Raw genomic sequence first — 56982 nt, forward strand, 5'->3', positions numbered from 1 at the left:
CGCGACGGTGCATGGCGGCGCGGACATCGGTCCCTATGCCCGGCTGCGACCGGGCGCGGACATTGGTGAGGGCGCGAAGGTCGGCAATTTCGTAGAGATCAAGAAGTCCACACTGGCCAAAGGTGCGAAGGCCAATCACCTCAGTTACATTGGCGACGCGCAAGTGGGCGAGGGCGCCAATATCGGCGCGGGAACGATCACCTGCAACTATGATGGCTTCGGCAAATATAAAACGGTGATTGGTGCAGGGGCGTTCATCGGCTCCAACAGTGCGCTGGTCGCGCCGGTCAGCATTGGCGCGGGCGCAATAGTTGGCGCGGGCAGCACGTTGACAGCGGACGTTTCCCCCGATTCTCTGGTGCTGGTACGCCCGGCTCAGGTGGAGAAGGCGGGCTGGGCCACGCGGTTCCGGGACAGGATGCGGGCGCTCAAGGGGGCATAGCGTCGGTCCACGTGGCTCGGTACCTGTCAGCCTGTGTCGGGGCATCGAAAACAGCGACCGTTCACGTCCTTCCATTCTCCTTGTAACGCCCATTGCGGTAGTGTGCTCTCCCGGTACAACAGATGGCAAAGGGAGAAGGGAGCTATAGTGCCGCAATCGATAGAGCCTGTGCGCGTCAACCATATCAACATGGTGCTGGCGGATTTCGATGCCAGCATTGCGCATTTTCGCGACCTTTATGACGCCGATTTTCTGGCGGACTATCCGCAGAAAGAATGGCATGCAGGGCTGTTCGAAATGGGCGGTGTGATCTTCGAACCCTTCGTACCGCCAGCCTGGTTACTCAATGCGCGCCATGGCCCCTACTATCTGGGTATTGAATATCAGGCGGATATGGAGGCAGTGCGTGCCGCCATCGCCGACCATGGCATCCGCATCGTGCGGGACATCTGCTTGGCGGTCCATACCCATCCAACGGACACGCTGGGCGTCGCTTTTGAATTTTATGACGGCTCCTTCCATGACCGGACGTGGGACATGCTCGGCGGTACCATGAAACCAGCCAGTTATTGGCGCGATGAGCATGGACTGGGGCTGACTGGGCTGAAGGTCGTCACTATCGTTGTCGAAGATATGGAGGTGGCCAGCGGTTTTCTGACCAGTTTCCTGTCGGCTCGACTGCTCTATGATGAGGTGCGTTTGGCGGCCGGGGCGCAGGCGCGCGGTTTCCAGGTTGCAGATTCGGTCGTTGAACTGTTGGTGCCAACGGGAGCGGGACCGATCCGCTGGCATCTGGACCGTCATGGGCCGGGGATACGCTCGACCGTGCTGAGCGTGCGGGACATCGATCAGGCGCGCCGCTATTTCGCCGCACGGGGCATGGACCTGGTGCCCGGTGATCGGCCGGATTCTGTGGCTGTCCCGGCGGAGGCAAACATGGGCGTGATGATGGAGTTTGCCGCATGATGCCGCTCAGCCAGATTGCACCGGAACTGCGTGCCGCGACGCGTCGTATGTCGATCCCTCTGCCGTTCGGTAGTCGGTGGGGGCGCGCATAGCTGCGCAAGCTATTCGCGCTGGTGCCGCAGATCCGACAGAAGGATGTGCGGATCGATACGCCGTCGGGAACGCCGGTACCGCTGCGCATCTATGAGCCATGGGAGGCTCAGGCGGACCCGCAGGCCGGGCTGGGCGGCGCGCTCTTGTGGATTCATGGCGGTGGGTATGTGATCAGCGGCCCGGCGCAGGACGATGCGTTTTGTATCGCAGTGGCGCGCGAACAGGGTCTTGTCGTTGTCAGCGTCGATTACCGGCTGGCGCCTGAGCACCCCTTTCCTGCTCCTCTGGTCGATTGCCATTCGGCCTGGACATGGATGCAAGCGCAGGCCGTCGCGCTGGGTATCGATCCGGCACGCATCGCTATCGGCGGACAAAGTGCGGGTGGCGGGTTGGCGGCGGCTCTGGTGCAACAGGTGCATGACGAGGGTGGCCCGCAGCCGGTGGCGCAATGGTTGTTCTGCCCGATGATCGACGACCGTACGGCAGCGCGCATCGATCTGGACCAGATCGGCCATCGCTTGTGGAGCAATCGGAACAACCGGACTGGATGGGAGGCCTATCTGGGACGTGAGCCGGGCGCTGTCGATCCGCCTCCTTATGCTGCGGCTGCGCGGCGCACCGATCTGGCGGGCTTGCCCCCGGCGTGGATCGGGGTGGGGACCGTCGACCTCTTTTGTGAGGAGGATCGCGTCTTTGCCGACCGGCTGCGTGAGGCGGATGTCGATGTGACGTTTCGGCTCGTGGACGGCGCTCCCCATGGGTTTGAGTCATGGGCATCGGGCACTGATATCGCGCAAGCCTATCTGGTCGAGGCGCGTGCCTGGCTTTACGAGCGGCTAGTGGTGCAGTCTCCAGCGACAGCTGGGGTTGATGAACAGTTGCAGTCGAGGCTGGCCATTCATCTTTTGCAAAGCAACAGAGGTGCATTGCTCTGCGTAGCGCCGCCTCCTACAGGGGGCTACAGCCAGCATTTCAGGGGGTAAGCCGAGCCATGTGTGGAATCATCGGAATCGTGGGGCGCGAGGATGTGGCGGACCGGTTGCTCGACGGGCTGAAGCGGCTCGAATATCGTGGTTATGATTCGGCTGGCATTGCTACGCTGCATAGCGGCATAATTGACCGGCGCCGAGCTGAGGGCAAGCTGGTCAATCTGGGTAAGGAACTGAGCAGCGATCCCCTGCCCGGCAGCATCGGCATTGCGCATACCCGCTGGGCGACGCATGGCGCGCCTACGACCAGCAATGCCCATCCCCATGCCACGGACGAGGTGGCACTGGTCCACAATGGTATCATCGAGAATTTCAAGCCGCTGCGCGAAGAGTTGCAGGGGCGTGGCCGTGTCTTCACCAGCGAGACTGACACAGAGGTCGTCGCCCATCTGGTGAGCGAGGCGATCGAGGCGGGCGTGTTACCGGAGGAAGCGGTGAAGGCTGTGTTGCCTCGCCTGCACGGTGCTTTCGCACTCGCAATCCTGTTCCGCCAGCATCCTGACTTGCTTATCGGCGCGCGGCTTGGTTCCCCTCTGGTGCTTGGCTATGGCGATGATGGCGAGACTTATCTGGGATCGGACGCTCTGGCGCTGGCGCCGCTGACGCAGAAGATCGCCTATCTGGAGGAGGGCGATTGGGTCGTCATCACCCGCGAAGGCGCGAAAATCTTTGATAAGGATAATGTGCCCGTCGAGCGGCCTGTCACCCTGTCTGGCGTGTCCGGTGCGATGATCGACAAAGGCAATCATCGCCACTTCATGCTCAAGGAAATCTATGAGCAGCCGGTGGTGGTTGCGCAGACACTGAAAAGCTATCTCCAGCGCATGGAAGAGCGCGTGACGCTGCCGATCCCCGATTTCGATCTGGGTAGCATCCGCCGTGTCACCATCGTCGCTTGTGGCACCAGCTTCTATGCGGGCATGGTCGCCAAATATTGGTTCGAGCAGTTTGCGCGTGTCGCCGTCGACCTCGATGTCGCGTCGGAGTTCCGTTACCGCACTCCGGTGATGGAGGAGGGCGGCCTTGCCTTGTTCATCAGTCAGTCAGGCGAGACGGCGGATACGCTGGCCGCGCTGCGCCATGCCAAGAATGAAGGACAGAAGATCGCTGTTGTCGTCAATGTGCCGACCAGCACCATGGCGCGGGAAGCGGATCTTCTTCTCCCCACCCATGCAGGGCCAGAAATCGGCGTGGCATCGACAAAGGCCTTTACCTGCCAGCTTGCTGTGCTGGCGGCTCTCGCCGCGAATCTGGCCCGTGCCAAGGGTCGCCTGAGTGCGGCAGAGGAAAAGGACATCGTTCGTCACCTCGCCGAAGCGCCCGCCGCACTCAACGCCGCGCTGGCCTATGACGAGATGATCGAAGGCATGGCCCATCATGTCGCAGCGGCGCGGGACGTGCTTTATCTGGGACGCGGCACCGACTATCCGCTGGCGCTGGAAGGTGCGCTGAAACTCAAGGAAATCAGCTATATTCATGCCGAGGGCTATGCTGCGGGCGAGATGAAACATGGTCCCATCGCGTTGATCGACGATGCCGTCCCGGTGATTGTGATTGCGCCGTCCGGCCCCCTGTTCGACAAGACGGTCAGCAACATGCAGGAAGTGCAGGCGCGCGGCGGCAAGGTTGTGCTGATCTCCGACTATGACGGGGTACAGGCGGCTGGCGACGGTTGCCTTGCGACCATTACCATGCCCAAGGTGCATCCGCTGATCGCGCCACTGGTCTATGCGGTGCCGGTGCAATTGCTGGCCTATCATGTGGCGGTGGCGAAGGGCACCGATGTCGATCAGCCGCGTAATCTGGCGAAGAGCGTGACGGTGGAGTGAACTGGCGCTTTTCGGCGTGAAATCGCTCTGGCGCAATTTTCCAAAACCATTAGGCTGGCAGGAAACGAAGCAGGAGAGAGCATCATGTTCGTGAAGTTCGTCAGCGCCGACAGAGTCCCCGTGGCGGTCAATGCGGCACAGATTTCCTTCATTTCCTGCATGTCGGATGGCACCCGTATCCGCTTTGGCGAAGGGCGTAGTGTTACCGTCGTCGAGCCGATTGATGAGGTGATCGATCGGTTGAACCGGACGCAACAGTTACCTGAAGGATAGTGGGGATCGATACGAGCGCGTAGCTGACGGACTTCCTCGTAGTGGATCGGAAGCGGTTAGTGTAACGGCACGAACAGATTTTTCCTGGATTCCACCAACAGTTGGGATCTGTTGCCGTTACGCTGAAGGCTCGACATTGCTGCAATAGATCTCCGATCAGATTCGGGATGTGGGGTAGTAATGGGTGTGCGTCACTCCCCCTTTCCCTTTCTCCCTGAACGGTAACAACGCCTCATAGGCTTCCAGCCCCGGCTTGCCTGGGACGGTGACGCCATGACGCAGAAGATGTGCATGGCCCACGATTTCCGCCTGCTGTTCGATTCCATAGCGGTCGAATGGCTGACCCGGTTCGATAACATAGTCGTAGCGGCAGAAGGGATGGCGCATCAGCGGCAGATACCAGCGGCCGCGTGTCTGCGCCTGCCAGACATGGGTCATTTCGTGAAGGAAGAAAGCCTGCATGGGAATCGAGGATTCCCCAAAGCAGGCACACCAGGCCGCGCTGCCGGGGGGAAAGTGTAGATGGCCCATCGGCGCCATGGTGATATGTCGAGGCTGGAATGGCCACCAGCGCCAGCGCCGGATTCGAACTGGATCGGGGGCCAGTGCGGCGCCGAACATGCCCCGGACCAACGCCCGTTCCAGCAGAGTTAGCGGGCGTTCCTCTCTCATGCACAGCAAGATGGATGCAATGCCGTGCAGTAGCTAGAGAAAAGTCGCGAAAATGGGGACGACCAGCATTGCTATGCATAGCAGGATCAACGCAACGATCCAGTTATAGGGCTGCGGGAGTCCCTGCATGCCGCGCCTCATGGCGATTGCGTGGAAAGGCTGACGCCGGACAATGGGACAGCAAGGTGCATTTACATGCTCCGTAGAAGGGACATGAGGTCTTCTAGACGATTTGCATGCTTATGGCCATCGAGCGATGGGCCATGAATAAACCAGGATCAGAAAGCCTTGCTGATCGAACAGGCGGCCGGGCCCAAAATGACGACGAATAGCGTCGGCAAGATGAAGAGAATCAGCGGCACGGTCATGATCGCGGGCAAGCGCGCGGCCTTTTCTTCGGCGCGCATCATGCGTTCATGACGGAACTCGGCGGACAGGACGCGCAGAGCTGAGGCCAGCGGGGTGCCATATTTCTCCGTCTGGATCATGGTTGTGACCACGCCCTTCAGCTGTTCCAGTCGCACGCGCTGCGCCAGATTTTCGAAGGCCAGACGGCGTTCGGGCTGGAAGCTCAGTTCGATGGAGGTGAGGTGGAATTCCTCTCCCAGTTCGGGGTAGGCATTGCCCAATTCGCGCGCGACGCGGGAAAAGGCGGCATCGACTGTCAGGCCCGCTTCTGCGCAGATCACGAGCAGGTCGAGCGCGTCTGGCACGCCCTTGCGGATTTCGGCCGACCGCTTGGACACTTTATTCTCGATATAGATGTCCGGCGCCTTGTATCCGCCTAGCAGCGCACCTGCGAACATGCCGAATTTCGACATGTCACCATAGGTTGGGAACATGTCGAACACATAAATGGCGAGCGCCGCGCCGCCGCCCATCACGACGGGTAAGACCATACGGGCAAAGATGACGGCAACCGCCCAATCCTTCGATCGAATGCCCGCTTGCGCTAGCTTGATCTGTACCTGCTTGAGCTGGTCGTCCTGGAGAACCTTGAGGTTCTTCATCAGGTCGCGCATGCGGTCGGTGGTATCGTTCTGGTGAACGATCTTGGTGCGGCGCTTGCTGGTCGATGCGGCGATGCCCGCCTTGAGCTGTTCGCGGCGCTCGTTCAGCGCCTTGACCCGCTTGGCCATCGGATCGCGCACTGTGCTGGCCGCATAGATGGCAACCAGTACCGCCAGCATCGCCAGCGCGGCCATGATCGTGCCAATGTCGGCGCCGGTCAGGCCGAGGAGCGTTCCGCCGGGAGAAGAGGTGTCAGGCATGCATCAAATCTCGAAATTGATCATCTGGGCCATGATGAAGACGCCGATGCCCATCCAGCACATGCCGCCGATACCGATGAGCTGCATCAGGCCAAGGCCGAACAACCCTGTTGGATCGGGCGTGAAGAAAGGCGTCATATAGGTAAAGTTGATCCAGGAGATCAGCGCGAAGACAAAGAAGGGTAGTGAGCCGATGATATAGGCGGATGCCTTCGATTCCGACGACATTGCGCGGATCTTGAGCTTCATCTGGGCGCGTTGGCGCAGCACACCACCGAGGTTGGCGAGCGTTTCGGCCAAGTTGCCACCCGTCTCGCGTTGGATCGCGATGGTGATGCAGAAGAATTTGAATTCCGGCGTGCCGAGACGCTCCGCCGTTTCCAGCATCGACTGTTCCATCGACTTGCCGATCTTGACCCGTTCGGTGATGAGGCGGAACTCCTCACCGACCGGCCCTGCCAGTTCTCGCGCCACGACGCCCATGGTGTCGCTGACCGGCAGGCCTGACCGCAGCCCGCGCACCAGCAGGTCGAGTGCATCGGGGAAGGTTGCCGTAAACTTGTCCACGCGCTTGTTGATCATGCGGCCGACGATCTTGTGCGGCAGGCCAAAGCCGATCGTGATCGACATGAGCATGGAGGCGAGGAGGGAGAAGCCCCGCAACTGCATCAATATCAATATGACAATGGCCAGCGCGCAGCATGTCGACATATATTGGCTGAGCGTCCATTTCCGGCCGGTCATCTGGATGCGTTTGGCCAGTGTTTCCGGGTTGGGGATCAGCGAGACCAGAAACAGGTTCTTTTCCGTCGGCCGGTTGGAAATGGCACGCCGCATGCGCGCCTCCACCGAGTTGACGGCACCATTGTGCCGACCCTGTATGTCGGTTAGGCGACGGCTGCCGTTGCGCGATGCGCTCGGCCCCATGAAGGCAAGTGCGATCATCCCGATCAGGAGCAGGAGAAGCAGGGCGAGAAGGATGAGCCGAAAGTCCATCGCCTAAATTCCGTCCTCGGAGGATCGCATACCCTGTGCCATGGTCAGTTCTTGTTGTCCGACTTTGCGGCCTTCGGTGCCTTGGTCCGATTGGGCAGCAGTTTCTTGAGGCCGTCGAGCCGTGCCGCGAGGGACAGGCTGGGCTTGGCCGCAGCATCGGAGACAGAAGTTTTGGCGGCCTTGCCCTTGGCGGGCTTGGCGTCTGGTTCGGGCGCACCAATGTCGCCGCTCAGGATCAGCTTGCCGATCTGCACGAGAGATTGACCCAGCTTGGTGGAGCGCGCAGCGTCGCTAACTGCCTTGCCCAGCCGCGCGGCTTGGCTGGACGCCTTGGCGTCATAGGGGATCAGCAGGTCGATCTTGCGCTCGATGGACTGTTCGAAATCCTTGCGCGCGATTTCCTGCACGCCAGCCTGCACCTTGTTGGCGACGACCAGAATACGGGCTTGTGGCGCATTGCTCTTGAACCAAGCGAGCAGTCGAATGGTGTCGCGCGCCGCCGCCAGCGAAAATTCGGTGACGAGGACGATCACACCCGAATCGTGCAACAGATGCGGATGGTGGATCATCACGTTGCGCGGAATGTCGACGACATTACATTCGAACGCGCCGCGCAGTTCTTCCTGCAAATGATGATAGGCCGCGCCGTCGGTCAGGATCGGTTGGTTGACCGGGGCCTCGGCCGACAGGATGGCAAGCATGTCCGACGCGCGGACCATCGCCCGTTCGATGAACAGGCCGTCGATGCGGCCCGGATTCTCGATGGCGTCGGTCAGGCCGCGGCCTGGTTCCAGGTCCAGCGCGAGCGCGCCGGTACCGAAATGCACGTCGAGGTCGAGGAGCGAGGTGAGGCGCTTTTCCCGTTCCGAAAGATACCAGGCAAGCGAGGTCGCCACGGTGCTGGCGCCGACACCGCCGCGCGCTCCAACGACGCTGACCGTGATATGGGGGCGGTCCACGACCGCCTCGACGCGGGGCGCGTGGAACACGGCCTGGGCGGTCGCGATGGTGTCGCGCAGATGATCGGGGTCGAGCGGCTTGAGCAGATAGTCCTGGATTCCGCTGGCGATCAGGTCGCGGTATAGACGCACGTCATTGACCTGCCCGCAACTGATGACGACAGTGCCCGGCTCGCACACTTCGGCGAGGCTGTTGATGTCGTTGAGCGGGTCGCCTGACTCGGACAGGTCGACGAACAGTACATTGGGGCTGGCCGCGATGGACAGCGACTGGACGGCGTTGCGCAGGCCGCCGAGGCAGACCTTTTCGATGGGCCAGCCCATGTCGTTGACGACGGCACGCAGCACTTCGACGCTGTGCGGATCGCTGACATAGGCATGGAACGGGTCGCGCGTGGAGGCGTCGAGCGGTTTCCAGGGGGCGTTCATGGCTGACCCTTCACTTCAGGTTGCTGCCGCCGCCGCCGGATGGCGCGGCGTTGCGGAAGGCGTTGACGGCGCGGCTGGCAGTTGCGCCACGGAATCGCGACTGGTTCTGGCGGCCCTGCACCAGATCCTCCGGATTGGCGATCATACCGGCGAGGTTACCATTGATTGCGCAGCCATATTCAGTGCTGAGGCCACCCTGAAGGTCCGCCTCGAAGCGGTTGCCCCAATTGGGGCAGGTTGGCACGCTGGCTGTGGAGCGGCTGACCACGATACGGACCGCGCCCGACGGGGCATCACCCACCGTGCGCGGGGCTGCGTCTGCCATCAACAGGCCATAGCGGCCGACGAGGTCGGATACAGCGCTGGACAGGCGGGCATTGGTATAGTCGCCGTCGCCCGCAATCGCGACCCGGTCGCCATAGCCAAGTTCGATGGCGTCGAACCAGTCGAGTAACCGTTGGCGTTCGTCACGCGAAAGGCCATTATAGCCGTCCGGGATGGCATCGAACACAAAATCGGTACGATGCACGACCGGTTGGTTGACCGATTCGAGACCGCGATTGACCGGTGCCTTCTTCTTGGCGGCGATAGCGGGCGCAGCGCCTGCCAGCGCGATGGTAATGATAATAGCCGTGGCGCGAAACGCGGGGCGGAGGCGGGAGGCCGGGGCGGCCTTGGTCAAGGTCAGGGACATGTCCATCCTCCGATCAGAAGCTGAAGCCGGGGGCGGCGTTTGCCTTGCCCGGTTTGCGCGGGGTGCCACCGGAAACCGGGGCGGCGGTGGAGTCGGCGGGGACGATCACGGGCGGCGCCAGCGTGGGTACGGGGCGCGGTTCGTTCGACTTGCTGTCATGCTGCATCGTGCCGAGATACCGTTGGGCGTCATTGGCGTTGCGATAGCCATCCGTCGGCAGCTTGATGTCGCGGGCGTTGACCGGCTTCACCAGATAAGGCGTCACAATAATCACCAGTTCCGTCTGACTGCGGCGGAAAGCCGATGACTTGAACAGATTGCCCAGGATCGGGATATCGCCGAGGAAAGGCGCCTTGTTGATGCTGTTGCTGTTTTCGGAGCGTAGCAGGCCGCCGATCATCATGCTCTGGCCCGATCCCATTTCGAGCGTTGTCTCCGCGCGCCGCGTCTTGACGCCGGGGATTGCGGTGCCTGAAATGGTGACGCCTGCGGTATAGTCGAGATCGGACACCTCCGGCCGCACGCGCATGGAGATGCGGCCATCCGCAAGCACCGTCGGCGTGAAGGCAAGGCTGACGCCGTAGGATTTGAACTCGACCGATGTCTGGCCCAACCCCGTGGACAATGGGATGGGCAGTTCGCCACCCGCCAGAAAACTGGCCGTTTCGCCCGAAAGCGCGGTCAGGTTCGGATTGGCGAGGGTGGTAGCAAGACCTTGATCTTCTGCCAGGTCGAGCGCGGCAAGGATGTTGAGGCCGAACAGGCTCGTGTCGGCGGCAATCGTCGTTCCCGACGTTTTCGATGGAATGCCGGTAAGGCCTTCTGAGCCGACCAGATTGGTGCCGGCAGCCAGAGAGCCGCCCGGATACCATTTTGGATTGTACATGGTGCGGCCACCGGAACCGAGGCCGAACTTGAAGCCGCTTGTATAATCCGCTGTCGCCAAATTCATGCCGATCGTCTTGCTGATCGTCTTGCTGACTTCCGCGATGCGCACCTGCAAATTGACGGCCAGTGGGGTCGCGGTCTTGAGGCGACTGATGACGGTCGTCTTGTCGCCAACGAACGCTGTGACAAGGCGCTCCGCCTCTGCGCTGTCCTCTGGTGTCGCGATGATGCCGGTCAGCAAGACCGTGTTGTTCAGCGTGCTGACCTGAATATCTGCATCCGGCATGGCGAGTCGGAGCATTTGGTCGATGCTGGTCAGATTATTGCCCACCCGCACGACGGCGCGATAGATGGGTTTGCCCGCTGTGTTGGTGACGGTCAGGTCGGTCTGGCCCGGTCCCTTGGGGATCAGATAGAGTTGCCGCGAGGAGCGGACATGGACGTCGACCACATCCGGGTTGGCGATGATGACATCGGACATGGGCGTGGCGAGGTTGATGACCTTGCTCTGGCCGAGGGACAGGAGTTGCACGCCATCGTCGCGCACCGCAGGCGCAGCGGGAGCGGTGGGCGCACGGCCGGCCGCGAGAGAGGGCAGGGGCGCTGCGGTCAGGATCAGCGCGGCACTGGCGGCCAGGCTGTTGCGGCCCAAGGACCGCAGTCCCATCGTCCGCAGAGTGGTCGATGTCATCTTACTTGCTCCCCACAGGAACCGGCGTCACGCTGGTTCCGCGTGCGACACGCACAACTTCGCCCTTTGCCGCACTCGCGGCCATGGCGGCGGCCGGATCGGCCGGTTTTGCGGGCACGGTGCGCCGCTGGAATTTCGAGACGTCGCCGCCGGTCGAGAAGGTGCGGCCCCGATCCATCGGGCGGTTGGCCAGCGATGCCAGCATTTCCTTCTCCGCCGTGGGATCATTGCCCTTAGGCGCCTGCACCTCGCCGGATGCCAGTGCGGCCTCCAGGTCGGATGTGCTGTCGGCCAGCGAACGCAGCGACAGCGAGATCGCGCCGAGCGTCTGGGCGACGGTGATCTTTTCCGCCATGCGCGGAGTCACTTCGATGGTGACGTTGGAGTAGCCCGCGACTACGGGGCGGCCATCCTCGCCCAGCGGATTGGTGCGCTGGTCGGTGGCGAGAACGCGCAGGTTGCGCAGTACCGTCTCCGAAACCTTGAGCGGTGGGCCGTCGCCACCACCGGCCACGGTCTGGGTCAGCATCATGTCGACTCGGTCGCCGGGAAAGATGAAGCCAGCTACGCTGGCCTGCATCTGCACGGGCAGGGTCACGGCGCGCATGCCGGGGGCCAGAGCGGCCGCCAGGAAGCCACGGTCGCCCGGCTGGATCAGCGCGCCCTGCGTCACAGGCTGGCCTGCCGAGATAGCGGTGCGGACGACGGAACCGACCAGCTTGCTCTGGTCGGCCTTGCCCTCGATGAAATAGGCGTTTTCGATCAGCTCTTCAGGCCAGGGCTGATAGCGGAATTCCTCCGGGCCGATGATGGTGCCGACCGGCAGTTGCTTGGTGGCGACAAGCACCTTCTGAAGCTGTTGCTGGGGCATGGCCGCAGCATCGGCCTGTGGCGCGGGTGCGCCCAGAAACATCGAGCGCGCCAGAAACGCGGCTGCGATGGCGATCACCAGAGCGCCTACCAGCAGAGCGATCTTCTTCGGTTCCATGACGACTTCAGCCTTCCCGACCAGCGGACGCAACCAGCGCCCGTTTCTCAATTCTTACGTAAATGCGTTAAAATAGGGTTCACCAATGACCCACAAGCCAGCTAGGCTAATGGCGACCCCATAAGGAACCTCCACCGCGCCGATCCGCCGGGTCGTCCGATGATGGACCACCGTGATGATGGTGATGACTCCGCCGAACAGCGCCATGAGCACCAGAAGCGACATCAGCGCCCCCGCAGGCAGCCAGAGTGCGATGGCGGCGAGCATTTTCACGTCGCCGCCGCCCATCGCCCCCATGGCGAACAGTGTCGCGAAAACAGCGAAGACGGCAACGCACAGCCCTAGTTGCAGTGCCATGTCGGGCCAATGCGACAGGCCCATACTCCACCAATAGACCGGGGCGAGCAGGGCGATCGCGGCGTTCAACCGATTGGAGATGATGCGTGCGCGCAGGTCCGTCACGGCTGCCCAGATGAGCAGGCCGGCAAGCGTGGCGAGAAGCAGCGAGGGCAGAAAATTCGGATACATCACATATCAGCTCTAGACCCTATGCCTTTCGAAATCGTAACCAGCCGTCGATGATGGGCATGAACGATTTCCTCAGAACTAGCAGCAGCCATGGGTGCGTCCGCCGATCGGGTGGATTCGTGTGAAGGAAGGCTGCGATATTTTGATCGTCGGCGGCGGCATGGCGGGCATGAGCATCGGAGCGCTGCTCGCCAATGAGGCCCGCGTCGTTGTGCTGGAGGCGGAAGAAGCGCCGGGCTATCATGCGACGGGGCGATCCGTGGCGTTCTGGACGGAAAGCTATGGTGGGCCTGCGGTACAGCCGCTGACGACGGCATCAGGAAGGATGCTTGTGCGGCCCGATTCCGATTTCAGCGAGACGAGTTTTCTGACCCCGCGTGGTGCCCTCCACATCGGCCCGGATAGTGCGATGGGGGAAGCGGATGCATTCGTGGACCTGTATGGTGGACAGGGCGTGGCGGTGGAGCGGGTGGGCCGCAGGACGCTGGCGCAGGCTGTGCCGGGTCTCTTGCCGGAGTGGACGGTGGGCGTGGCTGAGCCGAGCTGTGCGGACATTGATGCGTCGGCGTTGCTGGCCGCTTATCGCCGCCGACTGATGCAGCGAGGCGGAGTTCTGCGTTGTGGTGAGGCGTTCCGGTCCGCGCATCATGATGGACGCAACTGGACCGTGGAGACGTCCGGGGGCAGTCTGTCCTGCACAGTGCTGATCAATGCGGCGGGCGCCTGGGCCGATGATGTCGCGCGTCGGTCGGGCGTCACGACGCTGGGCATCCTGCCGTTGCGGCGGACGGTGGTGCAGGTGCGGACCGATCCGCCCGCGCCCGTCGATCTGCCACTGGTCATCGACCTGGCGGCGCGTTTCTACTTCAAGAGCGTGGGCGGTGGACGGCTGTGGCTGACCCCGCATGATGAGGTGCCGCAACTGCCCGGCGATGCCGCACCGGATGATCTGGCAGTCGCGACCGCTATCGACCGATTGCAACAGGTGGTGGAGTGGCGGGTGGCTGCGGTGGAGCGCAAATGGGCGGGGCTGCGCAGTTTCGCGCCGGACCGTGCGCCGGTCTATGGTTTCGACGCTCATGTCCCAAGTTTTTTCTGGTTCGCGGGGCAGGGAGGATTCGGCATTCAGACAGCGCCTGCCGCGGCGTTACTCGGCGCGGCCTTGGTGATGGCAACGGAGCCGGATACGGCGGTCGGGCATATTGACGTGGCGCCCTATGCCCCCGGTCGCTTTTCTTCACCGCTGGGTTGAGAAGGGCGTGACGGATTAAGATGTTGAGGCGTTAGCCCCGCATGGCGTCTGCGGCATCGCTGGCGAGACGGTCGGCGCGGTCGTTCTCCGGGTGGCCGCTATGGCCCTTGACCCACTTCCATTCGACCTGATGCGGTGAGGCGGCCTCCACCAGCGCCTGCCACAGTTCGACATTCTTGACCGGCTTGTTGTCGGCAGTGCGCCAGTTCTTGCGCTTCCAGCCATGGACCCATTTGGTGATGCCATCCATGACATATTTGCTATCGGTCGAGAGGATGACCGTGCAGGGCCGGGTGAGGGCGTTGAGGCCCTCGATCGCGGCCATCAGTTCCATGCGATTATTAGTGGTCAGCTTTTCGCCACCGGACAGTTCCTTCTCATGCTCGCCGAAGCGGATGAGCGTGCCCCAGCCACCGGGGCCGGGATTACCTTTACACGCGCCGTCAGTGAACAGGTGGACGGTGTCGCTCATGGGCGCGCCTCCACCGACGCGCCGAGCAGGCTGTCGGCGCTGGCGGCGGCGTAGAAGTCGAGGCGGCGCAGATAGGCGAGCGGATCCTTGCGCGTCACCATCGCGTCGGCGGGCGTGTTGATCCAGTCATAGGCGCGCGTCAGGAGGAAGCGGATCGCAGCGCCCCGGCAGAGGGTGGAGAAGGCCGCGCGTTCCTCGGCCGAGAGCGGTAGCAGCGACTGATAACCCGCGACCAGAGCCTCGCCCCGGTCCGCGTGATAGGTTGCGCCATCGCCGTCGAAGCACCAGGCCCCATGTATGACGGCGAGGTCATAGGCGCGGATGTCCGTGCAGCTGAAATAGAAGTCGATCAGGCCCGTCACCCGTTCACCCAGCATCAGCACATTGTCGGGGAACAGGTCGGCGTGGATGACCGAGCGGGCGAGCCGGTCGGGCCATGCGGCGGTCAGATGGGCGAGTTCGTCCGTGACCCGTGCTTCCAGCCCCGGCGCGATGCTGTCGAGGTCGCCGTCGCAGGAGGCGGCCAGCGGCTGCCAGCCGTCGATGCCGAGATCATTGTGGCGGGCACCCACGAAATCCGCCGCCGCGCGGTGTAGTTCCGCCATGGCGCGACCCGCCGCAAAAGCCTGCCCCGCCGTGGGTTCGGTCACGGAAACGCCGGTCAGAAATTCGATCAGGCAGGCGGGCCGACCGCACAGGGTCTTTACATGATGACCAACCGAATCGGGTATGAAACGGGGGACCGGGAGGCCCTTCGCGCCGAGGTGGTCGAGGAGGTCGATGAAGAAGGGCAGATCCTCCGGGTCGGTGCGATGTTCGTAGAGGGTCAGGATGTAGCGATGGCCAAGGCCATCCGAACCCGTTGTTTCCACAAGGAAATTGCTGTTGGAAACACCCTCCGCTATCCCCTTGGCGGAGATGAGCGTGCCGCAGTCATAATCGGCGAGGAAGTCGGCGAGCGCCTCTGCGGGCACGGCGGTATAGACGGCCATAATCTGTTCCTTCAGGCCGCTTCGAGGCCGCGTGGCAGCTTGAAAGCGACGGTTTCCTCCGCCGTTTTGACCTGTTCCTCGCGCACGTCGAAATGCTGGGCGAGGGCGTTCACCACTTCCCGCACCAGCACTTCGGGCGCGCTGGCCCCGGCGGTGAGGCCGAGCGTGTCGATCCCGTCCAGCCAGTCGATGGGGATTTCCGCCGCGCGCTGGATCAGCATGGCGCGCGCGCCGCCGCGTTCCGCGACCTCCACCAGACGCAGCGAGTTGCTGCTGTTGGGCGCGCCGATCACCAGCACGGCCTGCGCCCGCTCCGCAATCGCCTTGACCGCCGCCTGCCGGTTGGAGGTGGCGTAGCAGATGTCCTCCCCCTTGGGCGCGACAATGTCCGGGAAGCGGCGCTGGAGCACGGCCATGATCTGCGCCGTGTCGTCCACGGACAGGGTGGTCTGGGTCAGGAAGGCGAGGCCATTGGCATCGGCGGGCGGCACGAACGCCTCCGCATCCTCCACCGTCTCGATCAGGGTCATGGTGCCGTCGGGCACCTGCCCGAAAGTGCCGATCACCTCCGGATGCCCCTTGTGCCCGATGAAGGCGATATGGCGGCCGGCATCCATCTGCCGCTCCGCCTGCCGGTGCACCTTGGACACCAGCGGACAGGTGGCGTCGAGAAAGTCGAGGCCGCGCGACTCGGCATTCTGGGGCACGACTTTGGGCACGCCATGGGCGGAGAAGACGACGGGGCGGTCGTCGGGCACTTCGTCCAGTTCCTCGACGAAGATGGCGCCCTGTTCGCGCAGGCCGTCCACCACGAACTTGTTATGCACGATCTCGTGCCGGACATAGACGGGCGCGCCATATTTGGCGATGGCCCGCTCCACAATGGTGATGGCCCGGTCCACCCCCGCGCAAAAGCCGCGCGGCGCGGCGATGAGGAGGGTGAGGGGGCGGCGTCCCGAAGGGCCTGTTTGCGTGTCAGTCACCATGCGGCCCGCAATAGGGATTTGCGGCCTGCAAGGAAAGGCGGCTTGGCGCGAAAAGCGTCGGGTCGCATCGTCGTGCGAATCGCGGGGGGCTGCCAGCGCGACGACCGGGGCGGGGAGAGGGCGGTTCGGGGCGCGTTCTTATGCGCTTCTCCGCAGTGATCGGCCTGTCCCATCGTCGGGCGCAGCATCAGGGTTCGGGGCGTCGGCGTGTGGTGTGGGGGCCGGACAGAGCCGCACAGGCCCGCGGCATGTCCTCTTTCCCCCATGCGCGATCCTCTCTAGGGTGGAGGCATGAAGCCTGTCATATTCGGCCTTTCCGGTGAAACCCTGACGCCCGACGAGCGCGCCCTGTTCCGTGAGGCGGAACCGGCGGGCTATATTATGTTCAAGCGCAACATTCGGGACCGGGCGCAACTGCGCGCGCTGACCGACGATCTGCGGGCGCTGGCGGGGCGGGACGACCTGCTCATCATGATCGACCAGGAGGGCGGGCGCGTCGCGCGGATGCAGCCGCCGGTGTGGCCGAAATTCCCCTCCGCCGAGCCGTTCGACCGCCTCTATGCCACCGCGCCGTCGAGCGCGATTGCGGCCACCCGCGCCAATGCGCGCGCCATTGCCGCGACGCTGGCCGAGGTGGGGATCACCGTCGATGCGCTGCCGCTGCTCGACCTGCGGATCGAGGGGCAGAGCGAGATCATCGGGGACCGCTCGCTGGGCGGCGACCCGATGCAGGTTGCGGCGCTGGGCCGGGCGGTGATCGAGGGGCTGCGCGCGGGCGGGGTCGTGGGCATCGTCAAGCATATGCCGGGCCATGGCCGGGCGCTGGTGGACAGCCATCTGCACCTGCCCACCGTGACGGCGAGCGCGGAGGAACTGGAGGCGGATATTGCGCCGTTCCGCACGCTGGCCCATGCGCCGATGGGGATGACGGCGCATATCATCTACACCGCCTGGGATGCGGAGCGCCCCGCCAGCCTGTCGCCCGTCGTCATCGGGGATGTGATTCGGGGGCGGATCGGCTTCGACGGGCTGCTGATGTCGGACGATCTCGATATGAAGGCGCTGTCTGGCAATATGGGCACTCTGGCCGCCGCGACGGTGGCGGCGGGATGCGATCTGGCGCTCAACTGCTGGGGCGTGATGGACGACATGATCGCCATCACGGAGGCTCTGCCGGAGATCAGCGACGAGAGCCGGGCGCGGCTGGACCGGGCGATGGCGACGGTGGCGGGCGGCGCGGACGATGCGGATATGGACGCGGTGGTGGCCACGCGCGACGCGCTGCTGGCGCTGGCATGAGCGACGGGGCCGAGCTGCTGGCCCCGGTGGAGGCGGGGGATGGTGCGCCCGCCGGGCAGGAGGAGACGCTCACCCTGTCCTTCGAAAGCTGGGAGGGGCCGCTCGACCTGCTGCTGACGCTGGCGCGCGGGCAGAAGGTGGACCTTCGCGAGATTTCGATCCTGGCGCTGGTCGAGCAATATCTGGCCTTCATCGACAATGCGCGCGCGCTGAAGCTGGAGGTCGCGGCGGACTATCTGGTGATGGCGGCGTGGCTGGCCTACCTCAAATCCGCCCTGCTGTTGCCGAAGGTGGAGCAGCCCGACCCGTCGCCGGAGGAACTGGCGTTGCGCCTGCAATTGCGGCTCCAGCGGCTGGACGCGATGCGGGAGGCCGGGGCGCGGCTGATGGCGCGCGACCTGATGGGGCGGGACGTGTTCGCGCGCGGCGACCCGGAAGGACTGGACCGGCCCCGCTCGTCGGTGTGGACGGCGAGCCTGTATGACCTGCTGGCCGCCTATGGCCGGGTGAAGGCGCGCAATAGGCCGGTGGTGCACATCGTCGCGACCCGCAATGTGATGACGCTGGAGACGGCGATCGGGCGGGTGGCGAAGCTGGTCGGCAGCGCGATCGACTGGACCGTGCTGGAGGATTTCCTGCCCCGGACGGTCGACCCGGACATGCAGCGGTCAGCGCGGGCGAGCAGCTTTGTCGCGGCGCTGGAACTGGCGAAGCAGCGGCGGCTGGACATACGGCAGGCGGGGGCGTTCGCGCCGCTGTACCTGCGCGCGGTGCCGGGCGGCGGCGGGGCGGCGGGGCGGTGATGCAGGACGACAAGCTGCGCCTGATCGAGGCGGTGCTGTTCGCGGCGGAGGAGCCGCTGACCGCGGCGGAGGTGCAGCGCCACGCCGGGCTGGCGGAGAGCGTTCTGCCGCACCTGACCGTGCTGGCGGATCAGTATGCGGGGCGCGGCATCGAGCTGGTCGCGCGCGGTGGCCGCTGGCATTTCCAGACGGCGGCGGACCTCGCCCATATCCTGCGGCGGGAGCGGGAGGTGGCGCGCAAGCTGTCGCGCGCGGCGGTCGAGACGCTGGCGATCATCGCCTATCATGAGCCGGTCAGCCGGGCGGAGATAGAGGCGATCCGGGGCAGCCAGGTGGCCAGGGGCACGATCGACGTGCTGATGGAGGCGGGATGGGTGCGCCCGGCGGGACGGCGCGAGACGCCGGGGCGACCGCTGACCTATGCCACCACGGCGGATTTCCTGACGCACTTCGGGCTGGAGACGCGGCGCGACCTGCCCGGCGTGGACGATCTGCGCGCGGCGGGCCTGCTGGAGCCGGTGGATATGGCGCTGGAGGCGGCGCTGCTCTCGCCCGATGAGGCCGGGGAGGAGGCCTGCGAGGGAGCGGAGGATGGCGCAGGAGAGGATGCGGAAAGCGCCGATTGAGGCCCTGTGCCGCAGCCCTGTGCCGGAAAAATATCCCTCCTGTCATGATTCCGACCCTTTTCCCCGCGCAAAGGGTTCCCACTTTGATCCGATAGGTCTAATTAGCGGCCATTCAGGAGGTTTGTGTCATGGGTTTCGGTTCGCCGCTGCACTGGATTGTGCTCGTCCTCGTCGTCGTTCTGCTCTTCGGTGGCGGTCGTATCTCCGGCCTGATGGGCGATGTCGCCAAGGGCATCAAAAGCTTCAAGAAGGGCATGGCCGACGATGACGACGATGTGACGCCGCAGCGCCAGGCGCAGCCCGTCCAGCAGATCGAGGCCAAGGCGGAGCAGGCCCCGCAGCCCACCGCCGCGCCCGTTTCCAGCGAGCAGAAGCAGGGTTGATCCGACACCGCCGGGGTTGGGCCGGGGTTGGGCCGGGGTTGGGCCGGGGTTGGGCCGGGGTCGCGGCCGGGATCGTGGCCAACCTGGACCGCCGCGCCGCCGCCCCTTATCGGCTGGATAGACACTGGCCCAGTTGAACCGGCCCGGTAGAATCGGCCCAGTAGAATCAGGCCCAATAGAATCGGATTGTCACGGGCGTCATGTTGGACATTGGCTCATCGGAACTGCTGCTCATCATCATCGTGGCCGTCGTCGTGATCGGCCCGAAGGATCTGCCGCGCGTGCTCTACAAGCTGGGCCAGATCATCGGCAAGGGACGGGCGATGACCCGCCATTTCCGCTCTGGCATCGACGAGATGATCCGGCAGGCGGAGATGGAGGAGATGGAGAAGAAATGGGCCGCCGACAATGCGCGGATCATGGCGCAGACGCCGGCTTCGACCGAGGCGAACCCCTATTCCGATCCCAATGGCTATGATGTGGTGGCCGATGCCGAACAGGCCGCGCTGCCCGCGTCCGATGCCGTAGTGGCCGATACCATAGTGGATGGTGCGCCGTCGGGGACAGGGGAGAAGGTGCCAGATCAGGCGTCAGGTCAGGCGACAGGACAGGCGGAGGAGGAGGGCTTCAAGCCGTTCGTCGCCGCGCCCACGCCGGACAGTGAAAAGGGCAGGAACGAAGCGGGTCCGGCGGCATGAAGGATCTGGACGAAAGCACCGCTCCGCTGCTGGAGCATCTGGTCGAACTGCGGTCCCGGCTGCTGCGTTGCGTCTATGCGCTCGTGCTGTCGGGCATCGTCTGCTATTATTTCTCGGACAAGATTTTCGCCTTTCTGGCCCAGCCGCTCCGCGATGCTTATGGCCCGCATGGCGGCAAGCTGGTGTATACCAAGCTGTATGAGGCGTTCTTCGTCCAGTTGAAGGTGGCGATCTTCGGCGCGTTCTTCGTGTCTTTCCCGGTCATCGCCAACCAGCTCTGGGCCTTTGTCGCGCCGGGGCTGTACGCCAAGGAAAAGCGGGCGCTGCTGCCCTTCCTGCTGGCGACGCCGATCCTGTTCGTCAGCGGCGCGGCGCTGGCCTATTATGTGGTGATGCCCACCGCCTTCCACTTCTTCCTGGGGTTTCAGGGCAATGCGGGCGGCGTCGAGGTGGAGGCGCTGCCCAGCACCGAATCCTATCTGGCGCTGGTGATGCAGTTCACGCTGGCGTTCGGGATCAGCTTCCTGATGCCGGTGCTGCTGATGCTGCTGAATCAGGCGGGGATCGTGTCGCGGGCGCAGCTTATCTCCGTCCGGCGCTATATGATCGTGGCGGCGGTGGCCGTGGCGGCGGTGCTGACGCCGCCCGACGTGGTGTCGCAGTTGATGCTGGCGGTGCCGCTGATCCTGCTGTTCGAACTCAGCCTGATCGCGATGTGGTTCACCGACCGCAAGCGGTCGGCAGAGGCGGCCGACGAGGAACGGGCGGTGGTCGAGACGGGCGGCGGCGAGCAATAGAGCCGGTTGGCATGGCTGGGGTGGCTGGACCGCCTCCGTCGTTGCGATCTTACCCTGTTCGCCAGCATCCTCTTCGCATCGTGACGGGATGCCGCCTGGCCAAGATAGGTCAGGTTGGGGCGTGATGGCTGTTCCTTCGATCGTCACTGCGCGCGCAATGACGACGTGGGGCATCTGATGCGATCCCATTCTAAGGCCCACTCTAGTGGGCCTTGGCGGCGTTGCGTCGCGATGGGCGGGAGGGACCGGATAGGCTCTTCGTCTCGACCGCTTGCCCGATCTGAAAAGGCTGACGAGGCAGGGTAGCCTGTTGCCATGGCGTCGGCCTGTGGTGGGCGCTGTGTTGGGGCAGGATCGGCTATTCGGCAAGCGATGAGCCGTGGTTTGCCCGTAAAAAGGATCAGGCCGGGGACGACCCGGCCTGATGATACGGACCGTAGACCGGGCCGCGAAACTCTTCTTAAAGCGCGCTTATTTGGTGTCGCGCGCGGCACCCGCCACGGCGTCGCCTGCGCTGGACACGTCGCGGCCAGCGCCCTCCACCGTGTTGCAGGCGGAAAGCAGGACCAGTGCCGAAAGCAGGGCTGCGGTAAGGGCTGGGGTCTTTTTCATGGCATGTTCCTGCTGCTGCTTGGCCGGTTTCGGCGTTGTGGGTTGGTGTCCTATCGTCCCAACCAAACACGGAGGACGACGCCCGGTTCCGCGCCGGTGCGGGGTGGCTGCAACTTTTCCTGTGCCGGGCTGCCGTGCGCCGGGCAGAAAAAAGGCGGCTGGGCCAGATGGCCCGCCGCCGGTTATTGCTGATGGGAGAAAAGGATGGCCCGGAACGCTGGTCGGGTGGGGGATGGCGTTCCGGGCCGTGTATTTGGACAGCAAGAGCGGGGGGGCAATGTTTTGCTGTCCGAACCAAAAAACAGGCGGCCCCTGTAAAGGTTCCGCCTGCCGATGATTTTTTCCAATTTTTTTTTGGGAGCCGTCGATGGCGTCCGCATTTACCGCAGGGCGCGGCCCGAATTGCGATATTCCGGGCGGATGGTGGATTGTGGCAGGCCGGGTGAGCCGGGGTCGCGCCCATGGGCGGACGGGGCGGGAGCGGGGAGGGCCGGCATGGCGGTCGCCAGCGACGGGACGGCGGCGGGCTGGGGCAGCAGCAGGGGGGAGGCCGTGGCGGTGGCGGCCGTCGGGACGGATGCCGTGGGCGCGCTCCATCCCGCCATCAGGTCCGGTCCGGGTGGCGCGAGCGGGGGCAGCGTGCGCGACGGCGGCGTAAAGGCATAGGGACCGGGCTGGGCCGTTTCTCGCCCCGAATAGCGCATGCGATAGGTAGCGGGCATCCCCGCCTCGCCAGGCAGGCGGTAGAAGATATGCGCGCCGATCACCGCGACCGGGCGCACCCGCCCCGCCCATGGTGGATGCACGGCCAGCGTATGGTAGAAGGTGGCGAGGCCCGCGGGCGCGAAAATCTCTCCCGACAGGCTGCGGGCGGCGATACGGCGCGCGCGCGCCCAAGTGGATGCCGCAGGCGCACGCGCCATGGACCCGTCGCAACTGAAGGTGAACTGGCAGCGCAGGTCGGACCGTTCCGTCCCCTGATAGATGACGCCGCACACACTGGCGGGCCAGCGCCCGGAGGCGAGTCTGTTGAGGATGACCTGCGCGACGGCGCGCTGGCCCTCTTCCGGCTCGTTGCCCGCCTCATAATAGATGGCGTTGGTCATGCACTGGAGTGCGCGGGCCTGATCCAGGAAGGTCAGGCCGCGCATCGGCATGGAGAGGGCGGCGGGGCCATGGTCGATCTGGAGCACATGCGGGCTGCGCTGTTCCGGGGCGAGTGTGGTGACGGCGGGGTCGCCGGGCCGGACCGGGGCCGCATCGACCGGGGCAAAGGCGTCCTGCGCGAGGAAGTAGGCGGAACCGGGGAAAGTGTCGCCCGGCCCCTGCGGCGGCAGGGCCTGCACGGGGGTGAGCGGCTGCGCGGTTTCCAGCGCATTATGGTCGAGGGCGAGCAGCGCCTGCTCCGGGATTAGGCGCAGCAGGAGCGCCAGTAGCAGGGCGATGGCGGCCCCTGTCCAGCCGCGCCTCCAGCGTCCGTTCCGCCGGGCGCGCCGCGCGGTCCATGCCGGTGCATTGGACCTGCCGGTGGGCGAGGGTCGGCCGGGGGAGGGGGCGTCGGGGCGCGGCGGGATGGGGACGGAGGCCATTGCAGCCGCTCATGCCATAGAAATCTTTATGAAATGGGATGCGTGCTCCGGTCGCGGGCGGATGGGGGTGGCGGCCTGTCCGGGAAAGCTGGGAGGCGTTGGCCGCTTGTTCGGGGCGGACGATGGGATGGAGCGGGGGCGATACGGGCGGGGAAAATGGCGTCGGGTCGACGGCGGAAGCCACGGGATTTCCCGCTGTGCGGGCGGAGAGACGGAGCGCGGGAGGGGGGGAGAGAAAGGAAAGTCGGCTTTTCCGATGGAGAAAGCCATTTTTGCAGCCGCCTGCACTTTCCCTTGCTTGCGGTGGAGGGGGGTGAGGCGCTACATCGCCTGCCATGACCCAAAGCATCGTGCCGTCCGCCCCCCCCTCGTCCGGCGACACCCTCGCCCTCATCGGCAATACGCCGCTCGTCCGGCTGGCCGGGCCGTCGGCGGAGACCGGGTGCGACATCTATGGCAAGTGTGAGTTCGCCAACCCCGGCGCATCGGTGAAGGATCGCGCCGCCCTGTTCATTGTGCAGGATGCGGAGGAGAAGGGGCAACTCCAGCCCGGCGGCACCATCGTGGAGGGCACGGCAGGCAACACCGGCATCGGCCTGGCGCTGGTCGCCAATGCCAAGGGGTACAAGACGATCATCGTGATGCCGGAGACGCAGAGCCGGGAGAAGATGGACACGTTGCGCGCGCTGGGTGCGACGCTGGTGACGGTGCCCGCTGCCGCCTACAGCAATCCCGGCCATTTCGTGCACACATCCCGCCGCATCGCGGAGGAGACGGAGGGCGCGATCTGGGCCAACCAGTTCGACAATATCGCCAATCGCCGCGCGCATGTGGTGGGCACGGCGGAGGAAATCTGGACGCAGATGGACGGGCGCATCGACGGCTTTACCTGCGCGGCGGGGACCGGCGGCACGATCGCGGGCGTGGGGCTGGGCCTGAAGCAGCATGACGAGGCGATCACCATCGCGCTGACCGATCCGCATGGCGCGGCGCTGTATGACTATTATGCCCATGGCGAGCTGAAGGCCGAAGGGTCGTCTGTCGCGGAGGGCATCGGGCAGGGGCGCATCACCGCCAATCTGGAGGGTGCGCCGATCGACACGCAGTTCCGCATTTCCGACGAGGAAGGGCTGTATTGGGTGCGGCGCCTGCTGAGCGAGGAGGGGCTGTGCCTGGGCCTGTCGTCCGGCATCAATGTCGCGGGCGCGGTGGCACTGGCGAAGCAGTTGGGGCCGGGCAAACGGATCGCGACGATCCTGTGCGACACGGGCTTTCGCTACCTCTCCACCCTGTATAATCGCGACTGGCTGACGGCCAAGGGGTTGACGGTGTTCCCCTGGCTGGAGCAGGCTCAGGGCGAGTGAAGCGTGGCAGGATCGCTGCCCGCGCCAGCCGAGGCCTGACCCCATGATGGTGCCCCCGTCGCGTGAAGAAAGCCGCCGTGAGAGCATCCGTCGCATCCAGATCGGTGCGGCGGGGCTGGGCGGCGTGCTGATGCTGGTCGGGCTGACCAATGTGCTGGTCGACAATATCCGCAAGGATGGCGGGCTGTCCGGCGGGACGGACGTGATGGGCGGGCTGGTCGCGACCAACAGCGCCGAGGCGGTGGCCAAGCCGCCGACCGAGCCGCTCGCGGATCTGGGCGTGACGCCGACGGCGGACGCGGGCACGCAGCAGGCGGCCCCGGCGGTGCCCGACCTGGAACCCGACCCGCAATTGCAGAAGCCCATGGATCGCGACCCCCGGCAGGCGCAATAGGATCGGCGCGATCGACGGGTTCAGGAGAATCGATGGCCCTGACGGGATCGGCCCGGCAGCGCGGTGGATCGCGGGCGGGGTGACTGCGCTGGTGGGTGCCGCAACCCTGCTGGCGGGACTGATGCCGCCGCACGTGATTGAGACGGGGCAGCTCGATCCCGGAGCATGGCTGTGGCCGGCTTTGGGTGGAGCGGTCGTGCTGGTGGCCGTGCTGCGTTGGGTGCTGGGGCGGTGGCGGGTGGCGGCGCTGGTCCCGGCCATGCTGGCGCTGGTGATGCCGCCGTTGATCCTCTCTATCGTCGGGTCTGCGGGGCAGGCGGAGCGGCTGGCGATCTGGGCGGATCGGGTGACGGAGGTGCCGGAGCAGGGTGGTTCAGGGCACGGTGGTCCTGAGCCGGTGGCGGGGGAGCGGGGTGCGCGGCGGCCTGTGGTTGCGATCCTGTCCGGGCCGGTGCTGCATGGACCCGCACAGGGCGGGATGCTGGCGGGATTTTCCACCGCGCCGCTGTGGAAAATATTGGGGCGGCGTTTTGCAACATTACCAACCGAAACGCTGGATCGCGCCCTGTTGGATCGGGTCGCGGCGTTGCTGCTGGTCCAGCCGCGGGCGCTGACGCCGCAGGAGCTGGTGGCGCTGGACGCGTGGGCGCGGCGCGGCGGACGAGCGGTGATGCTGGTCGATCCCGATCTGCGCTGGGCGGACGCGCGGCCGCTGGGCCATCCGCAACGCCCGCCGCCGACCAGCCTGCTGGACCCGCTGCTGACGCATTGGGGGCTGGCGCTGGCCGCCGCGCCGCCGCGTGTGGCGGGGAGCGATCCGGTGGAGCGGCGCTTTCTGGACGATGGCCGGATGATCCAGACCGTGGGGGCGTCGCATTTCCGCCTGTCCCATCCTGTCCCAGCCGCCGCCCCGGTCCCGCCCTCCCATTCTTTCCCATCCGCGCCTCCTGTCCCGGTCGCCCCTCCTGTCCTGACGGCCCCTCCTGTCCTGACGGATAGCGCGTCCTGCGCCCTGTCGTCGGGCGGGCTGGTGGCGCGTTGCCGGGTGGGGAGGGGGACCGCGATCCTGATCGCCGACGCCGATTTCGCGAACGACGCGCTGTGGACCGCAACGCCACAGAAGCCCGCGGAGACCGGCGGCTGGACGAGCGACGCCGTGCCGGTGCTGGCCGAGGCGCTGGTCCCCGGCGCGGGCGTGGCGATGGGGCGGCGGGTCTGGCTGACGCGGGCGGATGGCCTGTCGGGGGCGGTGCGGCCCGCGCTGGGGGCCATCCTGTTGCTGGCGCTGCTGACCGCGCTCGCCGCAAAGTCGAGGGGAACAAAGGGGGAATTATAGACCTTCGTCCCACCTCTGGATCAAATTTTCACAAAATTTCCCATCTCTACCCATGAATCCCCCTTCACACCCGACGGCCCCACTGATAGTTATCCCGGCTTAAGGGGCGCATGGTGTTTCCGCGATTCAGCAATCCGAAAGGCATGGCTTTTCGGGGCGGGCGAAATGCACCCTGAAACAGGGAGTTCGGGGCAAGTGTCGGCGGCCGACAACTATCATGGCAGCGGTTTCAGCGGTGTGGACAGCAAGTTGCGCTTCACCCTGCCCGTGGACCTGCGTCGCCGCGTGAAGGCCGGAAGCGCCGACCATAATGTCCTGTATATCAACATGTTGCCCGACCTGACCTGCCTGACGGGTTTCGGTGAAGACTATCTGTCCGACATGAAGGCGGAGATTGAGGCGGAGGTCGTCGCCGCGCGCACCCATGGCCAGAACCTCGACCGCCACCGCCGCGCCGCCAATATGGTGGGCGATGTCGAGCGCGTGACCTTTGACGATGGCGGCCGGTTCAGCCTGCCCGACGAAGTCCGGGAAATCATGGGCATCGACGACATGCTGTGGTTCGTCGGCGCCATCTGGACGTTCGAGATCTGGTCGCCCCAACGCTATCTCGACTCCGGTCAGGGGTCCGAAATCTCCCGCCTGCGCTGCCGCAAGGCGATGGCCGAATGGGCCGTGAACCCCAAGAACCCCAACCGGAAGGCTGCGTGATGCCCGACGCCGCCCCCCAGAGTCCTGTCCCCCAGACCCCTGCCGTCCTGACCCCTGCCGCGCCCCATATCCCGGTGCTGCTGTCCGAAGTGCTCGACGCCCTCGCCATTGTCCCCGGCGAGCGCCATGTCGACGGCACGTTCGGCGCCGGCGGGTACAGCCGCGCCATGGCGGCGCAGGGCGCGATGGTGTTCGCCATCGACCGTGACCCCGACGCGGTGGCGGAGGGGCAGGCGGTGGTGACCGCCAGCGACGGCCGGATCACATTGATCCATGGCGAATATTCGCGGATGGCGCGCCTGCTGGCCGATGCCGGGATCGCGGCGGTGGCGGGCGTGACGCTCGACATCGGCGTGTCCTCCATGCAGATCGACCGGGCGGAACGCGGCTTTTCCTTCCAGAAGGACGGCCCGCTCGACATGCGGATGAGCCAGTCCGGCCAGACCGCCGCCGAATGGCTGAACGAGGCGGACGAGGCGGCGATCGCGGATGTCCTCTACCTTTATGGCGAGGAGCGGCAGTCGCGCCGTGTCGCGCGGGCCATCGTGGCGGCGCGCCCCCTGTCCACGACCAGCCAGCTCGCCGCCGTGGTGCGCAAGGCGCTGGGCTATCGCCCCGGTCAGCCGAAAGACCCGGCGACGCGCAGTTTCCAGGCGATCCGCATCTTTCTGAATCAGGAGCTGGCGGAACTGGAGGCGGGGCTGGAGGCGGCGGAGGCGGTGCTGGCCCCCGGCGGGCGGCTGGCCATCGTGACCTTCCACAGTCTGGAAGACCGGATCGTCAAGAATTTCCTGCGGGAACGCAGCGGCGGCGATGCGGGCGGATCGCGCCATCGCCCGGCGGTGGTGGAAGCCCGGCCCGCAACCTTTGCCAAGCCCGCGCGGGCGGTGAAGGGGTCGGAGGATGAAATCGCCCGCAACCCCCGGTCCCGTTCCGCCACGCTCCGCAGTGCGACACGCACCTCCGCCCCCGCATGGTCCGCCGTTCAAGGAAGTCCGTCATGATCGCGATCAAGCGCCTGAAGAACATCCTGTGGATCCTGATCGTCGCCTTTGGCGCGCTGACCGCCTATCTGATCTCGTTGCGCGTCGCGACGGAGCGGAATGCGGTGCAGGCGCTGGACGGCAAGATTTTCCATGTGCGGGCGGACATCCGCTATCTGGAGACGGAGTTCGAGAGCCGGGCGAACATGCGCCAGCTCGAAAAATGGAACAGCGCCGACTATCGCTATGGCGCGCCGCAGGCCGCGCAATATCTGCCGGACGAGCGGGCGCTGGCCAGCCTCGACGGGGTGAAGTCGAACGGCGAAATCTATGTCGCGCCGCCGGTGATGATGGCGATGGCGGACAGCGCCGCCCCGGTGACGGAGGCGGTCGCCCAGCGCACCCAAAGCCCGGCGAACGAGCAGATTCGCGACGATGATTCGATGCTGCGCGTGGCGTCGGCGAAGGTGCAGGCGCCCGTCGCGGCAGCCATGTCCGTGTCTGCGCCGGTGTCCGCCCCAGTGCGTGAGGCGGCGCAGGGCGGCCAGCGCAAGGCGACGACCCGGCCCGATGCCGCCCGCGCCGCGCCGGTGCGGACCGCGCAGGCATCCGTGCCCGCCGCGACCGCCAGCCGTCCCGCGCCCGACCCGGTGGCGCGCAAGGCTGCGCGCATGGCGCTGCTCGACGCGCAATTGCTGGATGATCGCACGCTGCGCGACCTGGGGGCGAAGGCCGCCGTCGAATCCGGTCCGAAGCGCCGCTGATGGCCACTGTCCTCGCCCGTCCGGTCGCGCCCGATCGTCCGACGCAGCGGTACGACCTGATCGGCGTCGCGCATGCGCGGCTGGTGTTCCTGCTGCTGATCTTTGCCCTGCTGACCAGCGTGCTGGCCGGGCGGATGCTGTGGATGGGCATTGCGGCGGGGGCGGGCGACACGGGCAGGTCCGGTCTGGCGATGGTGCCGCCGCGCGCCGACATTCTCGACCGCAATGGCGAGCCGCTGGCCCGCACCATCGACGCCTATAGCATCGCGGTGCGGCCGGAGCGGGTGATCGGCGACCGGCAGGACCTGGCCGACAAGCTGCACGAGATTTTCCCGGACACCAGCGCGGGGACGTTCTTCCGCCTGCTGCAACCGACCAAGCGCTGGGCCTATCTGCGCCGCCGCGCGCTGCCGGAGCAGGTGGCGGCGGTCAATGCGCTGGGCGAGGTGGGCATCGAGTTCCCGCGCGAGAAGGAGCGGCTCTATCCGCAGCGCAGCCTCGCCGCCCATGCGCTGGGCTTTACCAGCGTGGACGGCACCGGCGGCATGGGCGTGGAGCGGGCGTTCAACGACCGGCTGACCGATGCGGCGACGCGCGGCACGCCGCTGGTCCTGTCGCTCGACGCGCGGGTGCAGGCGGTGATGGAGGCGGAACTCTATCAGGGCCTGACCGCGCAACAGGCGCGCGCGGCGGCGGGCGTGATCCTGGACGCGAACACGGGCGAGGTGATCGCCATGGCCTCCATGCCGGTGTTCGACCCCAACAAGCTGAACAACCAGTCGATGGACGCGCGGCGCAACGACATCGTGCAGTCCGCCTATGAGCTTGGCTCCACCTTCAAGCCGCTGGCCTTTGCGGCGGCGATGGACGCGGGCGTGGTGACGAGCATGTCCAAGCGGTATGACGCGACCGCGCCGCTGAGCGTCGGCGGTTTCCGCATCCATGACGACCATAGCGCGGGCCGCTGGCTGAACGTGCCGGAGGCGCTGGTCCACAGCAGCAACATCGTGACCGCGCGCATCGCGGACGAACTGGGCACCGACCGGTTGCAGGCGATGTACCGCAAGCTGGGCTTCCATGAACGTTCCGCCATCGAGCTGCGTGAGCGGGCGGGGACGATCTGGCCGTCGAACTGGGGGCGGCTGACCACCATGACGACCGCCTATGGTCATGGCATCGCGGTGACGCCGATGCACCTCGCCAGCGCCTATGCCGCGCTGGTCAATGGCGGCGTGATGCGGCCCGCGACCATGCTGAAACTGCGCGAGGGACAGGTGCCCGACGGGGTGCGCGTCTTCTCCAGCGCCACCAGCGCGCGGATGCGGCAGTTGCTGCGCCTGATCGTGCTGGACGGCACCGGACGCAGCGCGGACGCCAAGGGATACCGGGTCGGTGGCAAGACGGGTTCGGCGGAGAAGCCGCACGCGGGCGGCTATGCCAAGCATAGCCTCGTCACCACCTTTGCCGCCGCCTTCCCGATGGACAATCCGCGCTATGTCGTGCTGGTCATGATGGACGAGCCGAAGGGCAATGCGGAGACGTTCGGCCTGCGCACCGCCGCCTGGACCGCCGCGCCGATCGTGCGCCGAGTGATCGAGCGGGCGGCGCCGATGATGGGCGTGTACCCGGAGGCGAGCCGGGACGTGGACGTGTCGGAACTGACCCCGCTGTTGTGGAAAGCGAAGGGCGAGGAATGACCCGGCTGGGCGATCTTGGCCATCCGGTCGCGCAGGATGTGCGCGATGTGGCCGTATCGGGTTTTGCCATCGACAATCGCAAGGTCGCGCCGGGGTCCGTGTTCGGCGCGTTCCGCGGTGCGCGCGTGAATGGCGAGGATTATATCCCGGCCGCCATCGCCGCCGGGGCCGTGGCGGTCGTCGCGCGGCCCGAAGCGGTGGTGGAGGGCGCGGTGCATATCGCTGACGCCGAACCGCGCCGCCTGTTCGCACAGCTCGCCGCCCGCTATTTCGCGCCCTTTCCCGCCACGACCGTCGCGGTGACCGGCACCAATGGCAAGACATCGACGGTGGAATTGGCGCGGCAATTGTGGCGATCGCTGGGCCATCATGCGGCGTCGGTCGGCACGCTGGGCGTGACCACGGACGGGGAGCAGGTGTCCACCGGGCTGACCACGCCCGATGTCGTGACCTTCCTCGCCAACATGTCCGGCCTGAACCGCGAGGGCGTGAGCCATGTCGCGTTCGAGGCGTCGAGCCATGGCCTGGACCAGTATCGGACTGAGGGGTTGCCGGTGCGGGCGGGGGCGTTCACGAACCTGAGCCGTGACCATCTCGACTATCATGGCGACATGGACAGCTATTTCCACGCCAAGATGCGGCTGTTCGACGAGGTGATCGCGGCCGATGGCGCGGCGGTGGTGTGGACGGACGACGCCCGGTCGGCGGCGGTGGCGGCGCGCGCGACGGCGCGGGGCCTGCGGCTGCTGACGGTGGGCGAGGCGGGCGAGACGCTGCGCCTGATTGCGCGCACGCCGACGGCGCTGGGGCAGGATTTGCTGGTCGGGCTGGAGGGTGGCGGCGAGCATAAGCTGCCCCTGCCGCTGATCGGGGCCTATCAGGCGGCCAATGCGCTGGTCGCGGCGGGGCTGATCATCGCGACGGGGACGCCGGTGATCGACGCGCTGCGGGCGCTGGAGCGGGTGCAACCGGTGCGCGGGCGGCTGGAGCGGGCGGTCATCACGCGGACGGGCGCGCCGGTCTATGTCGATTATGCCCATACGCCGGACGGGCTGCGCGCGGCCATAGAGGCGCTGCGCCCCCATGCGACGGGGCGGATCATCACCGTCTTTGGCGCGGGCGGGGACCGGGATGCGGGCAAGCGGCCGCTGATGGGCGAAGTGGCGGGTGCGCTGTCGGACGTGGTGATCGTGACCGACGACAATCCGCGCGGCGAGGATGCGGCGCTGATCCGCGCCGCCGTGCTGGCGGGCGCAGCGGGCGCAACGGAGATCGGCGGACGGCGTGAGGCCATCGCCCATGCCATCGGTCTGGCGCAGACGGGCGACATCGTGCTGCTGGCGGGCAAGGGGCATGAGCAGGGGCAGATCGTGGGCGACCATGTGTTGCCGTTCGACGATGTGACCGTCGCGCGCGAGTGCGCCGCATGACGGCGCACGCCACAAGCAAAGCGTGCCGCATGACGGCGCACGCCATTTTCAAGGCATGTGTGGCATGAGCGCGCTGTGGACCGCCCGGACCGTGGCGGAGGCGACAGGCGGCAGTATGCATGGCGCGTTCCACGCCCATGGCGTTGCGTTCGACAGCCGGGAAGTTGGGCCGGGCGACCTGTTCGTCGCGCTGAAGGGCACGCAGTCGGACGGCCATGACCATGTCGAGAAAGCCTTTGCCGCTGGCGCCGCCGCCGCCGTGGTGGAGCGGCCGGTGCGCGGCGCGCATGTGCGGGTGGCGGACACGACCGAAGCGCTGGTCGCGCTGGGCTGCGCCGCGCGCGCCCGCACGCAGGCGAAGGTCATCGGCGTGACCGGCTCCGTCGGCAAGACCGGCACCAAGGAGGCGCTGTGGCAGGCGCTGGACCGCAAGGCGCCGAACCGCGCGCATCGCTCCGTCAAAAGCTACAATAATCATGTCGGCGTGCCGCTGAGCCTGGCGCGGATGCCCGCCGACAGCCTGTTCGGCATTTTCGAGATGGGCATGAACCATGAGGGCGAACTGGCCGCCCTGACCCGCATCGTGCGCCCCCATGTCGCCATCGTCACCGCCATCGCGCCGGCCCATATCGGCCATTTCGGCGGGCTGGAGGCAATTGCCGACGCCAAGGCGGAGATATTCGAGGGGCTGTTGCCCGGCGGCACCGCGATCATCCCGGCGGACAGTCCCTTTGCCGCGCGCCTGTATAACAAGGCGATCCGTTACGCCGACAAGGTCATGACCTTCGGCTTTTCCCGCGACGCCGATGTGCGGGTGGTGGACGAGGTGCCCGCGCGCGACGGCGGCACGATGGTGACCGCGCGCCTGCCGGGCGGCACGATCAATTTCCATGTCGCCGCGCCGGGCCGCCACTGGGTCTCCAACGCGCTGGCCATCATGGCGGCGGTGGAGGCGGTGGGCGGCGACCTGGCCATCGCGGGGCTGGCGCTGGCGGAGATGCCCGGCCTGCCGGGACGCGGCGAGCGGCGCAGGGTCGCGGTCGAGGGCGGCACCATCCTGCTGATCGACGAAAGCTATAACGCCAACCCCGCATCCATGGAGGCGACCATCGGCCAACTGGGCCGGGAGGAGGCGGGACGACGCATCGTCGTGCTGGGCGCGATGAAGGAATTGGGCGACCAGTCGGACGCGTTGCACGCCGCGCTGGCCGGTCCCATCGGTGAAGCGGGCATTTCCGACGCCATATTGATCGGCGAGGAGATGAAACCCCTCGCCGAGGCCCTTGAAGGCCGGCTGGCTTTGCGTCATGTGCCCGACGCTCAAACCGCCATCGACAGCCTGCGCCCGCTTTTGCGGGCTGACGACGTTGTGCTGGTCAAGGGTAGCAACAGTATCGGCCTGTCCCGCGTCGTCGCGGCGATCGCCGGGGGGACACGCTGACAATGCTCTACTGGATCGCCGAACAGCTCGGATTCCCCGGCGTGCTGAACCTGATACGCTATCTGACGTTCAGGGCGGGCGCGTCGATCATCACCGCGCTGGTCATCGGCCTGATTATCGGGCCGAAGTTCATCGGCTGGCTGCGCGTGCGGCAGGGCAAGGGACAGCCGATCCGCAGCGACGGGCCGCAGACCCATCTGGCCAAGGTCGGCACGCCCACCATGGGCGGGCTGATGATCCTGACTGCGCTGGTCCTGTCGGTGCTGCTGTGGATGGACCTTCGCTCCATCTATGTCTGGGCGTGCATCTTCGTTACCCTGGGCTTTGGCGCGATCGGATTTCTCGACGATTATGACAAGGTGACGAAGGCGAGCCACAAGGGCCTGTCGGGCCGGTTCCGTCTGCTGATCGAATTCCTGATCGCGGGGATCGCGACGATCCTGATCGTGCGGCACAATGGCACGGGGCTGTACCTGCCCTTCTATACCGGCGGTCCCATCGACCTTGGTTATTTCTATTATGTCTTCGCCGCCTTCGTCATCGTGTCGTTCGGCAATGCGGTGAACCTGACCGACGGGCTGGACGGCCTCGCCTCCATGCCGGTGATCGTGGCGTGCATGGCCTTCATGCTGATCGCCTATATCGTGGGCCGTGCGGACTATGCCGCCTATCTGGGCATACCGCATGTGCCGGGGGCGGGCGATCTGGTGATATTGTGCGGGGCCATCGTCGGGGCCTGCCTCGCCTTCCTGTGGTTCAACGCACCGCCCGCCGCCGTATTCATGGGCGATACCGGGTCACTGGCGCTGGGCGGCACCATCGGCGTGATCGCGGTGGTGGCGCATCATGAGATCGTGCTGGCCATCATCGGTGGCCTGTTCGTGGTGGAGGCGCTGTCCGTCATCATCCAGGTCTTTTTCTACAAGCGGACGGGCAAGCGGGTGTTCCGCATGGCGCCGATCCACCATCATTTCGAGCAACTGGGGTGGCATGAGACGACGGTGGTGATCCGCTTCTGGATCGTGTCCTTCGTGCTGGCGCTGGCCGGCCTCGCCACGTTGAAGCTGCGATGATCGTCTCCCCCGTCTTTGCGGGCAAACGCTATGCGGTGCTGGGTCTGGCCCGGTCCGGCCTCGCCACCGTCGATGCGCTGCACGCCAGCGGCGCGCATGTGCTGGCCTGGGACAATCGCGAGGATGCGCGCGCGGCCGTGGCGGGCAAGGCGGAGGTGGCGGACCTGCTGGAGGCCGACCTGACCGGTTATGACGGCATCGTCGTGTCGCCGGGCGTGCCGATCAACCGGCACCCCATTGCGGACAAGGCGCGCGAATCCGGCGTGCCGCTGATCGGCGACATCGAACTGTTCGCGCTGGCCCGGCCCAGCCTGCCCGCGCATCGGGTGGTGGGCATCACCGGCACCAACGGCAAGTCGACCACGACCGCGCTGATCCACCATATCTGCCGCAACGCCGGACTGCCCGCGCGCATGGGCGGCAACATCGGCCTGCCCATATTGGCGCAGGAGCCGCTGGATCGGGGCGGCGTCTATGTGCTGGAACTGTCCAGCTATCAGATCGACCTGACCTACAGCCTCGATTGCGACGTGGTCGCGCTGCTCAACATCACGCCCGACCATCTCGACCGCTATGACGGGTTCGACGCCTATGCCGCGTCCAAGGAGCGGCTGCTCATCATGCAGTCGGCGGGTCATGCCAGCGTGGTCGCCGCCGATGACGCACCGACCCGGATCATCGCGGACCGCCTGCCGCATGTCACCCGCGCCCATGCCGACAGCATCGATCCGGTGGAGCAATTGCAATGGCCTGCGCTGCAAGGCCCGCATAACGCGCAGAATGTCGCTGTGGCCCGTGCCGTCGCGGAGGCCCTGCATATCGGCCCGCGCAGCGTGGAGGATGCGCTGCGCAGCTACGCCAGCCTGCCGCACCGGATGCAGATCGTGGGGGAGCGCGACGGCGTCCTGTTCGTCAACGACAGCAAGGCGACCAACGCCGCCTCCACCGCGCCCGCCCTGTCGGCATGGCCCGCGCGGGACGGAATCCCCCGTATCCACTGGATCCTCGGCGGGTTGGCCAAGAGCGACGACCTGGACGATTGCGCGGTCGGGTTTCCCAACGTCAAGCACGCCTATACCATTGGGGAGGCCGGGCCGGTCTTTGCCGCGATCCTGCGTGATGTGGTGCCGGTGGAGGAGAGCGAATTGCTCATCACGGCGGTCGCACAGGCGGCGGCCAATGCGATGCCGGGCGATGTGGTGCTCCTCTCGCCCGCCTGCGCGTCCTTCGACCAGTTTCGGGATTTCGAGGCGCGCGGCGATGCGTTCGTCGCCGCGGTCAATGCCCTGAGTGGGGCTTTGGGTGGGGGGGCGTCGCGATGACTCCTGGTGGGCCGACGGGCGGCAAGGATGGCGGGCGCAAGGGACCGGCCTCCGGTGAGCGGAGCGGCGAGCAGGCCGCCGACGCGATGCGCAAGCTGCTGCCCGCGATCCGCGACCGGGCCAGCATGGCGGGCCGTCCGCTGCCGCGTGAGCGCACCGCGCTGTCCATCTGGTTCTGGGAGATCGACCGGGTTCTTCTCGCGCTGATCGTCGTGCTGATCGCCATCGGGCTGGTCGCGGTGGCCGCCGCGTCACCCGTCGCGGCGATCGACCGTTCGACCAGCAGCGTCGCGGTCAACCCGCTCCATTATTTCTACCGCCAGATCCTGTGGGTCGGGGCGGGTCTGGTCGTCATGCTGTTCGTCAGCATGTTGCCCCGGCAGGAGGCGCGGCGGCTGGCGATGGGCATGGCGGTGTTCTTCTCGCTGCTGCTGATGCTGGTGCCGGTCATCGGGACGGAAGTGAACGGCGCCTATCGCTGGATCGGGTCGGGCATGTTGCGGTTCCAGCCATCGGAGTTCCTCAAGCCCGTCTATGTGGTCACGTTGGCGTGGATGCTGTCATTGCGCGCAAAGGATAAATCGCTGCCGGTGATCCCGCTGAGCGGGGCGATGACGGCGGTGATCGGCGGCCTGTTGATGAAGCAGCCGGATTTCGGCCAGACGGTGATCTTTCTGGGCGTATGGGCCGTGCTGTTGATGCTGAGCGGCATTTCGATGAAGGCCATCGGCGGGCTGATCGGCGCGGGCGTCGGCGGGCTGGCGCTGATGTACCTGCTCTATGACAATGGCCGCGACCGCATCAACCAGTTCCTGGGCCTGAGCGCGGATGCGGCGGGCGGGCCGACGCAGGTGGACCTGGCGCGCTCCACCATCACCAGCGGCGGCCTGATGGGCGTGGGGCCGGGCGGGGGACAGGCGAAATTCCACCTGCCCGAAGCGCATACCGACTATATCTTCTCCGTCGTGGGGGAGGAGTTCGGCCTGCTGGCGTGCATCGCCATCGCGCTGGTCTATCTGGCCATTGTGGTGCGGGTGCTGCTGCGCCTGCTGGACGAGGATGAGCCGTTCATCGTGCTGGCCTCCGCCGGGCTGGTCGCGCAGATGGCGATTCAGGCGATCATCAACATGGGCGTGAACACGCAACTTTTCCCGTCCAAGGGCATGACCTTGCCGTTCATCAGCTATGGCGGGTCGTCGATGATCGCGCTGTCCATCGGTGTCGGCCTGTTGCTGGCGTTCACGCGGCGCAACCCGTATATGGCCAAGACCCCCTATGGGCAGCGCGCCAGTTATGCGCCACAATGGAGCGGCCGATGAGCGTTTCCCGCCACTATGTCCTCGCCGCCGGTGGCACCGGGGGCCATGTGATGCCCGCCCATGCCGTGGCGGAGGAACTGATGGCGCGCGGGCACCATGTCGCGCTGGTCACGGACGAGCGGGGCGCGAAGATCCCCGGCATCTTTGAAAAGGCGCAGACCCATATCCTGCCCGCGGGCCGGATGAGCGGCGGGCCGGTCGGATGGGTCAAGGGCGCGCGTGCGATCATGGCCGGGCGCGACATGGCGCGGCGGCTGTATGACGTGTTCCGTCCGTCGGTGGTGGTCGGTTTCGGCGGATACCCCGCGCTGCCCGCGCTGCTGGGCGCGTTCAAGGAGGGCATCCCCACCATCGTGCACGACCAGAATGCGGTGCTGGGCCGGGTCAACCGGCTGGTCGCGGGCAAGGTCAACGCCATTGCCACCGCCTATCCCGACGTGCAGAAACTGGCGAAGCGCCATGGGCACAAGGTGCATCTGGTCGGCAATCCGGTGCGCGACAGCGTGCTGGCGCTGCGCGAGGAGGATTTCCCCGCCTTTACCGAGAATAGCGTGTTCCGCATCCTCGTCACCGGGGGCAGCCAGGGCGCGACCATATTGTCGAGCGTGGTGCCGGAGGGCCTTGCGCTGCTGCCCGTGTCGTTGCGCCGCCGGTTGCAGGTGACGCAGCAATGCCGGGCGGAGGACATCGACGCGGTGCGCGCGCTCTATGCGAAGATGGAAATCCCGGCCGACCTGGCGACCTATATCGAGGATATGCCGACCAAGCTGGGCTGGTCCCATCTGGTCATCGCCCGCGCCGGGGCCTCCACCATCGCGGAGCTGACCGTGGCGGGGCGGCCCGCGATCCTGATCCCGCTGCCGTCCGCGATGGACGATCACCAAACCTATAATGCGCGCGAGATGGCGAAGACGGGCGGCGCCCGTTCCATCCCGCAAAGCGCCTTTACCCCCGTGGAGCTTGCCAAACAGATGCAGAAGCTGGCGATGGAGCCTGGCGCCCTGGAAAATGCCGCGCGGCGTGCGCGCGAGTGCGGGCGGCCCGATGCGGTGCGGGACATGGCGGACCTGATCGAAAGTTTCGGCGTCGCGCCGATCACCACCAACGTCCTGAAAGTCGCGCCCGCCAAGCCCGTTTCGGGTATACAGGGAGTCCCCGCATGAAGGGCGTCGCAACCGACATCGGCACCATCCATTTCATCGGCATCGGCGGCATCGGCATGTCCGGCATTGCCGAGGTGATGGCCAATCTGGGCTACACCGTGCAGGGGTCCGACGTGGCCGAGGGCTATGTGGTCGAGGGCCTGCGCAAAAAGGGCATCAAGGTGATGATCGGCCATAAGGCCGAAAATCTGGGCGATGCGGCGGTCGTCGTGACCTCCACCGCGATCAAGCGCGGCAACCCGGAGGTCGAGCTGGCGCTGGAGAAGCGCGTGCCGGTCATCCGCCGCGCGGAGATGCTGGCGGAACTGATGCGCCTGAAATCCACCGTTGCGGTGGCGGGCACGCATGGCAAGACGACGACGACCTCGATGATCGCGGCGTTGCTGGACGCGGGCGGGATCGACCCCACGGTCATCAACGGCGGCATCATCAATAATTATGGCTCCAACGCGCGCCTCGGTGCGGGCGACTGGATGGTGGTGGAGGCCGACGAGAGCGACGGCAGCTTCCTGCGGCTGGACGGCACGGTGGCGGTCGTCACCAACATCGACCCGGAGCATCTGGACCATTATGGCAGCTTCGACCGGGTGAAGGACTGTTTCGTCGAGTTCGTCGAGAATGTGCCCTTCTATGGCGCGGCGATGCTGTGCCTCGACCATCCCGAAGTGCAGGCGATCCTGCCGCGCGTGCAGGACCGGCGGATCGTCACCTATGGCTTCTCCGCCCCCGCCGACATTCGCGGCGAGAATGTGGTCCCCTATGCGGGCGGCAATATCTTCGACGTGCAGGTGCGCGAGCGGGACGGCAGCGTGCGGCGGATCGAGGGCATCGACCTGCCCATGCCGGGTCGCCATAATGTCCTGAACGCCATGGCGGCGATTGGCGTGGCGCTGTTCCTGGGCATCCCGGACGCCACCATCCAGTCGGGCCTGTCGGGCTTCGGCGGGGTCAAGCGGCGCTTCACCAAGGTGGGAACCGTTGCCGTGGGCGACGGCGAGGCGACGGTGATCGACGATTATGGCCATCACCCGGTCGAGATCAAGGCCGTGCTGGCCGCCGCGCGCGAGGGCGCCAAGGGGCGGGTCATCGCAGTGGTGCAGCCGCACCGCTTCACGCGCCTGCGCGATCTGATGGAAGATTTCCAGCAGGCGTTCAACGATGCGGATGGGGTGTATGTGACCCCGGTCTATCAGGCGGGCGAGCAGCCGATCGAGGGCGTGGACGCGGATGCGCTGGTCGCGGGCCTGAAGCGGCGCGGGCATCGCGCGGCGACGACCGTGGCGGACGCGGATGCGCTGGCCGTGGCGCTGGCGGCGGACATCCAGCCGCATGACATGATCGTGTGTCTGGGCGCGGGCGACATCACCAAATGGGCGGCGGGTCTGGCGGACGCGGTCAAGGCGCGGCGCGAGACGGAGACGGCCTGATGCGTGACCTCCTGACCGCAGGTCTGGCGACCCAGAAGATGCTGCTCGACATGCAGGCGGGGCAGATCCGCCTGTTCGAGGCCATGCTGAAGGCCGTGCCGACGCTGGCTCGGACGCCCGTGCAGCAGCGTGTGCAGGCGACGCTGGACGATGTGGTCGCGGCGCAGGGCAAACTGGCCCGGACATGGATGGGTCTGGGGGCTGTGTCGCGATGACGACCAGCTCCGCCCTGATCGCAGGCGATGCCGTGCGCGGGAGCCTGAAGGCCGCCGCGCCGCTGGCGCCGCTTGTCTGGTTCAAGGCTGGCGGGGCGGCGGAATGGCTGTTCGAGCCGAAGGATGTGGATGATTTGTCGGCGTTTCTGGCCGCGCTCGATCCGGCGGTGCCGGTCATGGCGCTGGGCCTCGGCTCCAACCTGATCGTGCGCGATGGCGGCGTGCCGGGCGTGGTCGTGCGGCTGGGCAAGCCCTTTTCCTTTGCGGAGAAGCTGGACGAGACGACCCTGCGCTGCGGCGGCGGAACATCGGGAATATTGGTGTCCTCCACGGCGCGGGATGCGGGTATTGCAGGGCTGGAATTCCTGCGCTCCATACCGGGCACGGTCGGCGGTTTCGTGCGGATGAACGGCGGGGCCTATGGCCGCGAGGTCAAGGATGTGCTGGTCGAGGCGGAGGTGGTGCTGCGCTCCGGCGAGCGGCGGGTGCTGGCGCTGGGCGAACTGGGCTACACCTATCGGCATAGCGCCTTGCCCGACGGGACCATCGTGGTGAGCGCGACCTTCCGGGCGGAGCGGGGCGAGCCGGCCGCGATCCAGGCGGAGATGGACCGGATCGCCGCCGCGCGGGAGGCCAGCCAGCCGCTGCGGTCGAAGACGGGCGGGTCCACCTTCAAGAATCCCGAAGGCCATAAGGCGTGGGAGCTGGTCGATGCGGCGGGCTGTCGCGGCCTGACCATCGGCGACGCACAGGTTTCCGAGAAACATTGTAATTTCCTGCTCAATCTGGGCGCGGCGACGAGCGCCGACATAGAGGCGCTGGGCGAAGAGGTGATACGGCGCGTGAAGGCACAATCGGGTGTGACCCTCGAATGGGAAATCCAGCGGGTTGGCCATTATGGGGAGGGCGCGGCATGAGCGGTCCCTGGCATGTCGCCGTCCTGATGGGCGGATGGTCGTCGGAGCGTCCCGTCTCGCTGATGAGCGGCGAGGGTGTGGCCAAGGCGCTGGAGGCGCGGGGCCATCGGGTGACGCGCGTCGACCTGGGAGCGACCCCGGCGGAGGGGCGCGACCTGCCCGCCAAGCTGATCGCCGCATCGCCCGACATTGTGTTCAACGCGCTGCATGGCGTGCCGGGCGAGGATGGCACGGTGCAGGGCCTGATGGACGTGATGGGCATCCGCTATACGCACAGCGGCCTGACGACATCGGTGATCGCCATTGACAAGGTGCTGACCAAGCAGGCGCTGGTCCCCCATGGCATCCCCATGCCCGGCGGCATGATCGTGAAATCGGACAGCCTGTTCGAGAAAGACCCGCTGCCGCGCCCCTATGTGGTCAAGCCGGTGAACGAGGGATCGTCGGTCGGCGTCGCCATCGTGACGGCGGAGGGCAATTATGGCCATCCCATCGGCCGCGAGACGGTGGGACCGTGGCAGGATTTCGAGGAATTGCTGGCCGAACCCTTCATCCGGGGGCGCGAACTGACCGTCGCCGTGCTGGGCGACCGGGCGCTGTGCGTGACGGAGTTGAAGCCCAAGGGCGGCTTCTATGATTTCGACAGCAAATATACCGACGGCATGACGGAGCACATCTGCCCCGCGCAGGTGCCCGACGATGTGGCGCAGTATATGATGGCGGTGGCGCTGCAATCGCACCGGCTGCTGGGTTGCAAGGGCACGTCGCGGTCCGATTTCCGCTGGGACGACACGCAGGGGATAGAGGGTGTCTTCCTGCTGGAGGTCAACACCCAGCCGGGCATGACGCCGCTGAGCCTCGTGCCCGAACAGGGCCGCTATATCGGGCTGGACTATGGCGCGCTGGTCGAGGCGATCATCGAGGAGGCGCTGGGCGTGCCCGCGCTGGCGGGGGGCGCGGCATGAACGGAGCGAAGATCAAGGGCGGGGCGGGCGTCGGCCGGGGCAGCCGCACGCCGTCGCCGCGCACGCGCCGCGCACCGCCGCGCCGCCAGACGAAGCTGGACCGGCTGATCGCGCTGCTGCCGGTCAGCGGCGAGACGCTGAGTCGGGTGCTGACCGGCGTGGTGGTGATGCTGGCGGCGGGCGTGCTGTGGATGACGGCGCAGTTTTTCGGCCTGCCCGCGATGGCGGGGCAGGAGATGGCGGCGCTGGCCGCGCGATCCGGCTTTCAGGTCGCCAAGGTGGAGGTGCAGGGCCTCAAGCGCATGGACGAGATGCCCGTCTACACGCTGGCGCTGGACGAGATCGACCGGTCGATGCTGTCCGTCGATCTGGCGGAACTGCGCGCGCGGGTGATGACGCTGGGCTGGGTCGAGGATGCGCGGGTGACGCGGCGCCTACCCAACACATTGGTCATCAACATCGTGGAGCGCGACCCGGTGGCGGTGTGGCAGCATGGCGGCAAGCTGAGCCTGATCGACGTCAATGGCGTGGAACTGGAGAAGGTCGATGGCCGATCCATGCCCGACCTGCCGCTGGTCGTCGGACCGCAGGCAAACCGGGAGACGAAATCGCTCCAGAACCTGATGGAGGCCGCACCGGCGCTGAAACCGCTGCTGGCGGGGGCGACATGGGTGGGCAACCGCCGCTGGGACTTGCGCTTTCAGTCGGGCGAGACATTGTCCCTGCCGGAGGGCGGGCCGTCCGCCGCCGCCGCGCTGATGAAGTTCGCGCAACTGGATGGCGTCAATCGCCTGCTGGGCCGGGGCATCGTGCGGTTCGACATGCGCGACCCGGAACGCTTCGTGCTGCGTATGCCGCCCGACCGCCGCACGGCGACGGGGGAGGCGGGCGCCAAGGACGCGGCGCCGGGTGCGACACCCAAGCTGGACAAGGGCGCCGAGCAGGATGAGCGGTCGCCGCGTCCGGCGGCGGCCCGCACCATGGGTTCCGGGGAGGCATAGGCATGGCAGGCCCGCGCGTAGAAAAACTCATCACCGCGATCGACGTGGGATCGTGGAAGGTCTCCGCTCTGATCGCCGGGCGGCAGGAGGACGGCACCCTCGTCATTCTGGGCACTGGCCAGCGGGAGAGCCGGGGCGTGCGCCGCGGCTTCATCGCCGACATGGAGCGCACCGAACAGGCGATCCGCGAGACGGTGGAGCAGGCGGAGAAGGTTGCCGGCACCAATATCGAAAGCGTCCATGTCAGCTTTTCCGGCGGCAGTCTGGTCAGCGACGTGATGTGCGTGGACATCGACATCGCCAACCGCCGCATCCAGCAGGCCGACGTGGACGAGCTGCTGGCGCGCGCGCGCGAGGGGGTGGAGCCGGACGGCCGCATGGTGCTGCACGCGCATCCCACCCTCTACACCATCGACACCACGGACGGCGTGCGCAACCCGGTCGGCCTGCATGCGGAGCGGCTGTCGGTCGACGTCCATGTGATGCAGGCGGACGGTGCGCCGCTGGCCAATCTGGAGCATTGCGTCCGCTCCGCCTATCTGAATGTCGAGGGCATCATCGCCGCGCCGGTCGCGACGGGCCTTGCCTGCCTGTCGGAGGAGGAGCGCGATCTGGGCGTGGCGCTGGTCGAGCTGGGCGCGGGCGTCACCAATGTCTCGCTCTTTTCGGGCGGGATGCTGGTCGACCTGCGCTCCATCCCGGTCGGTGCGGCGGATATTACCGACGACATCGCGTCCGCATTCGGCATAAGGCGCAGTCAGGCGGAGCGCATGAAATGCTTCTATGGCTCCGCCATGCAGTCGCGCCGCGATTTCCGCGAGATGATCGAGATCGCGCCCGCGACCGGCGGGGCGGAGAGCAATGACGGGCGCAAGGTGACGCGGGCCGAACTGGTCGGCGTGATCTGCGACCGGTTGGGCCGGTTGATGAAGGATGTGGCCGCCGCGCTGGAGAGCATGGGCTTTCAGGGGCCGGTGGCGCGTCAGGTGGTGCTGACCGGCGGCGGGGCGGAACTGAAGGGCATTGCCGACTATGCGCAGACGGCGCTGGGTCGGGCGGTGCGGATCGGGCGGCCCAAGGGGCTGGCCGCTCTGCCGGAAGCGCATGGCGGCCCGGCCTTTTCCACCCTCGCCGGGATCGCGTTGCATGTCGCGAGCAACCCGCTGGACCTGCGGTCGATCGCGCCCGCGACGACGACGGTGCACCGCACGGGTCGATCGGCCTGGTTGCAGCGCCTCATCACGGCGTTCCGCGCCAATTATTGATTTTCCCGCTCACGGCAGGGCACAGGGGCGGGGTTTTTACGATTTGGTTAAAAATGGGGGATGAAGTGGCGGCGGTAATGGTGCATGAATCAACAAAGGCACCTGACCGCTCCCGCCCGTGGCAGGTCGAAGGAGATAATTGAATGAGCATTGAGATCGGGCCGCCCCATGTGGATGAGCTGAAGCCGCGGATTACCGTCATCGGCGCAGGCGGCGCGGGTGGCAACGCGATCGCGAACATGATCGCGGCCGGGGTAGAGGGTGTCGATTTCGTCGTCGCCAACACCGACGCGCAGGCGCTGAACGCGTCGCCAGCGGAACGTCGCATCCAGCTTGGCCCCCGCATCACCGAGGGTCTGGGCGCAGGGTCGCGTCCCGACATCGGCCGCGCGGCGGCGGAAGAGACGATCGCGGAATTGCAGGAGGCGCTGGAAGGCGTCCATATGTGCTTCATCGCGGCCGGCATGGGCGGCGGCACCGGCACGGGCGCGGCCCCCGTCATCGCCAAGGCGGCGAAGGAAAAGGGCGTGCTGACCGTGGGCGTCGTGACCAAGCCCTTCACCTTCGAAGGCAATCGCCGGTCGAAGGCGGCGGACGCGGGCATTGAGGAGCTGCAAAAGCATGTCGATACGCTGATCGTCATCCCCAACCAGAACCTCTTCCTGATCGCCAACCCGAACACGACCTTCAAGGAAGCGTTCGAGATGGCCGACGAGGTGCTGCAACAGGGTGTGCGCGGCATCACCGACCTGATGATTATGCCGGGCCTCATCAACCTCGACTTTGCGGACGTGCGTTCCGTGATGGAGGAGATGGGCAAGGCGATGATGGGCACGGGCGAGGCCGAGGGTGACGGTCGTGCGCTGGCGGCGGCGGAGAAGGCGATCGCCAACCCGCTGCTCGACGGCGTGTCGATGCGCGGCGCCAAGGGCGTGATCGTGTCCATCGTCGGCGGCGAGGACATGCGCCTGATGGAAGTGGACGAGGCCGCGAACCACATCCGCGAACTGGTCGACCCGGACGCCAACATCATCTGGGGCAGCGCGTTCAACGAGAATCTGAACGGCAAGATCCGCGTGTCGGTGGTCGCCACCGGCATCGACGCCGATGCGGTGGTCGCAGCGGCGCAGCAGAGCAAGCCCTATGACTTCAAGCAGATGGGTGGCGGCCTGCGCGCGGCGTCCCCGGCGGCGGGCGCTCCGTCCGCTCCGGTCCCGGCGCCGACTCCGCTCGACCAGCAGCCGTTCGGCACGGAACCCGCCGCCGAGGCGCAGGGTCATGCGGAAGACCATCTGGCGGTGAGCGAGCCGGTGGCCAGGGCCCCGGAGCCTGTCGTGCAGGAGGACGTCGAGCTGCCGCCGGTCAAGACGCAGTCCTTCATCCGTGAGGAAGCGCCCGTAACCAAGAGCGACGAGCTGTTCCTGGACGAGAAGGCCGACGGCGATTTCGATGCGCTGGACCTGGGTTCCATCGCGCAGCGGCTGGAGCCTGAGCAGCCCGCCGCGCCCAAGGCCCCCGCAGGCCGGGGCGCAGCGGCCGGTGGCGGCACCCTGTTCGAGCGCATGTCGCTGCTCGCGCGGGGCGGCAGCGCCCGCGAGGGCGAGGCGGAGGAAGAGAAGAAGGGCGAGTTCGACGTGCCCCGTTTTCTCAACCGGCAGAACAACCAGTAAGCGAGATGAAGGAGGGGACGGGCAGGCGCTGGCATGTCCGTCCCTTTTTCGCAACCGGCCGTCGCAGCGGGGCATCCCGGCCCTGTCGAAGGGCGGGCATCGCGGCTAGAGATTTTTCGAAGCCGGTGGGACCATCTGCTGGCCCAGAAAATGCGGTCAATCAAAGAATTTAGCCCGGCCGATGCCATCGGAGCGGACTTTGCTCCGGGCCGGATCGGCCTGTCAGGCGGACAGGCCGGACGGGCGCCGGGCCTGTCGTCATGCACCCGGCGCGGGTTTTTCGCCCGGCGGTGCAGCCTGCGACAGGATGCGGTGTGCGGGGTCGTCACGATATGGTCCGTTTGCGCTCCCGTTCTCGCCCGGTCCTGTCATCGGGACAGGCCGGACATGTCGGCGTGTAGGGTGGCACAATTCGGGATGGTTCCATTCGGGATTGCGCCGTGCGGAATTGGTTTGTGCGGGAGGGCGGCATCTGGCCGGACGCCTTCCGCCGGGTGTCTTCCGGCAGGGCGCCGGGAAATTGAGCCGTTGAAATGATCCGTCGGAAATGAGGATGTCGCTGTGAAATTGACCTGGGGCGGTTCGGTATCGGGCCTTTCGGTGACGGCTTGTCTGGCGCTCTCCCTTCCCCTGTCGCTGGTATTGCCCCTGTCCACCGCGGTGGCGCAGACCGGTGCGATGGTGCAGGCGACACCCCCGGCCATGGCGGTGGAGCGGCTGAACCAGAACCTCACCCGCCTGTCGCGCCAGCCGACCGATACGGAGGCGTTGATCGGCGCGGGCATGGCCTCCTATGAACTGGGCGATGCGCAGGCGGCCAATGGCTTCTTCACGCGCGCCAACCTGGTCAATCCGCGCATCGGCCGGGTCAAGCTGGGGCTGGCGCTGGTGTCGGTCGCGCTCAAGCAGCCGCGCGATGCGGCGGCCTATTTCGACGAGGCGACCGCGCTGGGCGAGACGGCGGACGCCTATCTGCCGGAACGGGCGCTGATCTATGACCTGACCGGCCAGCAGGACAAGGCGCAGCGCGACTATGCGCTGGCGCTACGCGCGGACCCGGCGAACACCGACCTGATCCGGGGCTATGCGGTTTCGCTGGGCATTTCCGGCAAGGTCGATCTGGCCGAGGCGCAGTTGCGGCCCCTGCTGTACCGGAGCGACCGGGCGGCGTGGCGCGACCGCACGATGATTCTGGCGATGAACGGTCGCACGGCGGAGGCAAAACGCATCGCGCAGACCATCATGCCGCGCTCGTTGTCCGACGCGATGGAACCCTATCTGCTGCGCATGGGATCGCTGACCCCGGCGCAGAAGGCGGCGGCCACCCATTATGGCCAGTTCCCCGCCGATGGCCTGCGGCTGGCGACGGTGACATCGCCGCCGCCGACATCCGCCCCGGCGCGGGCCGATGCCACGGCCCGGCGCACGTCCCGCGACCGGCGCAAGGCCGCCCCCGCGACCGTGACGCCTGCGGCACCGGCCGAGGATAGCAGCCTGTTGGCCGCCATGCCGCGCGGCGATGCTCCGCCTGCGATGGTGCAGCCGATCCCGTCGCCCGGCGGCAGCGTGGGAGCGATGGCCAGCGCGCGGCCCGGTGACGACGATCCCGATGGCTACAGCGCGGCGGAACAGCGGCGCGTGGCGACGCGCGGCGTGATGACGATGGGCGGGACCATGGCGATGGCGGCCCCGGCGCAGGGGCCGGTCCCGACTGCCATGCCATCCTCGACAGCGGCGCCGGTGCCGTCGGGCGTTCGGGTGGCGGCGGTTTCGCCTGCCGCGAGGGCGCGGACGCCCGTGACGGTGCAGCCTGTGCAGGGCGGTGCGTCAGTCGCGACGGTGCAGCCGGTCGCTCAGCCATCGGCGGCTGCCGCGTCGCGTGTGGCCTCCGCCCCGTCGGGTGCGGGACCGGCGCCCTTTGTGCAGCCAACGCAACCGGCGGCGTCCGGTGCCGCGCGTCCGGTGCAGGGGCCGATGATGGGTGAGGGGGGGCAGCCGTCCGCCGTTCCGACGCCTGCGCCTGTTCCCACTCCCGCTCCCGCTCCACGTACGGCGGCGGTCGCTTCGTCGCCTGTTGCCCAGCCTGCGCCAGTCTCGGCACCGGCTTCGGCTCCCGTTCCGGCCTTGGCTTCGGCCCCCGGTCCGGTCACCGCGGAAGGGCCGCAGCCGGGCTTCAGCGTCGCGCCGGTTTCGGGGCCTGCGCCCGCGACGCCGTTGCGGACGCTGGCGGCGATCATGGCGGATATTCAGGTGTCGGACGATGCCGAACGCGCCGCCGCCGCCCCTGCGGTGGACCTGAACGAGGTCGCCCGAATCCAGGCGGCGAACAAGCGCAAGGCCGTCGCCGACAAGGCGAAGAAGGACGCCGCCGCCAAGGCGAAAGCGGAGGCCGACGCCAAGGCAAAGGCGGAGGCGGAGGAGAAGGCGCGGATCAAGGCCAATCCCGCGCGCATCTGGATACAGATCGCCACGGGGCGCGATCCCGCCGCGCTGGCGTTCGACATGCGCCGGTTGCGCAAGACCTATGCCGTGCTGGCCGACGAGAGCGCATCGACCGCCGAATGGGGTGCGACGCGCCGTCTGCTGGTCGGACCCTATGTCAGCGTGACCAAGGCGAAGGCGGTGCTGGGCGACCTCAAGAAGGCGGGCAGCGACGGTTTCGTCTGGCAGAGTGAGGCGGGTGAGGCGGTCACGCGATTGTCCGGCAAGTGACGGCGGTTACCGTGCCCGGCGGACCGGGGCGATGGATGGCACCCTATGCCAGCGATCCGGCGCAGAGCCGGGGGCGGGAACATGCCGAGCCGGGTGGGGCCGAACGGGGGCCACGCGACGCCTTTCAGCGCGACCGCGACCGCATCATCCACAGCATCAGTTTTCGCCGCCTGCGCCACAAGACGCAGGTGTTCGTCGCGCCCGACGGCGATCATTATCGCGTCCGCCTGACCCACAGCCTGGAGGTAGCGCAAATCGGCCGGACCATCGCGCGCGCGCTGGGCCTGAACGAGGATCTGACCGAGGCGCTGTGCCTGGCGCATGACATTGGCCATCCGCCATTCGGCCATGCGGGCGAGGATGCGCTGGAGGCGGTGCTGGCGGAGCAGGGCGGGTTCGACCACAACGCCCATTGCCTGCGGACATTGATGCGGCTGGAGACGCCCTATCCGCTGTTCGACGGCCTGAACCTGAGCTGGGAGACGCTGGAGGGGCTGGCCAAGCATAATGGCCCCGTCCTGAATCCGGGCTGGGCGATGCGGGAAATCGACGCGGCTTATCCGCTGGACCTGCACACATGGCCATCGCTGGAGGCGCAGGTGGCGGCGGTGTCCGACGACATCGCCTATGACAATCATGACATCGACGATGGCCTGCGCGCCGGGCTGCTGAGCATCGAGCAGTTGCTGGAACTGCCGCTGGTCGCGCGCGGGTGGGACCGGGTGCGGGCGCGCTATCCGCAGGTGGCGGAGCATCGGCTGGTGCGCGAGCTGATCCGCGACCAGATCGGCGTGATGGTCAATGACGTGATCGCCAGCACGCAGGCGGCCATTGCGGAGACGGGCGTCGGCGATGTGGCGGACGTGCGCGCCGCCGGGCGGATGATCGCGGGGTTCAGCCCGGCGATGGCGGAGGAGGAGCGGGGGCTGACCCGCTTCATGTATGCCAACCTCTATCACCACCCGGAGCAACTGGACGCCGCCGACCGGGCGGACCGGACGGTGCGGGGCCTGTATTCGGCTTATCGCGCCGATCCCGCGTTGATGACGCCGCGCTGGGCGGAGACGATTCCGGCGGAGGAACCGTCGCGCAGTCGCCACATCGGGGACTATATCGCGGGCATGACCGACCGCTATGCCACCCGCGCCCATGCCGAAATCTGTGGAAAAGACGAGCCAGTCATATCCTGATTCCCCTGATTTCCGGGGCTTTTGGTCTTTGGGGTGACGGCGGGACGCGCGCGGCCGCGTATGCGCGATTGACTCGAATCGGGCGGGCGGTCATGTCTGGGCCGTCGCTGGTGCGTTGCACAATTTCGATTGGGCAGCGTGGCAGGGTCACTGCGGGAGAGCGTCGTCCGGCCGAAAGGCGCGGAGGCCGCCGAAGGAGCAACCACCCCGGAATCTCTCAGGTCCAAAGGACCGCAGTGGCATAGACACTCTGGAAAGCGGACAAGGGGTCACACCCGCGTCCCACCGAAGGGGTAAGCCGGTTTGCGATCCATGCGATGGCGGGCCGGTCAAAGCTCTCAGGTTCCGTGACAGAGGGGGTCGGAACGGTGTCGCAATCCACGCGGCCAGCCGGACCGCGTCCTTTTTACGGGAATTGCTATGAGCGACGATGCATCCATTGGACTTGATGTGCAGCCTACCGAGGCTTTGCCGCTGGACGCCTGGCACCGGGCGCGTGGCGGGCGGATGGTGGAGTTCGCCGGTTACTGGCTGCCCATCCAGTATGACGGCATCATCGCCGAGCATCTGTGGACGCGCGAGAGTGCGGGCCTGTTCGATGTCAGCCATATGGGCCAGTTGCAGGTCAGTGGACCGAACGCGGCGGCGGAGCTGGAGAAGATCCTGCCCGGCGACGTCATCGGCCTGAAGGCGGGCAAGGTCCGTTACTCGCTGCTGCTGGACGAGAATGGCGGTATTTTGGATGATCTGATGGTCACCAATGCGGGCGACCACCTGTTCCTGATCGTCAATGGCGCGTGCAAATGGGACGATATCGCCCATTTGCGGGAATTTCTGCCGGACGAGATCCACCTCCATTACCAGGACGAGCATGCGTTGCTGGCCCTGCAGGGACCGAAGGCGGTCGATGCGCTGGCGCGGCTGGGCCTCGTCCCCGCCGCCGAGGGCGCGCCGGCTGTCGAGGGGCTGCGCTTCATGGAAGCCGCGCCCTATCTGTGGGGCGAGCGGCCGCTGGGGATCAGCCGGTCGGGCTATACCGGCGAGGACGGGTTCGAGATTTCGGTCCATGCTGACGATGCCGAGGCGTTGGCCGACGCACTGACCGCGCAGCCGGAGGTGAAGCCCATCGGGCTGGGCGCGCGCGATTCGCTGCGGCTGGAGGCGGGCCTGCCGCTCTATGGGCATGACCTGCATCCGGGCGTGAGCGTGATTGCCGCCGGGCTGGGCTTTGCCGTGTCGAAGCGCCGCCGGACGGAGGGCGGTTTTCTGGGCGATGCGCGCGTCATGGCGGAATTGCTGGGTGCGCCCGCGCAGGTGCGCGTCGGCCTGACGCTGGACGGGCGGCTGCCCGCGCGCGAGGGTGCGGCCATCCATGCGGGCGAGACGCAGGTCGGCACCGTAACCTCCGGTGGTTTCGCGCCGAGCATCGGTGCGCCGATCGCGATGGGCTGGGTCGATGCCGCCCACGCCGCGACCGGCACCCCCCTCACCATCGAAGTGCGAGGCAAGCATCTGACCGCGAAGGTCGCGGCCATGCCCTTCGTCCCCCACCGCTACGTCCGCAGAGGAGCCACGACATGAGCCGCTATTTCACCGACGAACATGAATGGATCGACGTGTCCGGCGACATCGCCACCGTGGGCATCACCGATTATGCGCAGGAGCAATTGGGCGACATCGTGTTCGTGGAACTGCCCGCAGAGGGCAAGGTCTTCGCCAAGGGCGACGATGCCGCCGTGGTCGAATCCGTCAAGGCGGCGTCCGACGTCTATGCCCCCATCTCCGGCGAGGTGGTGGAAGCCAATGGTGCGCTGGAGGATGAACCGGCGCTGGTCAATTCGGATGCGGAGGAGGACGGCTGGTTCTTCAAGCTGCGCCTGACCGACACGTCTGAACTGGACGAACTGATGGACGAGGCCGCGTACAAGGAATTTGTCGCGAATCTTTGAGGCCGATGCCTCCCCTGCCTGCATGAGAAGGCCCGATTGATGCGTTACCTGCCCCTGTCCGATGCCGACCGCGCCGCCATGCTGGACGTCATCGGGGCGTCCTCCGTGGAGGCCCTGTTTGCAGACGTGCCCGCCGCCGCCCTGCTTGACGGGCCGGTGCCGGGCCTGCCCGCCCATGCCAGCGAAATGGCGGTGCAGCGGCATATGGCGGCGCTGGCCGGGCAGAATATGGCGGCGGGCAGCGTGCCCTTCTTCCTCGGTGCGGGGGCGTACAAGCATCATGTGCCCGCCAGCGTGGATCATCTGATCCAGCGCGGCGAGTTCCTGACCGCCTACACCCCCTATCAGCCGGAGATCGCGCAGGGCACGTTGCAGGTGCTGTTCGAGTTCCAGACGCAGGTGGCGCGCCTCTATGGCATGGATGTAGCCAACGCCTCCATGTACGACGGGTCGACCGCCTGCTGGGAAGCGATCGTGATGGCGCGGCGGGTGACGAAGCGGGGCAAGGGCCTGTTGTCGTCGGGCCTGCATCCCCATTATGTCTCCGTCGCGGGCACGATGGCGAAGTTTACCGGGGACGTGCTGGTGCATGGCGCGCCCGCCCTGACGGCGGAGACGGATGCGGAGGCGCTGATCGCGGCGATCGACCGGGATACGAGCTGTGTCGTGGTGCAATATCCCGATATTCTCGGCCGGATCACTGACCTGACCCCGATTGCGGAGGCGGCCCATGCGGCGGGGGCGCTGCTGATCGCGGTGGTGACGGAGCCTCTGGCGCTGGGCGCGATCCGGTCGCCCGGCGAGATGGGCGCGGACATTGTGGTGGGCGAGGGCCAGAGCATCGGCGTCGGCCTGCAATTCGGCGGACCTTATCTGGGCCTGTTCGCCTGCAAGGAGAAGCTGGTGCGACAGATGCCGGGCCGGTTGTGCGGGCAGACGGTGGATGCGGAGGGCAAGCGCGGTTTCGTGCTGACCCTGTCCACGCGCGAGCAGCATATCCGGCGCGAGAAGGCGACGTCCAACATCTGCACCAACAGCGGCCTGTGCGCGCTGGCGTTCAGCATCCATATGACGCTGCTGGGCGAGCGGGGCCTGCGCGATCTGGCGGCGCTGAACCATGCCAAGGCGGTGAAGGCGGCGGAGCGGCTGGCGCAGGTGCCGGGTGTGTCGCTGTTGAACGATGGGTTCTTCAACGAGTTTACCTTGGTGCTGCCCAAGGATGCGCGGGAGGCGGCGCGGGCGCTGGCCGACCGCCATATATTGGGCGGGGTGTCGCTGGGGCGGCTGTATCCGGGGGAGACGGGCCTTGCCAACGGACTGGTGGTCGCAGTGACGGAGACGGTGACGGACGAGGATGTCGAGGCACTGGCGAACGGATTGACGGAGGTGCTGGCATGAGCATGCTGAAGGAAGGCCGCCCCACGGCCCCGGTCGCTGTCGAACAGGGCGACGCCATTCCCGCGACTTTCACCGGCAATCGCGGCCTGATGCTGGAAGAGGCGCTGATCTTTGAACTGGGCGATGACCGGACCACGGGCGTCGATCTGGAGCCGGCGCCGGCGGCCCCGTCGCGGCTGGGTGGGCTGGATCGTAGCGCGCCCATTGGGCTGGCGGGCCTGTCGGAGCCGGAGACGGTGCGCCATTACACCCGCCTGTCGCGTCAGAATTACGGCATCGACCTGGGCGTCTTCCCGCTCGGCTCCTGCACGATGAAGCATAATCCGCGCCTGAACGAGAGCGTGGCGCGGTTGCCCGGTTTCGCGGATGTGCACCCGTTGCAGCCTGTCTCCACCGTGCAGGGCGCGCTGGGCGTGATGGAGCAATTGTCCGACTGGCTGTTGAAGTTGACCAATATGGCGGCGGTCGCGCTCAGCCCCAAGGCGGGTGCGCATGGCGAACTGTGCGGGCTGCTGGCGATCCGGGCCGCGCTGGAGGCGCAGGGCGATGCGCGGTCGGTGATCCTGGTCCCCGAAAGCGCGCACGGCACCAATCCGGCGACGGCGGCTTTCTGCGGATACCGGGTCGAGGATATTCCCGCGACGGAGGATGGCCGGGTGAACGTCGCGGCGCTGACCGCACGGCTCGGCCCCGATGTGGCGGCGGTGATGATTACCAACCCCAACACTTGCGGCCTGTTCGAGCGGGACATGAAGGTGATCGCCGATGCGGTGCATGGCGTGGGCGCGTTCGTCTATTGCGACGGGGCCAATTTCAACGCCATCGTGGGCCGGGTGCGGCCGGGCGATCTGGGCGTCGATGCGATGCACATCAATCTGCACAAGACATTCTCCACCCCCCATGGCGGCGGCGGTCCCGGTTCGGGTCCGGTCGTGCTCTCGGCGGCGCTGGCCCCCTATGCGCCGCTGCCCTTCGTGGAGCGGGGCGAGGATGGCTCACTGCACCTGATCGAGGAGGAAACGGCGGGCGAGCATCATGCGGGCAGCTTTGGCCGGATGACCGCCTTCCACGGGCAGATGGGCATGTACACCCGCGCGCTGACCTATATGCTCAGCCATGGCAATGACGGGTTGCGGCAGGTCAGCGGCGATGCCGTGCTGAACGCCAATTATGTGCTGCGCAGTCTGGAGGGCGTGCTGGACGCACCATTCGGGGCGGCAGGGCCGTGCATGCATGAGGCGTTGTTCAGCGACAAAGGACTGGCCGAGGGCTTCTCCACCATCGACGTGGCCAAGGGCCTTATCGACGAGGGCTTCCACCCGATGACCATGTATTTCCCGCTGGTCGTCCATGGCGCGATGCTGGTCGAGCCGACCGAGACGGAGAGCAAGGCGGGGCTGGACCAGTTTATCGGCGCGCTCCGTTCCGTCGCGACGCGGGCCAAGAATGGCGATCCGTCGCTGAAGGGCGCGCCGCATTTCGCGCCACGCCGACGGCTGGACGAGACGCAGGCGGCGCGGAAGCCCGTGCTGAGCTGGACCCCGCCGGCTCCGGCGGAAGCGGCGGAATAAGGCCGTGACCGCCCGCCGCCATGCCCCCGCGACCGCGCGCAACCGGGAAGGCATAGCAGCGGTGCTGCGCGACGAACTGCCCACCGCCGGTCTGGTGCTGGAGGTGGCGAGCGGTACGGGCGAACATGCCGCCTATCTGGCGGGCCTGTTCCCCGCGCTGGAATGGCAGCCGAGCGATCCCGATGCGATGGCGCGTGAGTCCATATCGGCATGGCGGGAGGAGGGGGCGCTGCCCAATCTGCGCGCGCCGGTCGCTCTGGACGCGGCGGCGGAGCACTGGCCGCTGGACCATGCGGAGGCGATATTGTGCGTCAACATGGTGCATATCAGCCCATGGGAGGCGACGCTGGGATTGCTCGACGGGGCGGGGCGCATCCTGCCGCCGGGCGGGCCGCTGGTCCTTTACGGCCCGTATTTTCGCGACGCGGTGGAGACGGCGCCCAGCAATATCGCCTTCGACATCGACCTGCGCAATCGCAATCCGGCGTGGGGCCTGCGCCATCTGGAGGCGGTGGATCGGGCGGCGCGGGCGCGCGGGCTGGAGCCGATGCGGCTGGTGGACATGCCCGCGAACAATATCATTCGGGCGTATCGGCGGGTGTAACGCCGGTTGTGATGGCGGGATCGGCGTCGGCGTGACGCTGCCCCGTCATTCCAGGCCCGTCATTCGCGCATTTCGGCGTCGGCCTGCGCCCGCAGCGTGGCGATGCGGCCCAGCCGATGCTCACGCAGGACGATGTAGAGGCCGCTCGCCACGATCAGCCCCGCGCCGAGCCAGGTGGAGGCGATGGGCAGCGTGCCCCAGAACAGCCAGCCCAGCAGCGCGGCCCAGACGATGGCGCTATAATCCATGGGCATCACGATCACGACCCGCGCCCATTTCAGCGCGTTGGTCAGCAGCAACTGGGCGATCCCCCCGCACACGCCCATGGCGAGGATCAGCGCCCATGTGACCGGGTCATGGCCCTGGCCGAACCAGAGCATCAGCAGGCCCAGCGGCGGCACGGAGAGCAGGGTGAACCAGAAGACGATGGCGGACGGCGTCTCGCTGCGTGCCATGCTGCGCAGGATGATGGAGATGGTGGCAACGCCGACCGCCGCGATGATCGCGATGACGAGGCCGAAGAGGGGGAAATGGCCCGCATCCGGCCGGGCCATGACCACGACCCCGGCAAAGCCCACCAGCACCGCGATCCAGCGGTGGATGCCCGTCGCCTCCCGCAGGATCAGCGCGGAGAAGATCGTCGCGAAGATCGGCGCGCTGAAGCCGATGGTGGTCGATTCCGCCAGCGGCAACAGCATTACCGCGCCGAAGTTGAAGGCCATGCTGGTCAGACCAACGAAGGTGCGGGTGACGTGCAGGTCCAGCCGGTTCGTCGCGATGCCGCGCGGGCCGGTGGTCCACACGATCCAGGCATAGACGACCGGAACGGCGAACGCCTGACGATAGAAGAGCAGTTCGACCAGATGCACGTCGCGCGTGCCGAGCAGCTTGACCAGCGCCCACATCATGCTGAGCGCCACGACCGCGCCCAGGCGCAGGCCGATGGCGTAGAGCGGGCGTTCCGCGGGCGGCCCGGAGGACGCGGTGGTGGCGGAGGAGGAAGTCACGTCGGGCGCTTAGCCGCTCTTGCGCGCTGCGTCACCCATGCTCATCGCCTTTCGTCGTGGGGGACGCAAGGGGAGCGGCCGTGCGGGGTGGGGGAGAGAGAAGTCACTGGCCGCAAACGGGCAATGCCTAACAGGGCCAGAGACTGATGCATGGTTTGCCATGCGCGAATGTCCGGCGGCGGGTGGGCAGGGGCTGATCCGCGTCGGGTGCGCGGGTCAGCCTCTCCCATATGTGCTGCCCGTACTGGTCAGCGCGGCTTGCGGAAACGCAGCGTCATGCGGTCGCTCTCGCCGATGGCGGCATATCGGGCGCGGTCCACATCGCCCAGCCGGTAGGTGGGCGGCAGGGTCCAGACTCCATCGGGCCAGTCGGCGGTGTCGCGTGGGTTGGCGTTGATCTCCGACTGGGCCTCCAGCACGAACCCGGCCTGTTCGGCGAGGCGGCGGACGGTGGAGAGCTTCAGATAGCCGCTCTTCTTCTCCAGCGCGGTGTCGCGTCCTTCGGGCAGGCGATGATCGACGACGCCCAGAGTGCCGCCGGGCTTGAGGATAGCGAAGAACCGCTTGAAGGTCGCCTCGCCCGTGCCCGCCATCACCATGTTATGGACGTTGCGGAAGGTCAGGAGGGTATCGACGCTGCCGTCCGGTATCGCGCCCTCGGCGGGCCATGCGACCAGCTTCACCTTGCCATAGGTGGCGGGATCGGCGGCGAGCTTGGCGGCGAGCGCGTCATAGCCCCGGCCCGCCGACTGCCCCGCATAGAGCAGGCCGTTGTCGCGAGTGAGGGGGGCCAGTATCTCCGTGTACCAGCCGCCGCCGGGGCTATATTCGAGCACGGTCTGGCCGGGCGTGACCCCGAAGAAGGCGAGGGTTTCGG

The 56982-nt window shown here is 66.7% G+C and carries 54 protein-coding genes and 2 riboswitches (2 of these 56 running past the window's edge); of the genes, 39 read left to right on the forward strand and 15 right to left on the reverse strand.

All coding sequences use genetic code 11. The features are described 5' to 3' along the window. The 5 genes from glmU to LWE61_RS04625 all read left to right on the forward strand — a co-directional run. A protein-coding gene (gene glmU, locus LWE61_RS04605) for a bifunctional UDP-N-acetylglucosamine diphosphorylase/glucosamine-1-phosphate N-acetyltransferase GlmU (protein WP_234149068.1) crosses the window boundary here: on the forward strand, positions 1-442 show its 3' end. The gene continues 848 nt to the left of window position 1, outside the view; only the last 442 of its 1290 coding nucleotides appear in the window; its start codon lies beyond the left edge, outside the window; it ends in the stop codon at positions 440-442. A 147-nt stretch (positions 443-589) separates the two neighbouring features. Beyond that, positions 590-1408, forward strand: coding sequence for a VOC family protein (locus tag LWE61_RS04610; protein WP_234148856.1), 819 nt, complete (start codon positions 590-592; stop codon positions 1406-1408). 113 nt (positions 1409-1521) lie between these two features. Then, entirely contained in the window at positions 1522-2484 is a 963-nt protein-coding gene (locus LWE61_RS04615) for an alpha/beta hydrolase (RefSeq protein ID WP_234148857.1), read from the forward strand. Between the two features lie 8 nt (positions 2485-2492). Continuing rightward, positions 2493-4319, forward strand: a complete 1827-nt coding sequence (gene glmS, locus LWE61_RS04620; protein ID WP_234148858.1) for a glutamine--fructose-6-phosphate transaminase (isomerizing) — start codon at positions 2493-2495, stop codon at positions 4317-4319. An 84-nt stretch (positions 4320-4403) separates the two neighbouring features. Further along, the gene (locus LWE61_RS04625; RefSeq protein WP_234148859.1) at positions 4404-4592 is read left to right on the forward strand and encodes a flagellar FlbD family protein; all 189 of its coding nucleotides are present in this window, start codon (positions 4404-4406) and stop codon (positions 4590-4592) included. A 156-nt stretch (positions 4593-4748) separates the two neighbouring features. Here the strand turns inward: LWE61_RS04625 and LWE61_RS04630 are convergent, their stop codons facing one another. The 8 genes from LWE61_RS04630 to LWE61_RS04665 form a co-directional block, all read right to left on the reverse strand. After that, positions 4749-5213, reverse strand: a complete 465-nt coding sequence (locus LWE61_RS04630) for a vgr related protein (RefSeq protein ID WP_234148860.1) — start codon at positions 5211-5213, stop codon at positions 4749-4751. A 329-nt stretch (positions 5214-5542) separates the two neighbouring features. After that, positions 5543-6535, reverse strand: a complete 993-nt coding sequence (locus LWE61_RS04635) for a type II secretion system F family protein (protein ID WP_234148861.1) — start codon at positions 6533-6535, stop codon at positions 5543-5545. A 3-nt stretch (positions 6536-6538) separates the two neighbouring features. Further along, positions 6539-7531: a type II secretion system F family protein gene (locus LWE61_RS04640; protein WP_234148862.1), complete on the reverse strand. Its 993-nt coding sequence runs from the start codon at positions 7529-7531 to the stop codon at positions 6539-6541. Positions 7532-7575: 44 nt separating this feature from the next. Continuing rightward, positions 7576-8919: an AAA family ATPase gene (locus LWE61_RS04645; protein WP_234148863.1), complete on the reverse strand. Its 1344-nt coding sequence runs from the start codon at positions 8917-8919 to the stop codon at positions 7576-7578. Positions 8920-8929: 10 nt separating this feature from the next. Next, the gene (locus tag LWE61_RS04650; RefSeq protein WP_234148864.1) at positions 8930-9613 is read right to left on the reverse strand and encodes a CpaD family pilus assembly lipoprotein; all 684 of its coding nucleotides are present in this window, start codon (positions 9611-9613) and stop codon (positions 8930-8932) included. A gap of 13 nt (positions 9614-9626) precedes the next feature. After that, positions 9627-11192, reverse strand: coding sequence for a type II and III secretion system protein family protein (locus LWE61_RS04655; protein WP_234148865.1), 1566 nt, complete (start codon positions 11190-11192; stop codon positions 9627-9629). A gap of 1 nt (position 11193) precedes the next feature. Continuing rightward, positions 11194-12180: a Flp pilus assembly protein CpaB gene (gene cpaB / locus LWE61_RS04660; protein WP_234148866.1), complete on the reverse strand. Its 987-nt coding sequence runs from the start codon at positions 12178-12180 to the stop codon at positions 11194-11196. A 54-nt stretch (positions 12181-12234) separates the two neighbouring features. Beyond that, positions 12235-12708, reverse strand: a complete 474-nt coding sequence (locus tag LWE61_RS04665; protein WP_234148867.1) for an A24 family peptidase — start codon at positions 12706-12708, stop codon at positions 12235-12237. A gap of 121 nt (positions 12709-12829) precedes the next feature. On the opposite strand from LWE61_RS04665, the gene LWE61_RS04670 reads away from it, so the two are divergent. Beyond that, entirely contained in the window at positions 12830-13960 is a 1131-nt protein-coding gene (locus tag LWE61_RS04670; RefSeq protein WP_326490600.1) for an NAD(P)/FAD-dependent oxidoreductase, read from the forward strand. A gap of 31 nt (positions 13961-13991) precedes the next feature. Here LWE61_RS04670 and rnhA read toward each other — a convergent pair whose 3' ends face one another. Genes rnhA through ispH form a run of 3 tightly spaced genes read right to left on the reverse strand, consistent with a single transcriptional unit; the run spans position 13992 to position 16410 of the window. Next, positions 13992-14432 (reverse strand): ribonuclease HI, encoded by a 441-nt coding sequence (rnhA, locus tag LWE61_RS04675; RefSeq protein WP_234148868.1) that lies wholly within the window; start codon positions 14430-14432, stop codon positions 13992-13994. After that, positions 14429-15424 (reverse strand): homoserine kinase, encoded by a 996-nt coding sequence (gene thrB / locus LWE61_RS04680; RefSeq protein WP_234148869.1) that lies wholly within the window; start codon positions 15422-15424, stop codon positions 14429-14431. Before thrB ends, rnhA begins: the two co-directional genes overlap by 4 nt. Before the next feature lie 11 nt (positions 15425-15435). Continuing rightward, positions 15436-16410 carry a 4-hydroxy-3-methylbut-2-enyl diphosphate reductase gene (gene ispH / locus LWE61_RS04685; protein ID WP_234148870.1) on the reverse strand — a complete coding sequence of 325 codons (975 nt, stop codon included), beginning with the start codon at positions 16408-16410 and terminating at the stop codon, positions 15436-15438. Between the two features lie 291 nt (positions 16411-16701). Between ispH and nagZ the strand changes: the two genes are divergently transcribed. The 6 genes from nagZ (at position 16702) to tatC (ending at position 21016) form a co-directional block, all read left to right on the forward strand. Then, positions 16702-17709, forward strand: coding sequence for a beta-N-acetylhexosaminidase (gene nagZ, locus LWE61_RS04690; RefSeq protein WP_234148871.1), 1008 nt, complete (start codon positions 16702-16704; stop codon positions 17707-17709). Further along, complete coding sequence (locus LWE61_RS04695) at positions 17706-18512, forward strand: segregation and condensation protein A (RefSeq protein WP_234148872.1); 807 nt, start codon at positions 17706-17708, stop codon at positions 18510-18512. Before nagZ ends, LWE61_RS04695 begins: the two co-directional genes overlap by 4 nt. Beyond that, entirely contained in the window at positions 18512-19138 is a 627-nt protein-coding gene (scpB, locus tag LWE61_RS04700; protein WP_234148873.1) for an SMC-Scp complex subunit ScpB, read from the forward strand. The genes LWE61_RS04695 and scpB overlap by 1 nt, the downstream gene beginning before the upstream one ends. Before the next feature lie 128 nt (positions 19139-19266). Next, complete coding sequence (locus LWE61_RS04705) at positions 19267-19521, forward strand: twin-arginine translocase TatA/TatE family subunit (protein WP_234148874.1); 255 nt, start codon at positions 19267-19269, stop codon at positions 19519-19521. Between the two features lie 200 nt (positions 19522-19721). Next, complete coding sequence (gene tatB, locus LWE61_RS04710; RefSeq protein ID WP_234148875.1) at positions 19722-20219, forward strand: Sec-independent protein translocase protein TatB; 498 nt, start codon at positions 19722-19724, stop codon at positions 20217-20219. Further along, positions 20216-21016, forward strand: a complete 801-nt coding sequence (gene tatC / locus LWE61_RS04715) for a twin-arginine translocase subunit TatC (protein ID WP_234148876.1) — start codon at positions 20216-20218, stop codon at positions 21014-21016. The genes tatB and tatC overlap by 4 nt, the downstream gene beginning before the upstream one ends. Before the next feature lie 471 nt (positions 21017-21487). Here the strand turns inward: tatC and LWE61_RS04720 are convergent, their stop codons facing one another. Together LWE61_RS04720 and LWE61_RS04725 are read right to left on the reverse strand one after the other, a co-directional pair. Further along, positions 21488-21628 carry an entericidin A/B family lipoprotein gene (locus LWE61_RS04720; protein WP_234148877.1) on the reverse strand — a complete coding sequence of 47 codons (141 nt, stop codon included), beginning with the start codon at positions 21626-21628 and terminating at the stop codon, positions 21488-21490. Positions 21629-22008: 380 nt separating this feature from the next. Further along, positions 22009-23217, reverse strand: a complete 1209-nt coding sequence (locus tag LWE61_RS04725; RefSeq protein WP_234148878.1) for a cell wall hydrolase — start codon at positions 23215-23217, stop codon at positions 22009-22011. 335 nt (positions 23218-23552) lie between these two features. On the opposite strand from LWE61_RS04725, the gene LWE61_RS04730 reads away from it, so the two are divergent. From LWE61_RS04730 to LWE61_RS04860, 27 genes are all read left to right on the forward strand, one after another. Continuing rightward, the gene (locus tag LWE61_RS04730) at positions 23553-24581 is read left to right on the forward strand and encodes a cysteine synthase A (protein WP_234148879.1); all 1029 of its coding nucleotides are present in this window, start codon (positions 23553-23555) and stop codon (positions 24579-24581) included. A gap of 43 nt (positions 24582-24624) precedes the next feature. Continuing rightward, positions 24625-24975, forward strand: coding sequence for a hypothetical protein (locus LWE61_RS04735; protein WP_234148880.1), 351 nt, complete (start codon positions 24625-24627; stop codon positions 24973-24975). A gap of 79 nt (positions 24976-25054) precedes the next feature. After that, positions 25055-26311 (forward strand): GldG family protein, encoded by a 1257-nt coding sequence (locus LWE61_RS04740; RefSeq protein WP_234149082.1) that lies wholly within the window; start codon positions 25055-25057, stop codon positions 26309-26311. Between the two features lie 195 nt (positions 26312-26506). Beyond that, the gene (locus tag LWE61_RS04745; protein ID WP_234148881.1) at positions 26507-27022 is read left to right on the forward strand and encodes a division/cell wall cluster transcriptional repressor MraZ; all 516 of its coding nucleotides are present in this window, start codon (positions 26507-26509) and stop codon (positions 27020-27022) included. Then, positions 27022-28026: a 16S rRNA (cytosine(1402)-N(4))-methyltransferase RsmH gene (rsmH, locus tag LWE61_RS04750; RefSeq protein ID WP_234148882.1), complete on the forward strand. Its 1005-nt coding sequence runs from the start codon at positions 27022-27024 to the stop codon at positions 28024-28026. The genes LWE61_RS04745 and rsmH overlap by 1 nt, the downstream gene beginning before the upstream one ends. After that, positions 28023-28769 (forward strand): colicin transporter, encoded by a 747-nt coding sequence (locus LWE61_RS04755; RefSeq protein ID WP_234148883.1) that lies wholly within the window; start codon positions 28023-28025, stop codon positions 28767-28769. The genes rsmH and LWE61_RS04755 overlap by 4 nt, the downstream gene beginning before the upstream one ends. Next, positions 28769-30466 carry a peptidoglycan D,D-transpeptidase FtsI family protein gene (locus tag LWE61_RS04760; protein ID WP_234148884.1) on the forward strand — a complete coding sequence of 566 codons (1698 nt, stop codon included), beginning with the start codon at positions 28769-28771 and terminating at the stop codon, positions 30464-30466. Before LWE61_RS04755 ends, LWE61_RS04760 begins: the two co-directional genes overlap by 1 nt. Next, positions 30463-31896, forward strand: a complete 1434-nt coding sequence (locus LWE61_RS04765) for a UDP-N-acetylmuramoyl-L-alanyl-D-glutamate--2,6-diaminopimelate ligase (protein WP_234148885.1) — start codon at positions 30463-30465, stop codon at positions 31894-31896. Before LWE61_RS04760 ends, LWE61_RS04765 begins: the two co-directional genes overlap by 4 nt. A 64-nt stretch (positions 31897-31960) precedes the next feature. Beyond that, positions 31961-33337 (forward strand): UDP-N-acetylmuramoyl-tripeptide--D-alanyl-D-alanine ligase, encoded by a 1377-nt coding sequence (locus LWE61_RS04770; protein ID WP_234148886.1) that lies wholly within the window; start codon positions 31961-31963, stop codon positions 33335-33337. 2 nt (positions 33338-33339) lie between these two features. Beyond that, the gene (gene mraY / locus LWE61_RS04775; RefSeq protein ID WP_234148887.1) at positions 33340-34410 is read left to right on the forward strand and encodes a phospho-N-acetylmuramoyl-pentapeptide-transferase; all 1071 of its coding nucleotides are present in this window, start codon (positions 33340-33342) and stop codon (positions 34408-34410) included. Further along, the gene (murD, locus tag LWE61_RS04780; protein ID WP_234148888.1) at positions 34407-35732 is read left to right on the forward strand and encodes a UDP-N-acetylmuramoyl-L-alanine--D-glutamate ligase; all 1326 of its coding nucleotides are present in this window, start codon (positions 34407-34409) and stop codon (positions 35730-35732) included. Before mraY ends, murD begins: the two co-directional genes overlap by 4 nt. A gap of 125 nt (positions 35733-35857) precedes the next feature. After that, positions 35858-37051: an FtsW/RodA/SpoVE family cell cycle protein gene (locus LWE61_RS04785; protein ID WP_234149070.1), complete on the forward strand. Its 1194-nt coding sequence runs from the start codon at positions 35858-35860 to the stop codon at positions 37049-37051. Continuing rightward, positions 37048-38214: an undecaprenyldiphospho-muramoylpentapeptide beta-N-acetylglucosaminyltransferase gene (murG, locus tag LWE61_RS04790; protein ID WP_234148889.1), complete on the forward strand. Its 1167-nt coding sequence runs from the start codon at positions 37048-37050 to the stop codon at positions 38212-38214. Before LWE61_RS04785 ends, murG begins: the two co-directional genes overlap by 4 nt. Then, positions 38211-39641: a UDP-N-acetylmuramate--L-alanine ligase gene (murC, locus tag LWE61_RS04795; RefSeq protein ID WP_234148890.1), complete on the forward strand. Its 1431-nt coding sequence runs from the start codon at positions 38211-38213 to the stop codon at positions 39639-39641. Before murG ends, murC begins: the two co-directional genes overlap by 4 nt. Further along, entirely contained in the window at positions 39641-39856 is a 216-nt protein-coding gene (locus LWE61_RS04800) for a hypothetical protein (RefSeq protein WP_234148891.1), read from the forward strand. Before murC ends, LWE61_RS04800 begins: the two co-directional genes overlap by 1 nt. Continuing rightward, positions 39853-40773 (forward strand): UDP-N-acetylmuramate dehydrogenase, encoded by a 921-nt coding sequence (gene murB / locus LWE61_RS04805; protein WP_234148892.1) that lies wholly within the window; start codon positions 39853-39855, stop codon positions 40771-40773. The genes LWE61_RS04800 and murB overlap by 4 nt, the downstream gene beginning before the upstream one ends. Then, positions 40770-41738, forward strand: a complete 969-nt coding sequence (locus LWE61_RS04810) for a D-alanine--D-alanine ligase (RefSeq protein ID WP_234148893.1) — start codon at positions 40770-40772, stop codon at positions 41736-41738. Before murB ends, LWE61_RS04810 begins: the two co-directional genes overlap by 4 nt. Further along, entirely contained in the window at positions 41735-42739 is a 1005-nt protein-coding gene (locus tag LWE61_RS04815; protein WP_234148894.1) for a cell division protein FtsQ/DivIB, read from the forward strand. Before LWE61_RS04810 ends, LWE61_RS04815 begins: the two co-directional genes overlap by 4 nt. 2 nt (positions 42740-42741) lie before the next feature. Then, complete coding sequence (ftsA, locus tag LWE61_RS04820) at positions 42742-44004, forward strand: cell division protein FtsA (protein WP_234148895.1); 1263 nt, start codon at positions 42742-42744, stop codon at positions 44002-44004. Between the two features lie 143 nt (positions 44005-44147). Beyond that, positions 44148-45674 (forward strand): cell division protein FtsZ, encoded by a 1527-nt coding sequence (ftsZ, locus tag LWE61_RS04825; protein ID WP_234148896.1) that lies wholly within the window; start codon positions 44148-44150, stop codon positions 45672-45674. A gap of 561 nt (positions 45675-46235) precedes the next feature. Then, positions 46236-48386 carry a tetratricopeptide repeat protein gene (locus LWE61_RS04830; RefSeq protein WP_234148897.1) on the forward strand — a complete coding sequence of 717 codons (2151 nt, stop codon included), beginning with the start codon at positions 46236-46238 and terminating at the stop codon, positions 48384-48386. 35 nt (positions 48387-48421) lie between these two features. Next, on the forward strand, positions 48422-49576 hold the full coding sequence (locus tag LWE61_RS04835; RefSeq protein ID WP_234148898.1) for a deoxyguanosinetriphosphate triphosphohydrolase: 1155 nt from the start codon (positions 48422-48424) through the stop codon (positions 49574-49576). Positions 49577-49719: 143 nt separating this feature from the next. Continuing rightward, positions 49720-49820, forward strand: a riboswitch (glycine riboswitch). Further along, positions 49821-49940, forward strand: a riboswitch (glycine riboswitch). It abuts the riboswitch before it with no gap. A 56-nt stretch (positions 49941-49996) separates the two neighbouring features. Next, positions 49997-51157: a glycine cleavage system aminomethyltransferase GcvT gene (gcvT, locus tag LWE61_RS04840; RefSeq protein ID WP_234148899.1), complete on the forward strand. Its 1161-nt coding sequence runs from the start codon at positions 49997-49999 to the stop codon at positions 51155-51157. Further along, on the forward strand, positions 51154-51525 hold the full coding sequence (gcvH, locus tag LWE61_RS04845) for a glycine cleavage system protein GcvH (RefSeq protein ID WP_234148900.1): 372 nt from the start codon (positions 51154-51156) through the stop codon (positions 51523-51525). Before gcvT ends, gcvH begins: the two co-directional genes overlap by 4 nt. Before the next feature lie 39 nt (positions 51526-51564). After that, entirely contained in the window at positions 51565-52923 is a 1359-nt protein-coding gene (gene gcvPA, locus LWE61_RS04850) for an aminomethyl-transferring glycine dehydrogenase subunit GcvPA (RefSeq protein ID WP_234148901.1), read from the forward strand. Next, the gene (gene gcvPB, locus LWE61_RS04855) at positions 52920-54494 is read left to right on the forward strand and encodes an aminomethyl-transferring glycine dehydrogenase subunit GcvPB (RefSeq protein WP_234148902.1); all 1575 of its coding nucleotides are present in this window, start codon (positions 52920-52922) and stop codon (positions 54492-54494) included. Before gcvPA ends, gcvPB begins: the two co-directional genes overlap by 4 nt. A gap of 4 nt (positions 54495-54498) precedes the next feature. Next, positions 54499-55098 carry a DUF938 domain-containing protein gene (locus LWE61_RS04860; RefSeq protein ID WP_234148903.1) on the forward strand — a complete coding sequence of 200 codons (600 nt, stop codon included), beginning with the start codon at positions 54499-54501 and terminating at the stop codon, positions 55096-55098. Between the two features lie 59 nt (positions 55099-55157). Here LWE61_RS04860 and LWE61_RS04865 read toward each other — a convergent pair whose 3' ends face one another. Beyond that, entirely contained in the window at positions 55158-56105 is a 948-nt protein-coding gene (locus LWE61_RS04865) for a DMT family transporter (protein ID WP_326490601.1), read from the reverse strand. Between the two features lie 248 nt (positions 56106-56353). Continuing rightward, positions 56354-56982, reverse strand: partial view of a class I SAM-dependent methyltransferase gene (locus tag LWE61_RS04870; RefSeq protein ID WP_234148904.1) — the 3' portion only. Its footprint extends 166 nt past the window's final position; 629 of the gene's 795 nt are visible here — the last part of the coding sequence; its start codon lies beyond the right edge, outside the window; it ends in the stop codon at positions 56354-56356.

Source organism: Sphingobium sufflavum (assembly GCF_021403115.1).
Taxonomy (GTDB): Bacteria; Pseudomonadota; Alphaproteobacteria; order Sphingomonadales; family Sphingomonadaceae; genus Sphingobium; species Sphingobium sufflavum.

What these genes read in the sequence shown, in the direction of transcription:
- glmS (WP_234148858.1), top strand. Translation starts at nt 2,493, where the DNA reads ATGTGTGGAATCATCGGAATCGTGGGGCGCGAGGATGTGGCGGACCGG.
- LWE61_RS04625 (WP_234148859.1), top strand. Translation starts at nt 4,404, where the DNA reads ATGTTCGTGAAGTTCGTCAGCGCCGACAGAGTCCCCGTGGCGGTCAAT.
- LWE61_RS04630 (WP_234148860.1), bottom strand. Translation starts at nt 5,213, where the DNA reads ATGTTCGGCGCCGCACTGGCCCCCGATCCAGTTCGAATCCGGCGCTGG.
- LWE61_RS04635 (WP_234148861.1), bottom strand. Translation starts at nt 6,535, where the DNA reads ATGCCTGACACCTCTTCTCCCGGCGGAACGCTCCTCGGCCTGACCGGC.
- LWE61_RS04640 (WP_234148862.1), bottom strand. Translation starts at nt 7,531, where the DNA reads ATGGACTTTCGGCTCATCCTTCTCGCCCTGCTTCTCCTGCTCCTGATC.
- LWE61_RS04645 (WP_234148863.1), bottom strand. Translation starts at nt 8,919, where the DNA reads ATGAACGCCCCCTGGAAACCGCTCGACGCCTCCACGCGCGACCCGTTC.
- LWE61_RS04650 (WP_234148864.1), bottom strand. Translation starts at nt 9,613, where the DNA reads ATGTCCCTGACCTTGACCAAGGCCGCCCCGGCCTCCCGCCTCCGCCCC.
- LWE61_RS04655 (WP_234148865.1), bottom strand. Translation starts at nt 11,192, where the DNA reads ATGACATCGACCACTCTGCGGACGATGGGACTGCGGTCCTTGGGCCGC.
- cpaB (WP_234148866.1), bottom strand. Translation starts at nt 12,180, where the DNA reads ATGGAACCGAAGAAGATCGCTCTGCTGGTAGGCGCTCTGGTGATCGCC.
- LWE61_RS04665 (WP_234148867.1), bottom strand. Translation starts at nt 12,708, where the DNA reads ATGTATCCGAATTTTCTGCCCTCGCTGCTTCTCGCCACGCTTGCCGGC.
- rnhA (WP_234148868.1), bottom strand. Translation starts at nt 14,432, where the DNA reads ATGAGCGACACCGTCCACCTGTTCACTGACGGCGCGTGTAAAGGTAAT.
- thrB (WP_234148869.1), bottom strand. Translation starts at nt 15,424, where the DNA reads ATGGCCGTCTATACCGCCGTGCCCGCAGAGGCGCTCGCCGACTTCCTC.
- ispH (WP_234148870.1), bottom strand. Translation starts at nt 16,410, where the DNA reads ATGGTGACTGACACGCAAACAGGCCCTTCGGGACGCCGCCCCCTCACC.
- nagZ (WP_234148871.1), top strand. Translation starts at nt 16,702, where the DNA reads ATGAAGCCTGTCATATTCGGCCTTTCCGGTGAAACCCTGACGCCCGAC.
- LWE61_RS04695 (WP_234148872.1), top strand. Translation starts at nt 17,706, where the DNA reads ATGAGCGACGGGGCCGAGCTGCTGGCCCCGGTGGAGGCGGGGGATGGT.
- scpB (WP_234148873.1), top strand. Translation starts at nt 18,512, where the DNA reads ATGCAGGACGACAAGCTGCGCCTGATCGAGGCGGTGCTGTTCGCGGCG.
- LWE61_RS04705 (WP_234148874.1), top strand. Translation starts at nt 19,267, where the DNA reads ATGGGTTTCGGTTCGCCGCTGCACTGGATTGTGCTCGTCCTCGTCGTC.
- tatB (WP_234148875.1), top strand. Translation starts at nt 19,722, where the DNA reads ATGTTGGACATTGGCTCATCGGAACTGCTGCTCATCATCATCGTGGCC.
- tatC (WP_234148876.1), top strand. Translation starts at nt 20,216, where the DNA reads ATGAAGGATCTGGACGAAAGCACCGCTCCGCTGCTGGAGCATCTGGTC.
- LWE61_RS04720 (WP_234148877.1), bottom strand. Translation starts at nt 21,628, where the DNA reads ATGAAAAAGACCCCAGCCCTTACCGCAGCCCTGCTTTCGGCACTGGTC.
- LWE61_RS04725 (WP_234148878.1), bottom strand. Translation starts at nt 23,217, where the DNA reads ATGGCCTCCGTCCCCATCCCGCCGCGCCCCGACGCCCCCTCCCCCGGC.
- LWE61_RS04730 (WP_234148879.1), top strand. Translation starts at nt 23,553, where the DNA reads ATGACCCAAAGCATCGTGCCGTCCGCCCCCCCCTCGTCCGGCGACACC.
- LWE61_RS04735 (WP_234148880.1), top strand. Translation starts at nt 24,625, where the DNA reads ATGATGGTGCCCCCGTCGCGTGAAGAAAGCCGCCGTGAGAGCATCCGT.
- rsmH (WP_234148882.1), top strand. Translation starts at nt 27,022, where the DNA reads ATGCCCGACGCCGCCCCCCAGAGTCCTGTCCCCCAGACCCCTGCCGTC.
- LWE61_RS04755 (WP_234148883.1), top strand. Translation starts at nt 28,023, where the DNA reads ATGATCGCGATCAAGCGCCTGAAGAACATCCTGTGGATCCTGATCGTC.
- LWE61_RS04760 (WP_234148884.1), top strand. Translation starts at nt 28,769, where the DNA reads ATGGCCACTGTCCTCGCCCGTCCGGTCGCGCCCGATCGTCCGACGCAG.
- LWE61_RS04765 (WP_234148885.1), top strand. Translation starts at nt 30,463, where the DNA reads ATGACCCGGCTGGGCGATCTTGGCCATCCGGTCGCGCAGGATGTGCGC.
- LWE61_RS04770 (WP_234148886.1), top strand. Translation starts at nt 31,961, where the DNA reads ATGAGCGCGCTGTGGACCGCCCGGACCGTGGCGGAGGCGACAGGCGGC.
- mraY (WP_234148887.1), top strand. Translation starts at nt 33,340, where the DNA reads ATGCTCTACTGGATCGCCGAACAGCTCGGATTCCCCGGCGTGCTGAAC.
- murD (WP_234148888.1), top strand. Translation starts at nt 34,407, where the DNA reads ATGATCGTCTCCCCCGTCTTTGCGGGCAAACGCTATGCGGTGCTGGGT.
- LWE61_RS04785 (WP_234149070.1), top strand. Translation starts at nt 35,858, where the DNA reads ATGGCGGGCCGTCCGCTGCCGCGTGAGCGCACCGCGCTGTCCATCTGG.
- murG (WP_234148889.1), top strand. Translation starts at nt 37,048, where the DNA reads ATGAGCGTTTCCCGCCACTATGTCCTCGCCGCCGGTGGCACCGGGGGC.
- murC (WP_234148890.1), top strand. Translation starts at nt 38,211, where the DNA reads ATGAAGGGCGTCGCAACCGACATCGGCACCATCCATTTCATCGGCATC.
- LWE61_RS04800 (WP_234148891.1), top strand. Translation starts at nt 39,641, where the DNA reads ATGCGTGACCTCCTGACCGCAGGTCTGGCGACCCAGAAGATGCTGCTC.
- murB (WP_234148892.1), top strand. Translation starts at nt 39,853, where the DNA reads ATGACGACCAGCTCCGCCCTGATCGCAGGCGATGCCGTGCGCGGGAGC.
- LWE61_RS04810 (WP_234148893.1), top strand. Translation starts at nt 40,770, where the DNA reads ATGAGCGGTCCCTGGCATGTCGCCGTCCTGATGGGCGGATGGTCGTCG.
- LWE61_RS04815 (WP_234148894.1), top strand. Translation starts at nt 41,735, where the DNA reads ATGAACGGAGCGAAGATCAAGGGCGGGGCGGGCGTCGGCCGGGGCAGC.
- ftsA (WP_234148895.1), top strand. Translation starts at nt 42,742, where the DNA reads ATGGCAGGCCCGCGCGTAGAAAAACTCATCACCGCGATCGACGTGGGA.
- ftsZ (WP_234148896.1), top strand. Translation starts at nt 44,148, where the DNA reads ATGAGCATTGAGATCGGGCCGCCCCATGTGGATGAGCTGAAGCCGCGG.
- LWE61_RS04835 (WP_234148898.1), top strand. Translation starts at nt 48,422, where the DNA reads ATGGCACCCTATGCCAGCGATCCGGCGCAGAGCCGGGGGCGGGAACAT.
- gcvT (WP_234148899.1), top strand. Translation starts at nt 49,997, where the DNA reads ATGAGCGACGATGCATCCATTGGACTTGATGTGCAGCCTACCGAGGCT.
- gcvH (WP_234148900.1), top strand. Translation starts at nt 51,154, where the DNA reads ATGAGCCGCTATTTCACCGACGAACATGAATGGATCGACGTGTCCGGC.
- gcvPA (WP_234148901.1), top strand. Translation starts at nt 51,565, where the DNA reads ATGCGTTACCTGCCCCTGTCCGATGCCGACCGCGCCGCCATGCTGGAC.
- gcvPB (WP_234148902.1), top strand. Translation starts at nt 52,920, where the DNA reads ATGAGCATGCTGAAGGAAGGCCGCCCCACGGCCCCGGTCGCTGTCGAA.